The following is a 57,671-nucleotide window of genomic DNA, read 5'->3' as shown; positions in this document are numbered from 1 at the left end:
CCGCCTCGACACGCAGGCGATCGAGGATATCGCAGATCGCTTCCAGGACTTTCCGTGTCTTGCCCAGGCCAGCCTTGCCCTTGATCACACGCGCCGGTGGTTTGACGGCGGCCCCTTCGGCCTTGGCATCGTAGTAGTTCTTCACCAGCCCGTCGAATTGGTCGATCAGCGCCTTGAGGCGCCGCGTCGCGATCCTCGCGTCAATCGCCGAGACGGGCTGTGGACCGGAGTGATCGACCGGGCCGAGGAGATCCTCCTCATTCCAGCCATGCCGTCCGGCGACCTCGATCAGTCTGGCCTTGGCTCCCGTGGCACCGCCGTCGGCAAGACCATCAGCAGTCGGGAGCCGACGGCCAAACGCCTCGCTAAGGACAACCTTGCAGCGCTCGACCGCAGCAGCCCGTGCGATGTCGGGCACGAACTGATTGGCGAGGGCCTGGAACGCGACATCATCATCAACGGCCTGTTTCAGGTCGTTGGCGTTGCGGATTAGCGCTGCATGGTTTCGCATGAGCGCTCATCCTTGCGGATCGCGCGATCGTCACCTTGCGGAAATGGTCGGCGGGCCATATATTTTCCGATGACGACAGCGGAGTTGAATCGAGCCATGATCACCTCTTGCTGCTTGGACGCCAGGGTCGCCACAACCCGAAGCGTCGGTTGATACAAATGCCCAGCATCACCGAAGCCCGGCCTGCCACGGCCGGGTTTCTCTTTTCAGACCTCCGTCTGAGCCTTTCGCGGCCGACCAGGACGGCGCGGAGCGTAGTTGACCTCGACCCCCTTGCCCTTCAGGAATGCGACGATTGCGTCACGCACCACGTCGGACAACTCGATGCCTTCGCGGGTGCAGGTCCGGTGAGCCAAATTGCGCAACGCTGGATCGACCGCGATCCTGATACCCGCGCTCATCCTACCGTCGATGATCTGGACTGCTGCGCTCATCACCGCTCTCCATTATACGATGGACATAATATAGGACGCCAAATGCCTTGGTGAAATACCTGCAGAGGGAAAATCTTCGCTTTTCGGAACATGCATGCCGTCTGGCATCAGATTTCCTTGGATCCTCAGGCAGTCGATCGGAAAAGGCCGTGCCGCTGCTATCACGATCGTGCGGCGTCAACTAGTTTACTTGGGCGTATTTTTCTGGCTTTGCATGGGGTAGTGATCAGGAAGGTCGCGCAGTCCCCCTTCCCTTGACCCTCCGCCCAGGATCTCGTCGAGCGGATCCGTCCCGAGCCGCAGTGCGCGGCGCAAGACTTCACTAACCAGGGCGTTGCGCGATCGGCCTGCGCGTTCGGCGATCCGGTCGACCTCCGCGATCCAGGTGCCCGGCAGCGTAATGGTGAGGCGCTCCGTTTCCCTCATTTCAGCCGCCGATTTCTTCCGGCCTCGATGCCCATTGGTTTCCCGGCGGCGTCCACCCCCTTCCCCTGCGTCCGGCTCGATGTCGGCACCGCCTCTCGGCAGCCCAGTGCTTGGAATATCCTGGGCGGTTGCGGCATCAATGAACCGAGCGATCGCCGCCTCATTCGCCTCACCATGTCCTTCGTGACCCGCCCCTGCCGTCTTGGGCTTCAGGATAAAGCCCTGTCCCAGGCTCGTGCTCGACCCGCTCGTATGTGTGTTGCTGCTCATGCTCCCTGCCCCCCTGCATCATTCCTGCTTCCACCGACCCCACTGGTCCCGCCGCTCAGGTCGGTGCCGACATCCTGCATCCGCATCGACCTCCAAGCCGCGACATAGTCGTCATGCTCACCGTTAAGCAGAGCGACGACCTCGTCGGCGAGTGCTGCAACCTCGGCGCAGGCCACGCGATCCCGATTGCGAGAGGGAATCTCCATTGCGGTCAGCCCCTGCTCCAGCGGCCGCGCATACGCGGTCCGTAGCCCAAGCGTCGAGATCGCCGGCCTGATGCCCTGCCCTGTCAGCAGGGCAATCGCTGCACGGGCTTTGGCGTTTCCGGCACCGCGGCGACCGCCCTCAGGTTCAGCCTTGTTGAGCAGCGCCAGCATCGGCAAGTCCTCGCGGACTACCCGCATCTCCAGCGCGATCCAGGCATCATCTTCCAACGTCCAGCAATCAAAAGCCGAGGGCCCGATCGGGATGAGCACGGCGTCGGCGATCGTCATCGCAGCCCGCTGGCCCCGATCATCATGGCCGCCTAGATCGATAACGGTCAAATCGTAATCGGGCGCCATTCGTGCGATTTCGGTGCGCAACCCTGTCCCACTCTGCCGGATGGTCGTTATTCCATCGTCGAGGTCGTAATCGGTCTCGATCTCGTCCACGGCCTTGCCAAGCCTCACCGCCGCGGTCTCGTAGGCTGTCCGTCGGCGGGTGGCGGCCCAGCGGGCGGAGGAGCGGCTGTGCTCGTCGCCATCGACCAACAGAACGCGGAGGCCGCGCCGCGCAAAGGCGACGGCGAGATGCACGGAGATTGTGGAAGCGCCTGGTCCGCCCTTCACCCCTCCCACAACCACTTTGTATCCTGCCCGGGCCACATTATTTGCGCCCGCTCCTGCAGGCCCGCGATCGGAACTCGCGCCAACGCTCCCTTCGCCTTCACCTCTCGTCACCGTATTCATACACACGCTCCTCGATGTCGGTCGGACCGATGACGTCCGTGCGATGGCGCTACAACGTTGGCGCAACGTCTCATCGCCTGCGGGTCACGAATCCGGGATGTTTTGGTGACCATGTTGTCGCCAAAACATTGCGTGAAGGTTCCTGCACCGAGTGATCGCCGTGAGCCGGGTTGATTTGCTGGCGCGAACGGATTGGGGACAGTGAGGCGCAGGATGCGGCGGGATCACGCCATTCCCGGTGTGCCATAGATCACCGGGCCGTTGCGCCAACGTTGCAGCGAGGTTGCTTGCGGCTCCCGTTAGGAATGCTTTCGGTTCCGGCTTCAGCCTGATTGAAAGGGGGCGCCGGAAACTCGGTGCCCATGAGGGGGCGGTGGCGTTGCTAATTGCAACACTTTCCGCGGCGGTCCTGATGTCGTCGAGGTGTTGCAATTAGCAACGCCCAACCCGTTCCGCCGATCAGCCTACAGGTTGATCGACGAAGAGGGCGTCGATAGCGTCCCGCATTTCCAGTAGCATCGCGCGGTCCGTGTCGGCCAACCGTTTGCGAGACGGATCCGGGTGGGAAGCCGGATGAGGAGAGCGCGTCTTGCGAACTCGACAACGAGATGCACGGCGACCATGGATGCCCCCCGACGACCAACTTGCTCATCGCCCGCCGCTTCACCTTGCCCTACGGCCCGCCGGTGGACGTCGCGCTGACGCCTTGTCGCCATCGCTTTTCGTCACCGTAACCATACGTTCCACGCGCGCCCCGAATTTATCGTACCGGTGACGTCGGGGCGATGTCGCTGCGACGTTCGCGCAACGTTTCGTCATCTGCCAGGTCACGCACTCGCGTTGTTTCTGTGACGATGTTGGTGCGGAAACGTTGCGCCGACGTTGCCGCAGGGTTGCCTGCGACTCCCGTCAGGAACGCTTTCGATTCCGGCTTCAGCCTGCCTGAAAAGGGAAGGACACCGGAAACTCGGTGCCCAAGGGAGGGCTATGGTGTTGCTAATTGCAACACCTGCCATTGCGGTCCTGATGTGGTTGGGGTGTTGCAATTAGCAACACCCAGCCTGTCCGCCGATCAGCCTACCGGTTCATCGACGAGGAGGGCATCAATGGCGTCCCGCATTTCCCGGAGCATCGTGCGGTCCGTGTCGGCCAACGGCTTGCCGGTGGGCTCGGTCCGCAGGGAAACCAAGGCATCACGCGTCGCCAGGACATTGCGGGCGATGCGCTTCGGCAGGCTCGAATGCACGATCTCGGCAGGGTCTTCGGAGGGGCGCCGCAACTTCGTCGTCGTCGCTTTGGCTTCACCAGGCTCGACCTCGGCGCCGGCATAGGTGCGCTTGGCCCTGTCCCAGGCGGTGGTCTGGGCGTCGGCATCCTTCAGGTCGGCGATATCCCGCAGCACCTTCATCGGCACCCGAACCTGAAGGTATTCCGCCCGGATCCGGGCGGGAAGATCGAGGACCTTCAGCGTCCGAGAGACTTCCGATTTCGCGATGCCGAAGTGCTTGCTGATGTCGCCCTGCGACCAGCCCCGCGTGGCAATGATGCGGGCGAAGCCGTCCGCGACTTCGAACGGGTTGAGGTCGGAGCGGAGCAGGTTCTCGACGAGCGCGATCTCGTCGGTGGGCACGTCGGCGTCGAGCACGACGGCGGTGATGGTTGGCTGCCCGAGGGCGCGGACGGCACGCAGACGCCGCTCACCGTAGGCGAGTTGGTACAGGCCGTTGGGTAGCGGCTTCACGCCGATCGGTTCGAGCAGGCCGTAGCGCTCGATGGACTCGGTCAGCGCCGTCAACTCGGCCTCGTCGAAGTCGCGACGCGGCTGATCGGGGTTGGTGGCGATCGAGTCCACCTCGACCTGGGCTGTGCGGGCGTTCCGGGTCTGGAACGAGACGGGCAGGGCGCTCTCCCCGGCCGGCTTGGTCTCGCGGCCTTCGCGCAGCGCGCCTAGCATCGCGTTGTTGGTGCGGCCAAGTTTACGCGACATGGGTCACCTCGCTCATGCGGATCCCGAAGCGTTTCGTGCGTTCGGCAACAAGGGCGTCGGCAACAGACCGTAGAGAGTCTGCGCCGGCAGCATTCGACACTGCGCTCACCGCCGCCTGTCCGGCCGCGAACGCCTGGCTGTAGACCGTTGCGCGTGGAAGCGGATCGAAGATCCGCGTGGTTCCCGAATACGCCTTCTGCAGTTCCAGCAGCGATTCCCGATCCTGAGTAAGGCGCTGGTTGAACATCGTCGGCAGGATCCCGAGCACCGTCAGCGTCGACTGGACGGTGTCGCGGATGTCGGAGATCGATTCGAGGATGTATTCGATGCCGAGCACCGACATGAGTTCGGTCTGGCAGGGAATGAGGACGGTGTCGGACGCTGTCAGGCTGTTCATCGTCATCTGCGCCAAGTGCGGCGGAGTGTCGATCACGATGAAGTCGTAGGTTTCGCGGAGCGGTGCGAGCGCCTTGCGCAGCGTGAAGATGCCGGTGACCTGGCCCTGAAGTTCGCCCTCCACCTTGGCAAGGCGGATGCTCGACGGCACGACGTCGAGGCCGGTGTCTTCCACGCTCAGCACGATATCGGTTAGCGTGGCTTCCTTGCGGAGCACGGCGTCAAGCGTGCGCCCCTTGCGGTGCAGGTCGATCGCGTTGAAGCCAAGGTGGATCGTGGCGCTGGCCTGGGGATCGGCGTCGATCAGCAACACCTTGTGCCCGCTCTGGGCAAGCATGGTCGCGACGTTCACGCTGGTCGTGGTCTTGCCCACTCCACCCTTCTGGTTGCTCACGGACACGACCAGGGCAGGGCCGTGCTTCACGCCGAGACCGGCGATCTCATTGTGCAGCAGATCGACCACTACCTGCGGCGGCTTGTCGGATCCGCGCTCCCAGCCGCTGACTCTCTGCTTGTCGTAGCGACGGTTGAGCCGTTCGTTGAGCCACGCCGCGAATTCGGACTGGCTCAGGCCGAGGCGCTCGCGGAATGCCTTCACATTATCCCCCAGCAAGCCCGGCTCCGATCAAAGGTGACGTCTGAGCCTTGGATACAGGTAGCGCCCACATCCGTCAAGAAACCGCTGTATTGGTAGAAACTGACTACCCACCACGGACGCATCCGTGGATGCTACGTATCGTGGGAGAAGGTTCAATGGAAGGGAGGGGCTGTTGCAAATAGCAACAGCGTCACAATGCTGGGACCGGCTGAGGATCGACGCGCTCCTGCTCCAGGAGCAGGCCCGTGTCCAGAATGACGCGGGCGATTTCGGCTCCCGCACCGGCGCGTGCGGCCAACGGCGCGAGAGGACCCGTGTGTCCTGCACGGCCCAGGTGGGCGACAAGGTCCTGACCCATGAGGTGCGGACGGATGGAGGCACCGAGGCTCTGCTCCAGATACTCGGCGATCCGGGCGCCTCCGGCATCGACATCACCCCAGTGCCATAGAATTGGCGGTGTCGGCGAGGTAGCCAGCAGGCGGCGAAGCAGCGACAGCACGGTCATGCTTGGGAAGCCGCCGGTGTAGACGGTGCACACATCATCTTGCCGGATCTCACGGACATGGCGGTGGAACGAGGTCAAATTTTCGATGGTCAGAATGCGTGGGCTTGCGACGTCCGCCCGCCAATGGAGCCCAGGCAACCATTCACGATGCGCCGTGATGAAGGGTGGCGTCGAGCCGGGCAGTCTGACATCGGATCCGACAACGGACAGATCGATCTCGACGGGGCCGGACAGGAAGACCGGAGCGGTGAACCGCAAGAGGCCAAAGCGTTCCAGCACGCCATCATCGGAAATTCCCGAGGGCTGCCGGTCATCCTCAGCGCCTGCCATGTCTTCCATCCCCGTAGATGCCGTGTCCCTCTCTGGACCGAAGCCCTGGATCACGTCACGGAGCATCGGCAGCAGCCCACCAAGATGGCGTTCGACGATCTTGCTGGCGTCGTTCGGATGCAGCGGAAAGACACGCGCGGAAAAGGTACGGGGATCGATTCCATCCGCTTCGCCTCGCGCCAGTGCGGCCAGGATCCGGAAGCGAGCCTTGATGTCGGCCTCGTCAGCGATGGCAAGACCGAAGGCGCTTTCACCACGCGTCCAACGGGCTGTGGCGCGGTCGAGCAGGTCATGCGTCCAACCCACCGCGGGCAGAAACGTCCGAACCATGTCCGCAACGCGGCGGGCTTGAACGGGCAAGCGCTCCACACCAAGAAACGCTGCGAGCCGGTCGGCGTCGGCGACGCGAATCTTCTCGATCAGATGCGTCCGCTCGAACCGTCCTAGGACAATGCTAACCGCACCGGCCGCCGCGGCCTGTTCCAGGATACGCCGGAACACCGCTTCGTCGGTTCCCGTGCGCAGACGGCTGTAGTCCGGGGTTTCGGATACCGATCGGTTCTCCTGTCGGCGGCGATCGGCTCTCCGCAACAGCCGAGCAAGCAGATTGGTCGCCACGGCTTGGGGAGTGTCTGGGTTCGGTGCCGAACCAGTGGATGAGCCGTGTCCGGGGCCCCCCTTCACGAGGCCGGATCCGGGGAACCGTTGGCGGTGTCGCCCGTCGCCTGCCCTTCCTGAAGCGCGGCGGTGCGGAAGCCGTCGAAGCCGATCAGGCGCGGGTTCGCTTTGCGAAACTCCGCATGGGCGAGGGGCTTGATCTCCTGAACGTCGATCATGATCGCGGTGCCCATTCGCGAGATCGTGACGATGGTGTCCATGAACTGCTCGAACGTCGAGCGCTCCTTGTCCGGGGCGGCGATGATCGTCTGCAGGCCCACGCTCTCGTTGAACTGAAGCACCTCGCTGACGACGGCGGCGTCCATCTTGGAGAACGCCTCGTCGAAGACGGCCATGGCGAGGCCGCCGTCGAGCCCCTTGCGGTCGGGGTAGCAGGTCGCGGCCAAAGCGGCGCCGATCGAGACATAGAACGGGACCTGCAACTGCCCACCGGATCCGGTGCCGATGCGGCGGGCCAGATCCGTCTTCACGTCCCCCTTGCGGTTCAGCATCTCCAGATGGAATTCGAAGTAACGCCGGGGATCCTCGATGTCGCCGATGTCCGCGTGCGGATCGAGAGCCAGGGCCTGGAGGCGTTTGAGCGCGTTCGAGGTGGCCTCGTCGAGAGCGCCGCCAGCCTCGCTCGCCTGCTCGAACAGGGGCAGGTCGAACTCCGGATCCGACGACCGGTTGATGAGGGTGATCATGTCCCGGTAGCCGGCCGCGTCGCGCTTGGAAAAGCGGTAGGTCAGGCCGTGGAAGTCGCGTTTGCGCAATTGGCGGTTCAGATCCTCCAGCACGCCCTCGATGGCGTCGAAGGCGCCACGCACCTTGCCAACGAAGTCCTCCTTGAAGGTCCGGATCGTGGCGTTGCGCGCCTCCGCAGCCCAGGGGAATCGCTTCAGGTTAACGGGCCGCCTTGTCGGATTAGTGTTTCGAGATAATCCTGGTCGAGGTTTGCGCGTTTTCGTCGGACCTTGAGGCTGTGCTTGTCGGTCGGCTTTCGGAGGAGGTTGATGGCGATATGGCGCACGATGGCCATGTTCTGGGGTCCGCTTCCTGATCTGAGGCGAGCGAGATCGTCGTGAAAGACGACATCGAGCACCCAATGGAGACCGTTTTCGATGCCCCAATGGGCGCGGACGGCACGGGCGAAGGTCTTGGCATCCAAGGTGGTGGAGCACAGGTAGTAGCGGCGGTCTCGCTGGGTCCGACCGTCGCGTTCCACGATGGTTTCGATCATGCCGATCATGGCGAGGCCGGGAAAGCGGGGTTCGTCGGGGTAGCGCCGGTCGGAGAAGAGCCAGCCGACGTCATGGCAGACGGTGTGGCGGCGGAGTTCCAGGCGGCCATGGTCATTGTCGATGGTCTCCAGCGTATCCGCGATCATCTCGGCCGGCGGATCGGCGAAGAAACGCTCGACATCGGCGTGGGTGGTCGGCCGATTGCCCTTGAGCGCCAAAAGATAGTCGGCGCCCTTGGCGCGGATGGTTTCGGCGATGGCGGTTTGGGCGCCCATGGCGTCGATGGTGACCAAGGCGCCCGCGAGTTCCAGGCGTTCCAGCAAGAGCGGGATGGCGGTGATCTCGTTGGACTTGGTTTCGGTCGCCTCCTGACCCAGGACCAAGCGCTGGCGCGCGGCCCAGGCCGAAACCAGATGCAACGGCGCCCGCCCTTTGGCCCGGTCATGGCTGCGCCGCGAGGTCTTGCCATCGATGGCGATGACGTCGGGCGTCTCCTCGCACAGTTGCGCCACCCAGCGGGTGAAGCATTCCTTGAACAGGTCGGGAGGCAAGGCGTTGATCACATCGTTCAACGTGTCGTGGGCGGGAAGACCGCGCTCGTAGGGCAGAAATCTCCGCAAAAACTCAAGCCGAAGGTCGCCCCACAGCCGGATCTCCACAAAATCTTCCATGCCGCTCAAGGTCGCGCACAAAACCAGCAGCAGGATTTCCGGCAGGGGATACACCACCCGCCACGACTGGCGGGGATCCTTCAACGCCGAAAAGTGATCCAACATCGAACGCGACGCCATGGTCGGCTCCCAAAGCCAAGGAGCCTTTCAGGAATCATAGAACCACACCTCTTGGAAAGGAGGACCGCCGTTAACCTGAAGCGATTGCCCTGCTCCGCAGCCTCCGCCTCCTTGCGCACCAACTCGTTATCGCGCAAGTCCTCCTCTTCGGAAGCGATCCACGTGGATACGGCATCGGCCATCAAGAAGCGCTCCTCGTCCCGTTCGGCCGCGCTTCTGGTATCGTCATCGGTCACGGTTTCCGATGACGCGGCCGGCACACAGTCCGGCCGTGGCAGGTCGAACGCATTGAGATAATCTCGGACCGTTCCGAACAGCGCGTCCTCGGTGCCGGAGACGCGCTTGAAGGTCTGAACCAGGACGAAGTTTTCCAGATGCGCCAGAATGGCGTTCAGCCACCGCGGGTCGTCGATGGGAAAGGCGATGGCCTCGCGGTCCGTCGGCTGGATGATGCGCGTGAAATCGGGCTGACCGGGATCGGTGTCGGCGAACATCAGGCTGCGCTGCTCGTCCGCGTGCTCCTGGCTGATCACCCTGGCCGCGTAGAGCAAGGCGTCGTCCGACTTTTCCTGAATGGACCGGATTGCCTCTTCATTGCTTGCCAGGGCCTCCTCAAGGCTGTCAAGAGTGGTCTCCAGGCGTCCCTTTGAAACGTTCTTTGTGGCGGCTTCGGTTTCGACCGCCTTGAGGTCCCTTTCGGCGGCAAGGATGGCCTGGGTGATGCCGCGATCCTGCTCTTCGGCGATCCGCGCCCGCTCCAGGTTCGCGGTCACGAAGCGCTCTGTCAACGTGCTCAAGGTGCAGGTATCGCGCGTCAGGTCCACGGGAACCAGCCGGTTCGCCTGGTCTTCGCACGCGCGCAAAACCCGCTGGCTGGCGATGAGGTTGGCTCGTTCATCGCTCAACATGCGCAGGGACGCTTCAGCCTCCCGCCGCTCCGCCCGCAGTTGTTCAAGCGCTCCTTGGGTGTCGACGCAGCCAAGCAAGAGGGGAGAGGGAGCCCGCAACTTGCGCACGGTCCGGGCGGCCGCATGCATGAGATCGACCGTGATGGCCGAGTCCTCGCGGCGAAGTTCGGTTTCGGTGCGGACCATCATCAGCCCGCCCAGCAGATAGTCGAGAAACGCGCGCGCGTGACGATTGTCGGTATCGACGACGGTGGCCAGCGATCCACGCTTCGCCGGCCTGGTATCGGGTGTCTTGGTCGTGTTGACGATCGATGCCCCGTCGATGTCCGTGCGCCGATAGACGGACAAGGCGGTTTCATAGATCTCCGGCGCGACCAGCAGCGCCTCGCGCCGATCACCAAGAACGGCCTCCGCGGCCAAGCGCCACTCCTCATCGACGCCGGTCACGCGTTCGCACAGCGGCGACGCGTCGATCCCGGCCCGCTGGAGGGCCTGGAGGAGGGGGATGGTGGTGCGCCGGTTCAGCAGGCTCTTTCCGGCGCTCACGCGGCGAATGTTTTCGTCGATGGCGGAGATGTCCGCCTCGATGGCGGTCATGCGGCTTTGCACGGTGGTTGCGCGCTGCTCCACCATGCGCAGCACGCGTCCGGCAACGGCAACCAATCCTGCATCCGTGAGCGCAACGGCAAGGACCGCTTTCTCCTCGACCTTGAGATTGGCTGATCCCTCGGTGCGCGTTACGAGATCCAGGAAGTCGGTCAACGCATCGGGAGCGATGGCCTTGATGATGGGCAGCGCCTGGCGCAGGGCATCGACCAGACGGCAGGCAGCCGTCAGAGCCTCGCCAGTCGTTACCTCCCGACGCGACAGGTCGATGCTGCGGATCTCCAGGTCGAGAGCGGCGAGGGCCTGAGCCGAAGCACTGGTGTCTCTCGCTTGGCGGAGATCGGCAAGCCGTTGCGTCAGGTCGGCTCGCGTCGCTTCGAACCTGCGCAGGGCTTCGATGACGTCGATGAGCGTATCCCGTGCCTCCACCTGCTTGCGGCGGTTGCTCTCGCGGTCGGTCATGACCTGATGCAGGCGTCCTTGCAACGCGCCAAGACGGCGGCGAGCCAATAGAGCGCGCTGCGCACGGATTTCACGAGCGCGTTCGGAAAGCGCTTTGACGCTTTCCAGCCGGCGCTTCAGTTCATCGACCTTCTTTTCGATCTCGGCGTAGCGCGCGATCGAAGCCCGCATTTCCGCGACCGACACCGGATAGGGATCAAGGATGTAGTTGCGGACGAATTCGGTGGAGGACGTCACCGCCTTGAAGGTGAGCGCGTTGCGCAAGTTCTTGAGGAACTTGCTCTTGTCCATCTTCCCGAACTCCGGCCCGAGAATGTGGCAGATCTCGGTGACGAAGAGGTCCGGGCTATTGGCTATCAGCAGATCAAGGGCCGGATCCGCCTCGATGGCGGCCCGAACTTCCTCCCAGGGCTTCGCTTCGCTCCAGCGCCTGCCGTCCTCATACACACCCTCCTCGGCCACATCGTCGGTGGTCAGGATGCGTCCCTCAACGATGAACAGGGCTTTGGGATTTTCGCGTTCGCGATCCTTGTGCGCTTCGAGGCAGAGGCCGACCGTAACTTGGCGGTGTGTGTCGGTGCGCTCGAAACCGAGCAGCAGGTAGGTGACCGCCTGATCACGCAGGAGCATCGCCCCTTCTCCGCTGCCCTCCAGGTCGGCGTCGTCGATGGCGCCGAGGCAATAGTCGCGGACAGTGCGCTTGGACTTCACCGACCGGGCGATTTCCTCGTTCTGCACCGAGGCGTTCAGGCGCAGGCGTGTGCGGTCGTTGCCGGTCAGGACGGTCTGGATCGCGTCCAGGATCACGGATTTTCCCGCACCGTTGTGCCCCAGCAGGGCGATGCGTCCGCGAACCTGGATGTCGTCCTTGAAGAAGGCGTACCAGTTCACGAAGCCGAGATGGCGCAGTTCGAAGAAGGACGGCCGCGGCCGATCTTCGTCGGGAAGGGTGGGAGGAGAAAGCGCCGTCCCGGACAAGGCGGCCTGCTTGAGCGTCTGATCGAGGGAATCGGGCATGTGAACCTCAAGGATGTCGGCCGACGGAAGAGGGGACGCTTGGTCAGATCATCGGCGTGGGATCAGGAACGGGATCGGGATCGGGATCGCCTGCGCCGTCGAGATCCTGCGCTTCATCGCGAAGGGGATCCTCTTCCGGCCTGCCGGTGCCGTTCGCGGCCCCCTGGGCATAGCGCAGAAGGGATTCCAGCGTCGCCTCGGCCATGGCAAGACGGATGGCTGGCCGGATCTCCAGCATGGCATCCTGTCCCTGCTCGTCGAGAAACCGAACGAGACCGTGGCGCTGGAAGCGCCGGACCAATTCGGTGCTGCGCGTGACCGACGGGCGTTTGCGCATGGTGCGCTCCTCGATCATGGTCCAGACTTCCGCCAGCGTCGTGTCGCACCGTCCGCGTTCCTTGATGTCGAAGGAGCGCACCCGTTCCTCGTAGATGACGCGCAACGCCAGGAGGAAGAGGGTTTCGTCCAAGCGCATGGCGCGTGGCGCCGCACCGGCCTGGTCGATGATGCCGATCAGACGTTCCTTCTCATCGAGGAGGAAATCATATCCCAGGGCGTCGAACAGCGACTCGAAGTAGGCCCGGTAGCGCCGTCCGAGTTCGTAGGGCCTCGTGCCGCCATGATCATCGCCATAGATGAACTGGCGATCCCAGAGAGCCCGTGTCGTGGCCAGGAGGTCCTGTTGGAGGGTTTCCGCTTCCTTCCCAGACGCGCGGTCGAGAATGGCACTGAGGTCCTGCAGCATGGGCGATCCTCTATGCGCTGGGGGTGGAACGAGGGAGTCTGGATCCGGGTTTTGTTCTTCGGGTCGAAGGGCCACTGCCGTCCCGAACTGGCTGGACGCTGGGAGGCGATCCCGGATCCGCCGGCGAGATGCGTTGCAACGCGAAATCCCGGCAGATCAGCCAGTCGTTGTCGACGAGGCCATCGCGGTGCTCGATGACGTACCCGTTCGGCAGGGGGATCCTGGCCACCGGCATGGAGCGCAGGGCCGAGAAAATAAGGAACTCCTCGATGTCGGACGGAGGCAGGTCGGCGGCTGTGATTTCGGCGCGTCCCTCCGTCGCGGCGGCGTCGACCTTGTCGCGCACGTAATCGCCGAAGCGTTCCGGCGTGATGCGCAGACGACGATCGAACGCTTGCTTGGCGTGCTCGAACGCCTGCCAGAGAGGATCGGGCTTCGGTCGCATGTAGCGCTTGTTCTCCACCGGCGAATACGGCTTTTCCGGCTTCGCGAGCCGCTCGCCATCGATGTGAGACGGGGTCTCGAAGAGCAAGGTTTCGACTGGAATCTCGGCGCCGTAGTCGAGATCCGGCAATGCCCGAGCAATGTCCGCCAATCCCTTGGCGAACCGTTCTGCACGTCCGCTCTCGACCAGATCCATGTAGCGCAGCGTGTTGGAAAAGCGGCGTTCGATGGTGCTTTTCGTGCGGTCGATGCGGTCGCGGAACGTGTCGATGGCTTCGATGGCCAAGCGAATGTCGCGCAGTTGCCCGTCGAGTTGGGCTTGGGCGTCGGCTGGTGTTTCCGCCACACCTTGCGCCACCAGGCTGTCCGCGACGGTCTGGAACAGCACCGGATCCGAACCGATGGTGTCCGCCATCTCCAAGATCTTGTACCGGTATCGGTAGGGGTGGTTGCGCACGGATGTCAGTTTCCGGTAGTCCCCGATCACGATCCTTTGCACGAAGTCGTCGAAGAACGTCTTGACCAGACTGTTCACGGTGGCCTGAGACAGCAGGGACTGTTCGATATCCTTCAGATTGCCGACGACACCACGGGCGTAGCGGGCGAACTGCTTGGCGCGCTGCGCCGCCTCGGCAACCCCTTGGGCGTTGGTCCCGGCGTCCCGCGTCACGCTTTCCAAGGTGCTGTAGACGCTGATGAACGTGCCGCCGAACGTCTCGGCCTTCCGTTCCGCGAGTCCGCACAGCGTGCTCAGAACTTGCGTGGCCGCAGCGTTCATTTCAACGTGGGTGGTCCATCCCTCCCTCTGCTCCAGCAGCCAGCCGGTTTCGATCAACTCCATGTAGGCAAGGGGAGCAGTCAGATGGAATTCCTCACGCTCGTCGTCTGGGAGCGCCCTTGTGAAGGTCAGCAGGCCCTCTTCCAGATCCACCATGACGTCGTCACGCGTCGGCTGGCGGGTCGTGTCGAGCCCGAACAAGCCATCGTGCAGCCGCGAGAGCAGGCGTTCGTAGGCGTGCCGATATTTGTTTGCCAAAGGGCGGAAGATGTCGTCCGGGAGTGCGCTGAAAAGCAATGGAACCCCCTCTCACACGCCATGTCATTCCAGTTCGTGGCTTGGAAGACGGCCTTATTTCAACCGTAGCGGTTAAAACTGGGGATGGTCAACTGGGATCGAAGTGCGAAACCCCATGTGTCGCTCCTCATTCGTAAGAATCCGGAACTTCCGAAGCACACGTTCGAAAACCATATAGGAAGGGGTATGCGAAAGCGTTATCAAGAATATGGGCCACCGAAATCGCATGATCGTCTTCGTCGAGCGCATTCCTGTGTGACCTTTTCCAAGGCGCATACTCGGAGGCGCGATGGTCGAGTGGCTGCCAGCGAAACCGACACCGATGACGCTTTCGATAGCGACGGGGGAAGGGAAGGGCGGGGTAAATCCGCCCTTCCCTCGCTCAGAACCAGTCCCAGTTCACAGAGCGGCGCCGGGCCGGGAGGATGACATCGTCATCGACACGGGCGAGAGCCCGATGGATGGCGTTGCGGTCGGCGTGCCGGCTTCGGGCGTTGTAGATGCGCCGGAACCGTGCGGGACCGCTGCGCTCGCCGGGCCGGGTTTCGCGGTGGAAGGCAGCGAGCAGGTGGCGAACGACCAGACTTTCATCGACGGCAACGGCATCATGGCGGAGCCGACGACTTCCGATTCGCCAGCCATTCTCGACGTAGCGCTTCCAGTTCGGCTCGTCCTCGCCGCGCTCCCACGGCAGGAAATACCAGTCGATCTCATGCCGACGTTGGACGAGGTCGCGCTGGCGACGCAGGGTTCGGGACATTGATTGTGCTCCTCTTCGTTGTGCACAATCGGTCATCCAAATGTATCGCCTTGAGCAGCATGTGCTGCCTCCCTGTCCTTCGAAGCCGGATCCGGCGTCTTCACCAACCGGATCGCCATCCTGGAGGATGGCTGCGGAAAATGTACCTCCAGCGGAGGCATCGGCAAGCGGCTTTTTCCCTGTCCAGAAGGGATGAGGCGCTGCTGAGAAACCAGCCCCAGCCAGTCTGTCTGACAGCGGCAAGCGACTGGTGTCTTGTCGCGCCCCGCATAAGATCGGCTGAGACGCGAACAGCAGTGGAGATGCGCGCATGGAAGTGAGGGTGCTGTCCCAGCAAGGCGTGCTCGACGGCGGAGCCGAGGGCGCCGACGTGATCGTGTCCATCCGCAGAACCGCATCCGACATCCCGATGGCGGATCTCGACCTCGCCTGCATGCAGGCGACGCTCGGCGATGTCGATGCCCTTCTGGCGCTGCGGTTCGACGACATTGCGATTCCCGCCTACGGTTCTTTCCGAGGTCCGACCATGGACGACGTGTCCGCCATCATCAAGTTCGGCCGGCGGATCCGGGAGCGTAAGCCGGAGGGCAGGGTGGTGGTCCATTGCCTCCACGGCGTCTCGCGGAGCGCCGCCATGGCGCTGACGCTGATCGCCGACGGACCTTGGGCCCCGGCCGCGAGGAGGAAACGGTGCAGCGGCTTCTGGCGCAGGATGTGGAGGGCGCATGCACCCCAACCCTCTGATCGTCAGCATGGCCGACGCCGCCTTGTTCCGATACGGCGCCTTGGATGTCGCCCTGGCGGCCGTCAGCCCGCGCTACGTCAAGTGGCGCACCTTCTGGCGTCAGGCGGCGGCCGATCCCGCTCGCCACTGGGAGAGGTCCCGGAAGGCACGCTTCCGCCGACGGACTCCGGACTGACACCAGCCGGCTGGCGTCGAGTGCAGCGGCCTACAGGTAGCGGCAGTATGTCTCGACTTTCGCGCGAACCGGCCAGGTCGCCAACCATCCGATTCTGACCAGCCGACGCCGCAGCGCGACCCGTCCGCTCAGCCTGAGCCGGATGGTCGCCGCGCGCTGGTCGATCTCGTCGCAGGCGAGGGCGGTCGTCACACCCGCCTCGCACAAGAACGGCTTATCCTGTCCGCTGCCCCGGATGGGCACCGATCGCAAGAGCGGTAGCGCGATGCCGCTCGTCGGAGCAACGGCTTTCGGCTTCGACTTCAACGGTGCCAAGTTCCGCTTGTGGGCCGGCTTCCTGGCGAAGAGGTCCGGGCCGCAGTAATCGGCGAAGGCAATCGCCTCCGCCTCCGCCGGAAACTCGATCCGCAGGATGTGGTCGTAGAGGTCGAACACATCCTCCTTCTTCCTGGCACCGAAGACCTCGTAATCGAACATCGTCGATTGATGGGATGCTGTGGGTGCGACATAGGGGAGCCAGGCGGCGAACCGTTCCAGCCGGTCCGAAAAGCCGATCACCGCGAGGTGGATCACGGCGCCGGACCGCGTCAGGGCGAAGTCGTGGAAGATCTCCTTCAATCCGTTGGGCATGGCCTGGTCCAGGTGGAGGGAGCGCACGACCGGGATGGAGCATCCGGTCGAAGAGATTCTACCACGACGTCGGGTCATTCATGGAGTGGTGTAGACGGATGGTCTTCCATAAGGCGTCGGTTGCACTTTTCCCGTTCTGGACAATCCGGTTAGACTGCCGGCTTTCCGATCGGAGCCTTCACCCACATGTCGTCGACCTTTCCAGGCGTGAACGCAGCGCCCCAGTACCAGTCCGAGTTTCTTCGCTTCCTGAATCCCCTGCTGGACGCACTGCGGGACAGAGGCGGGCAAGCGCGGCCGCGGGAGGTCTACGAGGTCATCGCGGACCGGTTGGGCCTGTCGCCGGAGGAAAGGGCGGCGACCGTCAAGTCAGGTGGGGTGCGCTTCGAGAACCAGATCGCGTGGGCGCGATCCTATCTCGTGCAGACCGGCTACATGGATTCCCCTGGACACGGGATCTGGCGCCTGACGGAGAAGGGAAAGGCCGTCCATTTGGATGGGCCGGACATCGACGCGATCTATCGACAAGTGCAGGAATTCAGGGCGCTGCAGAAGATGGGACAGGTGGATGCCGCGCCGCCGACATCCTTGGCGACGGAAAGCGCTGCCGAGCCGGCCACCGTCGTTGAGGCTGACGCTGTTGAGGACGATGCCATCGCCCCGTCACCACAGACCTCTCCCTACAGCGACCATCGTCCCGGATTGGTCGCGCTCATCGCCAGCATGTCGTCGGCCGGCTTCGAGGAGTTCTGCTCGGAACTGCTCTCCCGCGTCGGCGTCGAGGACGTTCAGACGACCCGCTATTCCAAGGACGGCGGCATCGACGGCATCGGGCGCTTGAGGATCAACGAGTTCGTCGCCATGCCGGTGGCGTTTCAGGCGAAGAAACCCGACATGTCCGGTCGCAAGGTGACGTCCGAGGAAATCCAGCGATTCCGGGGCGCGATGGACGGGAACATCGCCAAGGGAATCTTCTTCACGACCACCGCCTTTACCGAAGACGCGAAGCGGGAGGCCAAGCGGTCGGGAAAGGTCGAGGTCGAACTGGTCGACCTCGATCGGATCCTCGAAATCTGCGAATCCTACGGTATCGGGCTGACCGAGCAGAAGATTCTGGTCCCCAATCCGCAGTTCTTCGAGCGGTTTCGCCATTAACCGCCGCGCCCCTCGACGCCGGGAGGGCGATCCCAGCCCTCTTGGCCAAAGAACGGTCTTGGTCAAGGAACGGGCTGGCGCTGGACCGGCGATGTGAACGCAGCCGGCTCGCCGCCCTCAAACTGCTATGCGATCAGCGACCGGTTCGCGACCGTGCAGGAGGAAGTGCGCGCCGACACAATGATGCGGCAGAGCCGCCTTCATCGGCGGTCGGTCGACCCTGAGCATCGTCGCATCAGCGCGAAGTCGGTGGTGGCCGAACTTTGTGAGGTGATGCGGGAGAACGCGTTGCCGGAACCTGCCGACGTGGCGGTCGAGGCGGCGTAGGCCGCCCCGAACCGTTACCTTGCGGAAAACAGCATCATCGACTTCCCGGCTGGCGATAGGACGTACGGGGGGCACCTGCGGCCAATGGTCCGAGCCGCAACCGAGGCTGCTTTTGGGTTGCTCGTAGGTTCACCTCGACGGGTTCTATCTCATGTGAATTCGACATCTGATCTGGAAGCCTTAACCCATGCGAAGATCGAGCAGATTGACATGGCGTTGGAGCAGATACGCTTCATGGCGCACGTATTGGCAGGAGGCGGCGACCGATCCGGCCGCTCACTGGGAGCGGTCCAGGAAGGCGCGCTTCCGTCGGCGGGGTCCAGAGTGACGGCAGCCGACCAGCGTTGAGAGCAGCAGCCTACAGGTAACGGTAGCAGGTTACAGCGCTCGACCGAGCGGGCCATGTCGCCAGCCACCTGTTGCGAACCAGCATGCGCCGCAGGGCGACCTGTCCGCTCAGCCCGAGCCGGATGACAGCCGTGCGTTGAGAGATCTCATCGCAAGCGAGAGCGGTCGCCACGCCGACCTCCTGGGGAAGCCGTTCTCCCCGGCTCCCGCGCCCATCGCCCCGGATCGGCATCGATCGCAGGGGCAACAGCACGATGCCGCCTTTCGAAACCTCGGCCAGTCGAGCGGCGAATCTCGCCAGGCTCTCCGGGTAGCCGATGACCGCGAGGTGGATCACCGCGCTGGATCTGGTCAGAGCGAAGTCGGGGAAGATCCCCATCAATCCGTTTGGCATGGCGTGGTCCGGGTGGAGGAGGGCGTACGACCGGAATGGGGGATCTGCCCGAATCTCATTTTGGGATCAGGTCATGGTTCCCTCGGTTGCGACCGTCCGCCTCCTTGCCGCCACTTTTCGGGTCCGGGTCGCGATGGCGCGGTGATACCCTGCCGATCAGGTCCGTCGGCTTCGACGCCACGCCGACGATGCCGACCGCCTCCTTGCCGTGGAGCGTTTCGCCTCGACCATCCCCTCCGATCCATGAGAGCACTTTGTCTGGAACCTGATTGATCAGACCGAAGGTTGTGTACAAGGCGCTGACCATCACAGAGCAGAATGAAATGCTGTACCCGACGAGAAGAACGATTGAGGTCAAACTGTTTGGGACGATTGACTGCATTTGGCTGATCATGCCGCTGCCTACGTATTTGACCACTGGATTCAGCGCCATCACGGCGAAGAGGAAGCCAATGATCATCAACGTCGGTCGCAGGAACAGATTGAGCAGCAGCATATATCCGGCGCTGCCGCGCGCGCCCTCAATACCCTCCCCTTCCATGCTGAGATGAGCAAGGGCCCATAGGGTAGCGCCGACTACCGCCTCCAGACAAACACAGAGCCATCCAACAACTCCGAACGACCACATGAGCCAAGGCACCATCGGCACCACGACCGATAGCACCGTTCCGGCTAGGAAAAACAGAGAAGCAAAGGCGTTTACAAGCCCCATCAGGGCGGTGACGATGCCTCCGCCAGGAAGCGCGCTGGCGATCGATGCGCCGATCGCGATGGCGCCGCCGACGTTCGCCAAAACGAGACCAAGATTGCCGAGCGATGCGATCGGATCGTTGCTACCCACGGAAAGTTTTGTCAGAAGATCGGCAACCGGCTTTCTTATTTTCGAAACCAGCAGCCCCTCGACCTCGGAGTCCGAGAGTGTTCCCATTGCGTCGCCACGCGCGGCCTCCGCCGGGCCGACATGCATTTGGGCGACCAGTATCGGATCGGGCGCAGACGCTTCCTGGCCAAGCGCATTGTTGACGATATAGTCGGCCATTGCCATCGCGGCACGGGCTGCTGGTAAACTCGAGTCTGGAACTCCCCTGAGCGACGCGCCCGTCGTTTCGGCGGGCTGTCGTTTCGCCAGTTCGGCGACGCGACCTTGCATGGCGACCAGATCGTTGAACCACACGCCAGCGTACAACCAGCCCGCCTTTTTTGCCTCAGCCTTGAATCGGGCGCTCAGGTCGGTATCGGCGCCCGCAAGCGCCCCGTTCAGGTGTGCGCTCAGATCCGCTTTATATGTCGTAATAGACTGAGTGATGTCTGCGGAGAGGTCGCGCCACGAGCCGAGCAACGGCCCGCTGGGAAGGCCGCTGCTCATACGTTGCGCGACGATCTTCACGCCGACGTTGAGCAACGACTGTGCGAGTGTCTGGATCGCAGCCGCATGTGCCCGTGCCGCCTCCACATCGATCCGCTCGACCACCACGCTGCGGTTCACCGTCGATCCGTCGCTGGACGAAATCATGCGGCTCGATGTCCATGCGAGTCGACCACAGGCGTCCTCCGAGATGCCTGACGTATCGTTGTCATTCTGCACGCCGAAGGAAACCGTCGTCGTCGTCGTCGTGATCGTCTTGGCCGAAGTGAAGATGCCCGCAGGCACAACCTGCGTGTCGGATTTGCTCCCCGGAATAGCCCGGATAGTCGGTCCACTGTTTTGGAACGAAGCATTCACGGCTGCTGAGCAAGCCGCCGCCCTGGCTGCGAAACGCATCAGTGCCACTGGTGTTTCGATCGAGTTTGCCGCGATCGGCGCGCTGCCGGTGGCGATGGTGTCGACAACCCGGTCCCACACGCCGTTCGCAACGTTGTTGCCCATGACGGCGAGCCAGATGGCGACCAACTGAGCGACGGACAGGCCGTGTGCCACCGGCGCCAGCATGCCGACACCGATCGGCAGACGGATCGGGACCCACAGCGACGACCAGCGACGTCCAAGGGGTTCGCCTTCGTGGGCGGTCTGCGCGACTGCGGCGACGAAACTGTACAGCACCCAGAAGCCACCGAGAGCAAGGCAAAGCGCGTTGAGGACTTCCAACGCTTTTGTTGCGACGGTTCCTCCACCGGCTCCCGCGCTACCACCTGCTCCGCCAAGTCCGATCGTCGGGATCGGGCCGAAAAAGTTGACGAGCCACTGGATGGCCAACGAATCCGGGTTGCTCTTCAGAAGTGTGCCGATGTTGACGGCGTCGGCAGCGAACGCGATGCCGACGCCAAGCGCCTGCAGCGCAGCGATTATCAGTACGATGGTGTACCAGCGAACCAGTCGACCATCGCCACGTGCCAGCATCGCCCGGACCAGGCTCTCGGCGAAGACCGGTCGCACCGGCACCGGGACGACGCCGAAGGCCATCCCACCTCCCGGAAAACCCCAGCGCAGCACCTTGCCGATACCTCGACCGACCGTCTTCAGCCGCCGCGCAACCCCTGGCAGTACGCCACTCGAGTCTGCCTGGGAGTCAGTGCCGTCCATCGCGATAGCGTCGCGTTCGTTTTCGTCCTGCGCCATGTCGCACCTCCCGTCCAGCAGGAGCGCCTTGCGCTGCCTACCCGAAACCTCGTTGTCGAGATCTCCGCTTTCGGGAGTGCGTCGCCTTCGGCCCTGACAGGGTGGGCGGCAACGACAAAGGCCCGCGAGCCTGTGCCGTGAGTGGCTGGCTGGCGTTGGGCCAGCCAACGAGCAGCGGAAAGGTACTGCTGTCCAGTTTTAGTATTTTGGGCCGACTTTGTTGGCTACAACCAGTAGGGCGAGGCCGCTGACCGCGATTCCCAACATGACAGGCTCGATCGAGCCGACGCCCGCCTCCATAACCAAAAAGAAGCCGCCGAATAGCGTCAAGGCCAAACCCACAAAGCCACACAGGAACTTTAGTAAATTGTTCATGTTACGCCCCTTCTTTCTGAAATATACGCTGCACCATATATTGCATCAAGCCCTTGCTCGTCCTGGTCTGCAATTTATTCGCACATTTGGATGCCTCCAACACCGACCTTCTCGGGCAAGTCGAGCATACCGGCATGTCGGCGCCCCGTTCGCACAAGCGCGCCCCGCTCAACCAGCGTTCGCACCGCCTCGTAGAGGCGCGGCCGTCGATCCGGCGTACCCGTTGTCTTTTCGCCGGCGACGAACCCAAGCGTCCGTCCCACCTCTGCCATTGTGATCGGGAGAGGCGACGTTAACGCGACGACGGCAACGCGCAGCGCCTGCGCGGGAAGGGCACGGTCCGCAGCAAGCCGCCGCAGGATCCCCGCCTCTTCTGATCCGATGGCCGAACGGCTGCCGTGACCACAATTGCCCATGACTGTCCCCTTCTACGTGTCGGCGTATATGATGATATCAACAAACCAGGGATGCAACCGCCAAGCACCGAAATCGTAGCCGTCTTGATAAGATGGTGCACAGTGTTCAAGTTCATTGTGGTTTCTTGGCCTTTCTTACATGTTCTCTTCATTCATGGCGGCTCCGAAAAATGACGAACTTCACAATATTTCGTCGTCTGTCAACTTTCTTCCATCTCAGTATCCGTCCTACACTACCGGCACCAACAACGGTCATTCTGAACTGGGAGACTCCCATGAACAGCAACGAGAACGAAAAAAATGTCGTCTTCGATCGTCGATCCGCCGTCATCGGCACCCTGATCGGACTCGTCATCGCGGTCGCGATGCATGTGGCCGTGTTGAAGGGCTACTTTCCGAAGTCGATTTTCGATGTGATCCCGTCTCCGTTTCTGACATCAGGCCACTGATCCGATACTTGGCATGCGCCGATGCCCGTCCGCTCGGCTTTGCGAGCGTGGAAAGCATACACACCGGCTTCAGTCTTTCCTGATCGCTTTTGGCACCGGCGAAGTAAAAGGGACCGGCTCGCCACGGCCCGCGAACCATCGGATCGGCGCCACGACATTGCCGATACTGACGAAGCCGTCCTCGTTCTCACCGAGAGCGGCTTCGGCCGCCGCCTTCGCGCCCACGAGATGAGGACACTCGCCTACCAGGCCACCCGCAGCCCAGGCAAAGATACCATCATGACATTCGAGGAGGAGCGGGGTACCAAGCGGCACCCCGCCGTTGGCGTCGTAGTAAAGCCACTCACCCCAGATCCAGATCATTGCGACACCCATGAGAACCTCATGAATATAGTTGTTTGCGTGACCACATTTCGTAAGAAAAATGACGAAATAATTCAATGTTTGCAAGCATAAATTTGAAGTTTCTGATAATCTTATAATATTATTTCTGGAGTAATAATGAGCGTATACGGATCATCGAATACTATTACTGATAATTTATTTCATTGATGGCGAAAAATGACATCGAAAACGGAGTCGTGCACAGGGATCTCATCAAGGCGGCCGGTGGCTGTGACCATCGGCTACGGAAACTCCCGGCGACGCGGCGAGAGGAGGGCGATGACGACAAGCCGCAGGATCGCGTCCACGCTCGCAGCCGCCGAGTGGGACATCCGACGCGAGGTCGACCCGATGACCGACGACGTGACCATCAGCCATGCGCTGAAGGGCGAGCGCTCGATGACCTACCATTTCGTCTGCGGGCAGAAGGACGGGAAGGTCCAGCAATACTCGGCCGGCTTCCGCGTACCCGGTGCCGCGTTCAGGGATCCGGAGATCGCCGCGCGCATGCGTTACGACGGCGCAACGGAGCCGCTGGTCGGAACGCGGGCGAGTCGGATGCTTTCGCATCGCGGGTGATGAAAGCGAAATCGGTTGCCGTCGAATTCACGGGGACGGGAGGGACGCGCTACGTCGATCACTTTCTGCCGGAGACCTCGAATCAGAATGCAATCACGATGCTGGAGCACATGAGGGAATGCGTGCTGAAGATGAGAGGCCAATGATGGCTGTTTCCATGAATTCGCCTCCGCACGGTCCGTCCGCGCCACCGCGATGCTGATCGGAATGGCATCGTTGATGAGTCATCGCTCAACGTCATCAAGCAGATCGGCGATGTCATAGCCGGCTTCGTACGCGGCCATGGCGACATCCTCCTCCAGACGGCTCCAGTCCTCCGGCGTGCCGATCCATTCGCGGATCTGCGTCCTGCCTTGGAGGAAGGTCAGGATCGCATCAAGTTCCGGAACCAGACCCTCGAAGTTTCGGCGGATGAATCTCTCTGCGGAAGGTTGTTCTTCCGGCGCAAAATATTCGACGTCGTCGGAAATGCCAACAGCCTGCCATGCCATGACCTTGCCGTGTGCCCGAACGATGGCGAGTGCCTCGACGGGGATCGACTCCTCATCGCCCCAGATTTCGAGGAGCGACTCCGCAGTCTCCTGAAAGCGCGACACGTAGATGTCTTCGCTCAAGGATCCACCTGCTTCATCCCAGTTGCTGAACGTCTTGACCCATCCGCGGACTCCGCGGCCGAAGTTGTTCTGATACTGGGAGACGATGAGTATCGGCCCGTTTTCCTGATCTTCCAGGTGCGGAATGTATTCGAAATCGTCATCACAATCGGAATCGTTTGGAGGGGGAAAGTATCTGATGGGCATAGTGCGCTTCTCAAAATTTAGAATTCAGAGTTCCAAGGTTCATGGCCGTGCCGCCATCATCGCTGACCCTTCGCGCTTGGCCCGAAACGCGGCGCGCTGGCGCAGCGCCGAGGTGATGGCGTCGGGATCGGCATCCAACAGGCGGGAGATTTCGCTCACCGGCATGCCATCCAAAAGAAGGGCTTCGGCTTTACGGCCCAGGGCGCCGCGACCGACGCCGCGCTCCCGGCTGATGGACATTACGCGGCTTACGCTGCATCCCAAGAGGCGTGCTACTGCCGCTGGTCTCACTCCTTCCGCCCGGAGGACAAGGGCCCTGCCGGCGTCCACGTGGTTCCAGCGGGGAGGATATTCCGAGGCTCGCCGTAACCTGCGGACGACGCTCTCCGAGATACGAAGGCGAGCGACGATTTCGGCACTGGTGGCACCAGCCGCAGCCATGTCCAGGATCGCGGCGCGCATATGGATCGCGATCAGCATCTGTCGAGGGATGCGGGCACGGCGAGGGGGACGCAGTGCGGTGCGGATGGCTCGTGAGCCACGGCCGAAGGCGCGGGCGATCGCGCGGACCGACATCCCGGAATCCCGCATGCGACGCGCTTCGCGGCGTTCGACCGCGTCCAGTGGCGGCGGAGGCGCCGGCCTGGACAGTCCGGCCCGCTTGACGGCGGCTCGCACGGCATCCTCGTTGACGCCCAGTTCGGCGGCGATCGCCGGCTGCGAGAGGCCGAGTTCGACGAGGGAGCGCACCACGTTCAGGTCGATGCACTTAGCCGCCATTCGTGCGGCGGGCGATCCACCGTGATCACGGATGATTTGCGCAACCATCGCCCGATCGGCGCCGACGGCGCGCGCAACGTCGGTAGCACGCAGTCCCTCACCGTAGAGCCTCATGACCTGTGCCCGGTCGATCCGCTTCTGGCTCATGGGTTCCTCCGCGAGCGGAGCCGGTCCCAGTAGGAGAGGCTCTGCGGTCCGATGCGGGAATCATCGACGGTAAGAGAAATACAAATTTCTCCGGTCACGATGAAGCCGCCATCAGATGCTCTGCCGAGCGTGACTTGGTAGATCTCTCGTACCGGGCGTCCACCGCGTTGCTCCCATCCATCCCGCCGGCACGTCACGCAGGTCGTGCCGGCATTAGCGGCTTCGACTGCGCGGATGGCCGCTGCAATGCGTTCCTCGCCATCCCGGCACTCCACCTCGTCTGGTATCTCGGCTTTGCCGGTATTACCCCACCACGAAACTGAGATCGTATTGGCCATCACGTCTTCCGTTTTCCAAAATATGTGAATTGACACGCTCAAGGCGACATGTCACGCTAAGCATGAATTCGGAAATACGAGGTGTCAAGGTATGGAAAACGTTGCGGCAAAAAATTCTGAAAATTGTGATGTGAGCGAGAAGGATTTCTGGGGTGGCCTCGTGGCAAAACTCCAGCGGGCCCACCTGGACCCCGACGGCCTGCTGTTCGCGTACCAAACGATCCCGGTCCGCGCGATCAATGTCCAGGATGAAGGCGCGCTGTCAGCGAACTCCAAGCGGTTCATCGAAGCGGTCAGGGAGCAGTTCAGGAAAGCGGAACCGCATGTGCGCCGGGGATTCGCCACGAAGGTGCTGGCCACCGGCATGCCGTTCGACCTGCCATTCGCCCTCAACGGCCAGCCGCTCGACGTGGAGATCCCGACCGCTGACCAAGCACTCGGGTTCATCGTTTCCGACATCGCTTGGCACGATGTCGCAGACGAAAACGAAGCGGACGATTGCCTCTATGAGGTGCAGCAGGCGCTGCTTCGGACAGGCGCCAACATCCGCGACTTCGGCCTGGGCGATGACGAACTCGTGCAATCATATTTTCTGAAAGAACAAAATTTGCCACCGTTGCCTGAACTGATTGGTATGGACCATCTTGGTATGCCGCAGAACGTTCGGCTGTACGTGGCAACCATCCATCAGCGCGTTCAGGCGGGCACCGCATCCGGGCCAATTGTAGAGGGCATGCTACGTGCGGTCATTCGCTACCTTGACGACCTCGTTATCGAGACGATGCGGCCTGAAGACATAGTGGCGTTTCGGAGCCGGGCGGGACTGACGCAGGCACAACTTGGAGAGATAATCGGCGTGTCCAGGCAGCATGTTTATGCGCTGGAGAAAGGTCGGTTCCGTCTCAGTGCCCGGCTAGGCCATGCGATCATGGCCGCCTGCAGTGCGGCGCCTCGATCGTCCAATTTTGGGTGAGTCTTGTCCGACCTCAGGATCGGCAGAGCGCTTGTGGAAATCGTCCACTAAATTCGGAAATGTGTTGACGCGGTACCCAGCGGGGACTACACTGAAATCGGATTTCAGCGAGTGAGCATGGGCGCCTTTCGCTGTAGATCAAGGAGTGGGTTATGGGAGAAGCGAAGAGACGTATGAAGGGCGACGGTCTGCCCAAGTACTTGGAGTACACCATCTACTGCGGCGGGCATTCTGGCCTGGGCTCCGACCGCTGGGATCAGGTTGAGACGGAAGCAGACATCTCTGTGGCGATCGCGGAGATGCGCGCTGCATTTCGGCCCGATGAACCGGCCCGAGTGTTCGGCGTGGAGCGCGGCACAAGTCGAGAAATTTGGTTATTGACGGACGATCCATCGAATCTCTTGACACCCGAGGCGAAGCAGGAGCGTTCCTACCAGTTCAGTCAGCAGAAGACGGGCCAGCGGCTGCCGAATGGTGCTGATATCGAGGTTGGGCGCTGCGAGCAATGCGGAACCAGGGACCCGGTCGTCGTGACGCTGGTGGACGGGAGTATTCCTGGCGTTGTGCTGCCTGGAAACGGTCGCTCGGAAAAGGCTGTGTGTGCGGAATGCCTTGCCGATATCGCAGCGGGCCAGAACGCATTCCCGACTATCGCGGTATCGGTCAGCGCTGAGGGCGGTTGGCGGCGAGTTCGCTGGACCGGACGCGAGGTTGCGTTCTGATGCGTGGAAGGGAAACAACATCGCCCCTGTTCCGCCGTCGGCTTCTTCTTCTGGGCGCTCTTCTGGCCCCGACGGGAACCAAAAATCAGAGGATAGCGATGCTTTCCAGTTTGCTGGGTCTATCGCCCGGAGGAATTCGGAAATGGTACTACGGCAGCCGACAACCGGTTGCCGCTAACCGCTCAATATGGCTCGAACGCATCGAGCGAGAGATTGCCGTCCGCAGCCCGGCACGGAAAGGAGAATAATTATGACCAGTACCACCCCCCTACACCCTGATGATCTCGCTGAGGACTACGAGGATCCACGGACGCGAAATCTGATGCAGGCGCTCCACGCAGCGTTCGATAATATTGATTTCGGATATCATTCCAAAACCGTCAACCAGGACGCCAACGCTGCGAGGCGCCTGCCTGGACTGACCCTCGTCAGCAAGGGAGCCCTGGCGCTGGTGGGGCGTGACGCGTGTGCCGAGGCGTTGCGCGCCTTTCTGACCGGCATACCCGATGACCCGCGCCTTTCTGGAATTGTCAGAAGGGGATGGGGTTCGCCCGAGGGTCCGGTAGCGATCGCCGGTGAGGAGGTGTGGATCAAGATCGACATTTTCGAAACCGGGCGTCGCGTTCCCAACGATGTCATGTCGCATGTGATGACCAAGTCAGAGCGCGCCATGGACGAGGCCGAGTTCGTGCCACTCGACATCGGGCACTGGGCGTGGCCCGAGAATGACGGGTCGACCTCTATGGTTGCAGAGACGACTGCATCGTCGAACTAAGCAACTCCAAGATCGTAATCGTCTGCAGTGCGATGCTTCAATCGTCCAGTCTCAGGATCGGTGGAACGCTTGTGGAAACCGTCGTCCGCTAAATTCTGAAAATTTACATTAACTCAGTTCCCAGCGGGAACTATACTGTTGGAGAGCAGCATGATTTTCGGTTCAGTGTGTTCGGGTATCGAGGCGGCGTCGGTTGCGTGGCACCCTCTGGGGTGGCGCGCGGCCTTCCTGTCTGAAATCGAAGCGTTCCCTCGTGCGGTGCTGACCCAGCATTACCCGACCGTGGCCCTGCATGGCGACTTCACGACGATCGAGGCTAAACATAATGAATCAATTGACATTCTTGTCGGCGGAACCCCCTGCCAATCCTTCAGCATCGCAGGTCTCCGAGGAGGACTGGCGGATGAACGCGGTAACTTGGCGCTCGAATATCTTAGACTGGCTCACAGATTGCGCCCCCGGTGGGTGGTCTGGGAGAACGTGCCCGGCGTCTTGTCGAGCAACGAAGGGAGAGACTTTGGCTCCGTTCTCGGGGGGCTGGGCGAACTCGGGTATGGGTGGGCCTACCGAGTGCTTGATGCTCAGTACTTCGGAGTGGCCCAGCGCCGCCGTCGTGTTTTCGTTGTCGCATATCTTGGAGACTGGCGACGTGCCGCCGCAGTACTTTTTGAGCGCCACAGCATGTCAGGGCATTCTCCACCGATCCGAAAAGCGTGGCCGGACGTTGCCCCCAGCCTTAGCGCGAGCATTAAAGGCGGCGGCCTCGGCACAGACTTCGACTGCGATGGCGGCCTGATCGCCTACGCGATCCAGGAGCGAGCCGTGAGCACAAACCTGGAGTCTGGACCGCAGGGGAAGGGTTACCAGCCGGACGTCACCTACACTCTTGAGGCTCGCCCCAATGTGCAGGCGGTTGCGTACGCCGGGTGCGTCCGTCGTCTGACGCCCCGCGAGTGCGAACGCCTTCAGGGCTTCCCTGACGACTATACGCTGATCCCTTGGCGAAAGGGCATGGCGTCCGACGGTCATCGCTACAAGGCGCTCGGGAACTCGATGGCGGTGCCGGTGATGCGCTGGATCGGGCACCGGATCGCGGAGGTCGACCGAGTGTTAAGCCGTAACGCTGCTTGACCATCCACCCGATTTCTCGGATTCGCCCACTTCGGGCCTCACGTCTCGAATTATTCAATATTTCGGGTACCCGCGGAAGATCGCCGCTCGCAAGCAGGTTTGAACAGGAGAATGTCTTCATGTCGCAGAATAAAAAATCGGAAATATAATTCGTCAAATTCACCATCTGACGCTGGAATCAGGCCACTCGGCCCTGATCGACCCAGGATCTAAGGATGGCCTGCAGGATACCCTGCGAGCCCTGCACCCATTTGCAGAAGGGAAAACGACGGTCGTTGAGGGGATGTCCTTCACGGCGGTTCCCGTCCCTGGAGGTTTCCGGTTCGATATCGCCTTGGATGGCGACATGGACGCGATGGTGACCTGCTACGCCGCAGTTCCGGGCGGTGGTGAGGCGGTCTGGCGGCAGTTGCAGTCCGACCGCTCGGCGCTTGGCCTGGAACCCGTGGCGTGCCGCAAACCGGCTGGCGAGCCGTGGCTTGCTGCCATGCTGCGCATCGTCATCCCGACGAGCGTCAATCAGATGCGGGCCATGATGAATATTGCCGTCTGGGAGCAGGGAGCCGCCTGGGCGCTGTTGCGCTGGGGAACGCCACTATCCATTGATGCACCGCCCGCCGAGCCGCCAGAGAGGGCGTCTCAGGAACGTTCGAAGGCGATGAGGGACGTCAAGCGCGTGATCAACACCCTCGTCGGTCGGAGCATCGCAGCCGGCGCCAACGGCCTCATGGGCTTGGTCGATCAGCAGGCTCCACGACTGAAAGGCACGCTCGCCACGGCCATTGCCGGCCTTGATGCTGAGAAGCGTGCCCCTGAGGAGGCGAAGCGTATGGCAGCCACGCTGCGGTCCTGCGCACGCCTGTCGATTGAAGGACAGATCGTCGAGCGTGCCGGCGAACTCAAACTGCCGCCCGATGAAGTCACGCAGCATTGGGATCGGCTGATCAAACTGCCTCACAACCCGTGCTGGATCGAGTACAGCCACCGCGACCTTGATGCTGCGGCGGATTTCGCAGAGTTCCTACCGGACCGTTTCGGCCTCTTGCTACGCATGGAGGCTGGACTGCTAAGGTTCGAAGCCGCGATGCATTCCCATGGGCAGACGATTGTCTTGCCGGGCACGGTCGTGGTGAAGCCCAATGGGTATGCGGTCGAAGGAGACGCGAGCGGCCACCTAAGCGGAATCGCCGTCGGCTGCGCGGCGATGGCTGTTCGCCTCCTGCTTCTCCTCGCCGCGCGAAACGCACCTCTGAAGATCGGGCCGCAGGACCCCATGGAACGCCTCAACCGGTCGCGAGCGAAACAGGGCAAGCCGCCGGTTCTCTCCACCGCGCCGGTGAGGTGGAACCTGACGCGGTACGAGCGGCGTGCCGAGCGTGTCGGCGAGTCCTTTCACCAGCAGCGCCGGGAGCAGACCGTCGCCGCCTTGATCCGAGGCCATCACAAGGTTCGAATGGTCGCTCCGCGCGACGAGAATGGCCGACGGCTGCCCGGCCCCCTGGAGCCTGCACTGGTCTGGTGGTCGCCCTTCGTCCGCAACGTCCAACTCGGTTTCGACGGAAACGGACGCGACTACGACGTACGCGCCGGCCGCGCAGCCGCGTGATTGAGGTCGAGGACATCCGTGGACAGTATCATCAACGACGCTGATTTTCGGAAACGATTTGCGGAAACGGATCTCGCCACCGAGGCGAGGATGCCGAGAACGCCTTCCTCGGCGCCGATCCGTTGATCCTTTACGAGCCGTTGCCCGCCGGTACCCGCATGGCGCCGGACCTAACGCATGCCAAGACCAAGACCAAGCCCAACTCTTCCGGAAGCAATTTCTGGAAACCAATCAAACGGAGACCATCGTGAGCAAATCACTACCTACCCCCGTCCTGCCCGAATTGATCCGCGACGCCCTGTTCATGGGGACGTTGCCTTCCTCGATTCGCCCGATCGTCGATCTCTGGTGGAAGCGTCTTTCCAAGCCGATCCCCGGTCGTACACACACGCATTCCTTTCCTCATGTCCGAAAACTCTGGCCGTACATCGATGCAATGGCGGCAGAGAATCCGGATCTCGTCCGGGAAGGCGTGATCGCAACGATCCGGAGCCATCAGCCCGCGCTGTTCGAGGTGAGCGACGCCGGTTATCTGGAGGGCGTTCTGGCCGTGAGCGGCGGTGACGGCGTCCATCTCTGCGCCCTGATCGGCGTTGAGGACTACGAGGTGCCCGGCAGGTGTCCGCGTCTCGTCGTCGATCCGGTCGGGGTCGTGCTGATCGGCGACGGTAGCGGCGGCTGTTCCGAGATCGAGTGGTCTGCGGACGGACGTCACCGGAATCTCAAGCGGCCGCCGTCCCTGGAACGTCGTCTCGCGCTGACGCGAGTCATCGGTCCGATCGTATTGGGTCACGGCACCGGTGCGGGGCGGCACGGGATGAACCATATCCCGGCGATTGGAAGGGCGTGAGATGCCGAAGTGGTTCGGCTGAAAGGTCTTAGCCGGTGCCGGACGCTGCAACGATCTGCTGACAACGTTCGGGGGCGGGCAGCATCTGCATGACGCTCCTGTTCAACATTGGGAAGTTGCTGCAGGTTTCGATCTACGCAAGGACCTGCTCCAGGGCGATGAACGGAATCGGCAGCGGCGGTCGCCACAAGTTCAACAGGCGGATCGGTGGCAGCAGACCATGGCCACCCCCCGCAAGAGGTTACGAAATCACCGGGGATGGACTGCATGAGTCGTTCCACCGCACCCTGCTTGAAGCGTGCCTTCACCCCAAGCAGCAAGTCCAAAAGGACTTCTCTCATCTGCGGCGAAGGCCAGCCACCGTTGACGACCCTGGATTGAGGTTCGATACTGCTGTCAGTTTCATAGAGCGGCAGGGGGGCAGAGTGGTGTTCAGGATCGGTACCAGGATGATCGTGCTCGCGCTCCTGGCGTCCGCCGGTGTGATGAGCGCCGTCGAGATCTCGCCGGCGATTGCGCAAGACAACAAGATGAACTTCAAGGACCGCAAGGCCCACGTCATCAACAATTCACCATTCTTGGAACTCAGCGACTTCAAGTTCTCGAATGCCTTCGCCAGCAGCCGTTTCGCTCTGTCGACAGATCTGAAGTGGAAGAACATTGGTACCAAGCCGATCACGGCGTTCGAGGTCGTGACGATGTACTATGACCCGTTCAACCGCCCGCTCCGGCGAGGCGGGCGCTGGCTGGTTCCCGGCACTGACTCCGGCAACTGGACGGCTTTGGCGCCGGGTAAGACTGGCTCTGACGGAACGCGGGCTTATGATACTGAGCACGCATTCACTGCCTTCGTATTTGTAAGATCGGTCCGGTTGGATGACGGCACCGTTTGGACCTACGACGACAACGCGGTGTCGGAGAAGATCAAGGCGCTGCTGCCTGCGATCAAGGAGATCGGCAATCTGGAGCCCGACGAGAAGGGCAAGTCGTGAGCCTGCCCTTCATCCCACGCTGACGGAATTCTGCGGCGAAAAGCAAGGCTGGGCAGCATTCACTGCCTGCACTTGTAGTGTCCTGTCATACCGGTGGCGGTTGAAGGCCTCCATTGAGCGTTGCGCAGATCGTACTGGTAATCATGCTGTTTCTTTTCCGAACTTATACGCTCAAGGTGACATGTCGCGCTACGTTAGAATTACCTAACTCCTAAACGTGGCTACAGTACCGCGTTGGCCGCATTCTTCGCATTGGCACCGACTGGTTTCCGACCATTCGTTATCGCCAGTCTGCTCGTCCACGCCTGAGTCATAGACAAGAAACGTGGTTGTGATTTCGATCTGAAACGGGCCTTCACTGTTACATTTAGGGCACTGGAAGCCTTCCAGAATGTGTTTGTTTGGCATTGCTCGGTTTCCTTTTTTCTGGTTGTTGGGTAAGCGGCCCCAGTGACGGGTCGCTGGAAGCCTGGAACTCGTCCACATCTTCGGTTTCAGATTAGGTCTTGTGCGGTTCGCTAAAAGCGATAACGAACTGGCCTTGCGTGTCAATTTTCAGGATCGACAGTCAAGACTTATGATATCCAATTTTATGGTGGAATGTTAACGGTTTTCCGAAATTATTTACACAGACGATCGCGCATGCCTGCTGCGCTTCACAGAGACCCCGGCTACCGCTTCAGCGTGGTGAGCCGCAATGCTTGAGATGTGATGGTCGGTGTTTCAGCCCGCTGAAGAGTCGCAAAGTAGGGAAATCGGAAACGGTCAATGCGGCTACCAAGGCAACGACAGTCCACGTAAACTGCCGTCGACAACGCCTTGCAGCATCGACGACGTCGGCTTTCGGGCGCAGCGACCTATGGCCTGCATCGCGAAGGCAATCGTGCCAAAGATTACTTCCGCGGCTCACCGTCGGCTCGGCAGCGAGGTACGGGCGCCGGACGCTGGAACGATCTGCTGACAGCGTTCGGGGGCGGGCAGCATCTGCGTGACGCTCCTGCTCAGCATTGGGGAGTTGCTGCAGGTTGCGATCTACGGCATGGGCCTGCTCCAGGGTGATGAATGGAATCGGCAGCATCGCTCGCCACAAGTTCGACAGACGGATCGGCTACCAGTAGTCCCACGCTGTACCGCGGGCCTCGGCAGGATCAGTCGCCGAGCCGGTGCTTCGCCGGCGACACGAACGCTGTACCAGCCGTCATGCGAGCCGGCGCAGATCGGATCGTGCTGGCCCTTGGCGTGTCTGCCAACGGGTGTCGCCAAGTTCTCGGCTGTGTCGGAGATGGTAGCGTCGATCTTGCTCATGGTCGCCCCGTTAGGTGGATGTTTGTATCGCTCGACATGATTTCGGAAAGATATTTCCCTGAGAGCAACTCAGCGGGACGAGGACCCATTCAGGGCGATGTCAGAGGGTGGGGTAGCCTTCGTCGAGACTGGCAGAACGCCGTTCGATGACGGTTTCGATTGCCTTCTTGACAATGCCTTTCATCGCCTTTTCGAAGGCGTGGTTGCGGATCACCTCGTGGACGATCTCGCGCCCACTGCTGCCCGACAAGCCTACGACCGTGATCCGCTCCTCGGGATCGATGCCGGTGTTCTCTTCCACCTCCACATCCGCATCGTCGACCTGGTTGGCACCGTCTGGAACGAGGAACGTGGCTTCACCCTGTACCGTGATCGTCGGCAAGCCAGGAGCCGTCAGCACGACCTCGGCATACCCGAAGCCGGCTTGTCCGTCGGCAACATGCAGATCAACGTGCTGCTCTGTGACACTGCGGACAATGTAGCGTTCGTCGCGGAGGGCGTTGTTGATCATGTTGATTACGTCGGCCTGCGCGACTGCCCACGCCTCCCGCAACACCTCCGTCGCGACGGAGACGTACTCCTCGGCGACTTCACGGGCGAGAGCGCAGTCGTATCCGGCCGCTTCGGCTGCGTACAGCACGTCATCGCGGCCGCTATTGACGTGACCTTCGATTCCATTTTCGAAATCGTCTTCGTGGACGTCAAAGTCGATTGTGCCGTCGCCGATCAAATCGGCAGCGTGAACGCGGCCGAGATCTTCGAACGAGATCTTCGAAATCGACTGCTTCCGGGGCGAGGCGTCCTTCCTGCAGGGCCTCGACCACGTCGAGGAACGACAACTCGGAAACGGCATTCGCCAGTCGGTTGACTTCCTTCGCGGCGATCTCGGCGGCCATCCTGGCCGTCTCTCGGGCCACGCCGTCCCGGAACTCATCGAGCAGGTCGTTCTCGAATTTCCTATCCTCGTCCGGCTCGTAACCGGCGGCCGACAGCGCGTCTTCTGCCACCGATCTCCAGTCGCCGGCAGCGAATAGCGCTTCCTTCGCGCGCTCGACGGAGCCGGGATTCGGGAACGGAAGACCGGTGTTGCCGTCGATGGCGAGCATCTCCGCACCGCACCAAGGTTGGCGCGGGCGTAGGCGCGGCCGACCTGATCGGCGGTTGGCGGAGTGGTGTCTTGCACCTTGGCCGCCAAGCCATTCATAGCGGCCACGAAGGCGGCTTCCAGCGTCGCAGTGTCCGTCTGCGCATAGCCGAGTTCGGCGGCGCGGCGCGCAAAGGCAGCCGGATCCGCTTCCGTCGTGATGGAGCCGGAGCGAATTTCGAAAACGAGCCCATCGTGCGTGCTGCGGCGCAAGCCACGGGCGATGCACTCGCCGGCGTGGCCGCTGCCCAGGATAGGAAGGGCGGTGCGTATTGCATTCTTCAGGTCGCGCAGGCTCTCGACGGACGTGATGGTGACAATGGGATTGGATTCGAACACTGCGGACCCCCTTCGCGTTCAGCGGCTCGCTGCGCTCGATCCTAGTTTACGTCGATCATGGAGCCGATCGCGGTGGATCGGTCGATGTCGAGAAGGAGACGAGGAACTCATCGACGCGTTCAGGCCCAGGTGCCCCGGCACGTCTCTGCCACGATTCAGAGTGCGCAATTTACACAGACATGTCAAATAATTTCCGAATTCAATCTCGTGGCTTGAATCGGCTTATCCGCTTCGTCTTCGCGGTTGCGCCAACCGCCGCTTCGGCCTGGCGATCCGCAACGTCGGGGACGGCTCGCCTATTCCTGCGGGCAGCGGGTCCAGCGTCGTAAAGTGTCTGAACTGCGGCGGCCTCAGACTTGGGCCTGACGGTCAGGGTCACTCCTTCGACAGGGGAACCGCGGCCGTTGCCACGGTGCACTTCACAGGCAACCTCAAACTCGGCGAAGGCGTTGATCTGCTCCAGGGCAGGCTGTAGGGCACGCTGCCAAAGCCGACCGAAGCCCTGCAATTGGCCTTCACGGATTCCGATGAGAAGGCGAAGCCGGTCCACATCGACGCGAAGAAGCCATGGCTTGATGCGGCGGTCCGCATAGCGCTGGAGCGTCTCGTAAAGGCGCAGCGCGTACTGGCTGGTGAACGAAAACACGACCCGCGTGCGCAGGTAGGAGAAGGTTGTTGGATTGCCGAGCAGCGAGCGCAGATGGACCGGGAAAGAATACAGCAGAACGCGCTCTCCTCCGTGGCCGTAGTCGTGCCCAGTCGAACCCAGCAACTGGCTCTGGCGATCACCTCGTTTCACACCCTTCGGTGGCCGTCCCGGCTTGGCGAGTGGTTTGATGGACTGGGATGTTCGTTCATCTTCGTCAAAGATGTCCCAAGCAACAATTGTTTTCTGGAGTTTGGCGATCGCTTCCCTGATGCGGTCGTTCGACTCATGTCCGCCGCTCGTCGCCCGCCGAACCGACTTGTTGCCGTCTTCACCGGCGACCAGGACCATGCGCTCGTTCATCTGTTCGCGGATCTCGACATACGGAATCCGATGCTCGTCGTCCAGACCGATCCGGTTGTATGCGCGAGCCACAAGATAGGTCCAAATCTGGCGATCAAGGTGGGTGAGTTCCGGGCCGCTGATGTGGGTGACATGCACGGCGCCGAGCCAGAGAGGGTAGCCGCTGTGTGACGTCGGGCTGATCAGGTTTCCGAAGATCTTGGGCGGCTGTCCATCATGAGCGCCAGGCATTGCCAGGAGATCGGCATCCGTTTCAGTGTCGGCACCCTCCAGGTTGCCAGCATGATCGGATTCGGTCGCGATGATCGGAGAGGCGATCGGCACCGCACAGTTGACATCACCCTGCGTCTCCGAGGGGCCAAACGGAGCGATGTCGTAGGCAGGGATGATGGTAGGCTGCGATCTCAAGGTACCTCCAACATGTTTTATGGTGTAGAAAATTATATCATATCCGAATTTTATTAACACCTGATTTTGACGCTTGTGTTTCGAAGCGCGTGGCACGTGATCTGCGTGCCGATACCGCGATGGCTTGGTGGCTGAACCAGTGCGATCATGCGCAGAAAGGCTGCGGGGTTTCGATGCTGTAGCCGCGCCTCTTTTCCTGATGCGATTTCCTGACATCTGTCGAGAAATCGATGTCGGGAAACGCCAGATTTGTGTCGAAACCCGCCGGATTTGTGTTGGAGAACATCGTAACTCGTTGATAAAAAATGGGAAATTTTCCTCTAGGATATATATAGAATACATAACGCGCGTGCGCGCGTGAGAGTTTGAAATTTGACGCCACCATATAGCCCTTCGCTCAGAAACACCGAGCATTGGACAAACCAGAACCAGCATTTTTGTCACTGATAAACGGATCGGTAGAAAGGCGTACCTGTCGATCCCCAAATCTCTCTTGGCTTTTTCGACACAAATCTGGCGGGTTACATTCATCACTTTTGGTCGAAAAACAATTGTTCTGAGGATGAAGGTCAGGCCAATCACAGGTGTCTTCGACACAAATCTGGCGGGCATGGACAGCGTTCATGAAATGCCCAAGGAACCACGGTCTTTCGAAGGCGGGCTGCGTCTTGGGCCGGCTGCAGGTTCTGTCCACGGGGTGAACCGAATCAGATACAGGCCGTCAGGGACGGATGCATCACGCGTCTTGAATCTGAAAGGCGATTAGCATACTATTGTAATTCCGAAATTGTATAGGCAGGCGAGCCTTGGTGATTGCGCTTGAACAGCAGCCGAAGGCTGGCCAACGAAACGCCGCACGCCACCTCCAACGATCCGACGCCAGATTGCTATGGTCCTCGATCCATCGATCATCAATCAGGCGAACCAGCAGGCACGCCGACGTGCTGAGGTCGATAAGCCGGCGGCAGCCCTTGAGCCTTCAGGAGCGGTTGTGGAGGAGGCAATGAAAGAAGCCGATCGAATTGTCGCCCGGAAGGGGTTGGAGGATGCGAGCAACCCGCCGCAGTGGCTCCGGAACCGGGTCGCCGAGGCGGCAAAGCGCCTGCGGGTGGCGCCGGATCAGGTGGAGGTCTTGGGCTGGGCACCGATGCTGCACGCCGGGTGGGAATGCCACAGCGCTGCCGTCCTTGCTCGCCTCCCCGGTGGCTGCATCCGTTGGGTCGTCGTCGACGATGTCGGCGATGGCCGTTTTCCGGTGGTGGACATGCTGCGTGAACGGCTCGCCGCCTATCACGATGCGATCGCTGCGACGGAGCAACTGCTGGCGCTGGCAGCGCAGCATGAGCGCATTGAGGACGCCCTCGACGACGACGCGGAGTGGCTGGGTGTCGAGGTTCAGAAGGGGAACGAGCGATGAGCCGACGAGCATTCCTCGATATCGAGGCGTCGGGCCTCGACGACGATCTGACCTACCCGGTCGAGGTCGCGGTCGTTCGCGATGACGGGCAGGCGCGCTCGTGGCTCATCACGCCGACCGAGGAGTGGCTTGAGACTGGCACATGGAGCGACGACTCCGCTGACGTCCACGGCCTGTCCCTCGACCTCCTGATGAGCGACGGCTTCCCGGTCGAGACGGTCGCCCAGGATTTGGCCGAGTTCGTGTCCGGCGGCTGGACCGTCTTATCCGACGCGCGGCTGGCCGACGGATTCTGGTTGCGCCGTCTGTATGTCGCCGCCGGCCGGAAGGTGCCGTTCGAATTGTCGTGCTTCTGGGCTGCGTGCCAGTCGGTTCTGCACGGGAGACGGAACATCGGATGGACCGGAGAGTCAGGCATCCCACCGCATCCGCTCACCGAAGCGGCAATGGACGAGGCTCGACGGCAGATACCCCAGGAGCACCGCGCGCTGCCCGACGCCCAGCGGCTGGCCATCGCGCTGGGGCGGCTCGACGAGGCTGACGATGCAGCCTGAACAACATCCTGCGCTGCGCTGCCCATTCTGCGGTTGGATCCATGCCGGCATCGATCCCGCGTCGCCCGAGGCAGCGGTCACGCCGCGGATATGCCGCTGCAGTGCGCCGGCGGGCGCAATGGAGCCTGCAGCGTGGGACCTCGTGCCGACCGGTGCGACGGCCACGGGCATCGTAATCGCGCCGGCGTTGAGCGATGCCGAACTCGCCGACGCGCGTAACCGCTGGGTCCACGGCCAGCGGCTGCTGGCGAATCCCTTGATTCAGAGAGCGATTAACGACGTCGTCAGCGGAATCGTCTCCGCCGATCCGGGCGACGGCATCGATCTGAGAGCGATTGCCAACGACCGCCTGCGTGTGTTCGACGCAAGGGACCGCGAGGTGCTGATCGAGCATGTCTTGGAGATCCTCAATGCCCTGACCGCAGAGAACGCCCTGGCCTGGAATGTCAATCGCAACCGGGCGCAGGTTTGGGCCGAGAGGCGTCAAAAAAGACGGAGCGGCGATCAGCCGCTGGCCGAGGAATCGCCGTCGTGATCCGCGCCGCCATCGAGATCCATCCGGCCAACGGCGGACAGATTCGCCGCATCGCGGACATCATCGTCGCCCGGATCGGGGGTGACGAGCGGACCGGCGACTACGCTTGGTCCGTCGTCGAAGCGCCGTCGCCGACCGGTTCCGTGGGCGTCGATGCCGTCGGCGTGCTGCGCGGACGCGACCGTCGCCAGACAGCGGCGGAACTCGTCGCCGCCGCCATCGACGGCGCGGTCGGTGGCAACGCGCAACAGCCCGACGAGGCGACCGAGCGGGTTCTGCATCGCCTTCGCCTTCCCCTCGATCCGCCTCCGCCGCCTGAAGGGTCGGCGGCGTCGCTCATAGCGGCGATGCTCGCCGTCACCGAGCAGGCGCGTCTTGAGCGCGAGTCCGAGGAAGCCGCCCAGCACCCGGTCGCGGCGATGGCAAAGCGGATGAGCGGCCCGCTAGGGTCGGCGATCAACGCGCGCGATGAGGGAATCCTGGCCGACGACGACTACGCCATGGCGCTGGAGGATCTTGTGGAGCATCTGCTCAGCGTTGTGGTCCCGGCGGCGGATTCCAACGACGGTGAGCCGGTGTCGCTCGAACGGCTGCGGGAGGCGTTGCGTGTGCTTGGCGGCAAGCCACTGGCGGTCGTCGGCGGGGTGGACGGTGGTCCGTCAGCATTTGAGCGCGTCGTCCGCATCGGTGGTTGGACACACATGACGCCTGACCGTGTCCGCGAACGGAACGCGAAGCACAATGCCGAACGCGTCAACGACATCGCCAAGCGCATGCTGCACCGCCTGATCGCTCGCCGACTGCCGCACGAGCCGGACCTTCTCGAACGGGCCTGCCTCCGCGTCCGTCCCTCGGACGATGGTCGCCCGCAGCCGGATTACGTCGCCAAGTGGCGCGCCCTGCTCGACTTGCCTGTTGCCGATCTCCGTCGGCGGATCACCGAGCGCAGCGAGACGATGGACCGGCTGCGAATCTCGTCTCCGTTGCTCGGGGACGGTCATTACGCGGACGAAGGACTGCGGCGGCGGATCTGGCGGGCGGCAAGGCGGATCACGTCGAGGATCAAAGTTTGACGTCGACCTTCGACTTTTCCTCGCGCTCCTTGCGGATCTTTTCGTCCGCAGCCAGTTTGGCGTCGAGAGCCACGCGGTTGCGCGGGCCATTGCCCTCGGGCTGATCACGCCATAATCGAGCGTCGGCATTCCGCCATCAATGCAGTGCTCTACTGGTCTCTGCGTCTCGTCAACGCTGTGGGATCGTTGCCTCTCCGTTCTCTGCTGACGTATCGTCGCGGAAAGGGCGGGGAGGCGGAGCAATGAACGAGGCCGACGAACAGCCGGTGGAGGGCAGCATTCCGATCAGCACGGCCGGCCCGCTCTCGGTGCACCACCTGCTCCTGCACCTCGCCAGCGATCATCACGTCACCGTCCATCACGATGTCGCCGAGGTCGGTCACGGTACCATCGCCGCCGCGGCACTGGAGATCTGGCAGGGAGCGTCTTCCGGTGACGCTATCCGCTGGCGCTGGTACCTGCTGCGGCAAGGGCGCGTGGTCGAGGAGGCGCCAGGCGATCCCCACCGCCTGCGACCGTACAGCGACATCGTTCTGACGGTGACGCGCAGCACGCTGCCGGATCGCGAAAGCGTCGCCATGTTCCGGAAGGCGCTGCGGGCGGCTGGATCCACTTGCACGCTGTCCCGACCGGCGGCCGTTCGGGCTTCGGAACGCGAACGGGTCGTTGCCTGACGAGGACGATCCGCTCGCAGGAAACGCCTCGGGGAAATGCTCTTCGTATCCGCTGACATGTTTGAACCAGTCTTCGGACTGTGCCGAGTTTCCTGCTTTCAGTCGAAGCATTCGATCATGACGGTGCTCTTCGCGCCGCGTTCTCCGATATCGGCTGGTTCCATCTTCGCCTCCGGAACGGAGGATGTGTAGTCGATGCCGTTTGCATCGAGAAACGCTCTGGCCACCGACGGCTTGATGGCGAAGTTGACGTTCTGTGGCACGCTGCCGGTGGTCATTGCGACGGTCAAGGCGTTCAAGGTCGAGACAATGACGCCTGTTACCGTTCCGCCGGCATCGAGGAGCGGTCCGCCGCTGTTACCAGGCTGAACCGGCGCCGAGATTTGCAGATACCGTGTGTCGTCGGCGATGCCTGCCAGAGAGGTGACGGTACCGGTCGTCACCTGGGCTGTGGTCGACAACAAGCCTGCGTACGGATAGCCGACGGCAACGACGCTGTCCCCTGGGCGGATACTGCGGCCGTCACGGAACGGCAGCACCGCCAAATCCTGGATGTCGGCTTTCATGACGGCAAGATCGTTCTTCCGATCGGCCGCCACCAGCCGAGCCGGCGTAGAGGACTGGCCGCGCCGGATGGAAAGGCTGCGACACCCCTCGACAACGTGATGATTGGTTAGAATGTGACCGGCCATCGTAACGACGAACCCACTTCCCGATGCAGACTGCTTCCTGCTCTCCGGGCGGACGGGCGGTATCGTAGCCGCGCCACTACCCAGAGGTGGCGACGCCGTTGGAGGCGCGGCGGCGACGATCGGGGGAATGATGGGAGCCGCTGGTGTAAGCGCCGCCCTGATTGCAGGCACGGCGCCATTCGCCTTTGGGCATCCCTCGGCTCTCAATGAGATGGATCGTTCGGCACGAACGCCGCTGGAATTTCCGTATATCACCGTTTTGCCGGAGGTGGCAGGGCTCCACTTCGACACGCAGGCGAGCACCTCGAACGTCGAGAGATTGACCCCATACACATACTGGTCCGAGTCGCAACTGTGCGGCATGCAGCCGCCGGCGATCAACCATCCTGCGTTCTCCTGAACATTGCCGGCGAGGTCGAGGTTGGCCAAACCGGAGACTTGCTCGGAGCCGAGGGCGGTGACGAGACGTGACCGCAGCCCTGGTACGTCGAGCAACGCCATGCCTTTCAGGCGGGTCCAGGGGTGGGAGCCGACCCAGGCACGCAGTGAAGCGGCGTCGGCGAAAGGATCGACCGCCATGGGCTTCCACGCCGCTGCCGAGGTCTTGACTGATCTGGCCTGTTCCGGCGTCAGGCGTCCCTCAATTATCGCTATGTTCCGCTCGGCCGCAGCACGGTCTTTCGGATCGAGCAGCCTCTCGCGCGCCAGAGTGATCCAGTAGAGGGCTTCGGCGTCGTTCTTCTTACTACCGGCACCGGTCAGAATGTTCAGGCCAAGATTGTATTGCCCAAGCCCGTCGCCTCGTTCAGCAGCCTTGCGATACCAGCGGTTGGCCTCGGCCAAATCCTTCGATACGCCCCGGCCATTGGCGTGCAGCACGCCGATGCGGAAGAACGCCACCGGCAGATCGCGGTCCGAAGCCTCCAGGTAAAACTGCCGGGCCTTTGCGTAATCTTGAGGCACGCCCCTGCCCAGATGCGCCATCAAGCCAAGGGTATAGAATGCTTGGGGATCCCGTCCTTGGCGCACGGACCAGAGATGAGCAAGAGCGCGGCTGTAGTCGCCCGCTTGGTATGCGGCGACGCCGGTGGCGGTATGTTCTGCGTCGGGCACGCGAGGAACCTCAGCCAAGCCACCTTTGCTGTAGGTCCATGCCTTTGTGTTGCCTGGGAATGCAAAGACGATGGTGTCGTTGCCGATATATTCGTCCATCAAATCCGAGCAGGTGCCGAACTCTCCGGACATACGGGCGACAGGACCGTTTAGGTCAACGACACTGTATGTCGCCGGACATGCGTTACCACCGCTGTAGTGCGCGACGAGAGCGAGTCCGGCGGCAGGCCCTTCCTTCCATTCCCGTACAACCTCCATGTTCATGGAGGATTTGTCTTCGAACAGGGGCTGGCCATCGACAATGATGCGCTTTGCGCCACTTTCGCCAACAATGCTGATGCGGGACTCGGCATCGGCAGGGCCGTATCCGCAAATACCCATGGCGATGGCCAATGATCCCGCTGCTGCTGTCCGGCACAGCGACCATGCCATGAACGTCTCCGTCAGAGAAAATGCATGAAATGCATAATTGGTCCTGACGCCGATGGTAATGCAACGAAGAGCCGCGTTACAGGACGCGATACGCTGTCATGGCTGTATCGTTGGCTAATGTTCCGCTCTGCGCGTCTCACTGAAGGCTGGGATTGAGCGTCACCACCATCGCTCCGACGTGCATCGGGCATGGGCGGGGACAGATGACCTGTGGCCGAAAGTAAGCCAAAGGCATCAGCGTCATACGCGGTGAGCCGACAAGGTGGGCGTCGATAGGGACGGCATATGCGCCGACTGCATATTCCACGTCATCGCCACGATTCAACGTCTTCTCTCAAAGGCCGTTAGGCTTCTTCAACGCGCCGGCAAACGCCGGCGTCAATGCAGGCATCAAGGACGATGTCCGTCATCGACTGAAGGATTTCCGGCGAGAACGACACCGTTCCTGCCCAGCGGCCATCGGTGTCGCGATGCAGCGGAGAGGTGACCGACGTCGCATGGACACCGTTCACCACCTCGCGGCTGACCCGCAGACCGCGTACGAGGAACTCGACACCGGCGATCATGATGGCGACGTCAAAAAGGGCGAGAAGTTTGCTGCCTAACGGGCCCTTGCGGAGATCGACGACTCGAATCGTCACCGCTTCCGTATCGTCGGCTTCCATGTTGACCAAGTCGTGCATGTCGGTTCGGTGCTTTGACTTTTGACGAGTTCGCGTTCTACTCCGTAGTGGTGCCCACGTCGAGAAGGTAATACCAGGCTCTGTTTCAACGAGGCGGGAGAGTTTGGTCGAGCGGTCGCCAGGGGACTGCTCCTATGCTTCATCAAATTGCCTCACACCACCGTAGTGCAGAAACAGGTTCGTTTCGATGCACCGCGCAGTCTGTGCGCGTGGCATCCAAAATGGGATGTCGTATCCACCATGCTCAACCGAAAAGTCATCTGCAAAGGCCAACTTCCCTCATGGTAGGCTGCTTCATTGAGTTGAGCATCGCATTGGAGTGGCGGATGTCGGTTCGAATTCCTTTCGCAGCGTCGGCCATAATAATGCTCCTCCCGCTGGCTGCCTTTGCACAAGGCGTGAAAGCCGATCCCGACCTTGCCGAAGCCGCCTACGTCAACGCCCTACGGTCTGCCAGCACCCTTGCGAAGGATCGGGACGCCGCCAAGGCCGAGGCAGAAGCACGTCGACGTGAATACAAAGAGAAGCGCACTGATATCCTGAACCGCCAAAAGGCTGCTTCGAGCAGTGCGGAAGGGCGGCTGACCGAGGCATCTCTGGCGCTGGAGGCTCATCGGACACGCCTGCCTGCTGTGGAGGCGAAGGCCAAGCATGAGCAGGACTTGGAAAGCGTTCGATCCTTGCTGGGCGAGCGTGAGATTGAGGCGAAAGCATCACAGGAAGCCTTTGTTCAGGCCCAGAGCCAGATTTCCGTCCTCAAGGTCGAGATCGAACGAGCCCAGAGCCGGATCGAGGCTGCTGGAAAGGAGATCGAGCAGGAGCGGGGACGTGTAGAACGGCTTGACGCTGGCGATGCCGCAGAACTAGACGCTCTGGCCCGGCGCGCGGTCCAGGAGCGGGAGGAGGTCGCAGCCATTCTGCAGGAATTCACCCCGGCCTTCCTCGCAGCGACCATGACCGCCCGCATCGCGGTCGGCATTCACCTGCCGACGCTCTACAAGGCCAAGCAATCGATTGATCGGGTCAAGACCAACTTCTGCGGCACCTATACGGAAAGGGCCCGCAATCATATCCGCTACGCCATCGACGGCATGACCCGGTTCCTGGAACGGGACGAAACGATGGCCGGGGTTTCCCTTGCCATGGCGAAGGAGAGTGAACCGAAGGAAAGTGATGCAGCCTGTGACGTAAACCTCGCGGAAGTCGGCCGCGATGAGGCCAGACAGCGGATCGCCGCTGCTCAGACCAGAATTTCCGAGGATAAAGCCGCCATCCGGCCCCGCCGGGAGGCGCTGTCGCTGGCGCAATCCGTCTTGGCGAAAGGCACTGATGCCGTCGCCGAAGCCGAGCGCCCCGCCCAGGAAGCCCGCGCGCGCGTTGTCGCCCTGGAGGCGCGAGGAGAGGCGATGAAGGCCGTCTGGGAGGCTGACCTTCATCAGCAGAAGGCGGAGCACGACGCTCGGAGGCATGTGCTGGAAGACGCCAAAGCGGCTGCCAGAGCCGAATACGATGCCGCCCTCGCGCCATTCGTCGCCGAACTTGCCGCGCTCACTCCAGCCGAGGACGCAGACAGCCGATTCAATGAACTGAACGAAAAGGCGGACCGGGCGGATAGAGACGCCGCGGATATGAGGAGGGCGTTTCTGGCGGCTGTCGCGAAGGATGACATCCAGCGACAACTGCAACTGAGCGTGACTGTTGGCCAGGACATCATCGGCCATCCCGAGATGTGCATCAAGGTTGTGAACAAAGGAGACTTCGCGGTCAAAGACGTTGCGCTTTTCCTCAGGCTCAATGGAAAGCCGGTGCCGCCCGGTGTCACAAGCACGCTTCAATTCTTTCCAAATTACTCTGCGGCGAAGACAGGAGACACTCCGATAGCATATCGGTACCAAAGCGTTTCCCTTGGGTTTTCAGGAACGAACCGGTATGCAGAACAAGTGCCGTACCTGATGCCGGGCAAATCCTCGGGATCCGCCTGCGCCGACCTGTCCGACCTGTTCCGGGGTGAAAGTCTTCGGGCGCTCGATGCCGCCGGCCAAGGCAGAGTTTCGGCTTCACAGTTCGGGTTGGCCATCGACGATGCCACCATCGCGGATCCGACCAAGGAAACCCGTTCAAGCGGGACCGTCACCTATGCCCCGATATATCTCAGGGAGCGGTACCATGACCGGCTTCAACGCGCCGCGGACAAGGCGAACGACGGCGTGATCTCAGCCAGTGCAAAAGCGTCTCCTGCGGCGGCGCCGGTTCCTGATCCCGAAGCCGTCAAAGCCATCCCCGCTGTCCTCGGGAGGGATCAGGCGATCAAGGTTCAGAAGGCGTTGATCGCTGCTGGGCACCTGACCGGCAAGGCGGATGGCGCCTTCGGCGGGAGGTCGGTCGAGGCGGTCAGGCGCTGGCAGTCCGTCCAGGGCTTTCCATCGACCGGGCAACTCACGGCCCCACAAGTCGAGGCTCTCATCGGCCGATAGATGTGGCGATTGATAGCAAGCCGGAGCGGAGGCTCTGACCCAACAGCGCCTACTCGTTCACGACGTTGTAGCGTCGGAGTTCCGTCGGCGTGAGCCAGTGCATATCGACACTGAAGGTGTCGGTTATCGGTCGCATCAACTCCGACGACACCGTCATCTCCATCAGGTAGCGCGATTGCTCTGCCGCAATAGATGCGGCCGCGCGCTCGACGATGTTCACGACGGCATAGGCGCCAGCGACTCCGTTTTCACGGATCATGCGGGTGACCTTGGCAATCAACTCGTCATTGCCGCTGACGGTGCTGTTGTGGACGCCGACCTTGGCGGTCGGATCGACCGCTCGGAACACCCCGCCGATGAAGGCATAAGTGCAGGCGCTGGCGCAGGAGGCGCCTTTCGGCACCCGCGTCGCCAGCCCGGATTTTCGCAGGAAACGGCCGATCTCCAAAGCCGCCATGACGTTGCCGCCGGGTGAGGAAAACCAGACCTCGTCGATGCGGCCGGCCTGCTGCACGGCCCGCCTGAACTTGGGCCCATCCTGCTGGAGGAACTCGCCGGTGACCCAGAGGATGCTTTGCCCAGCCGCCGAGCGCTGCTCCAGGGTGATGGCGGTCGCCGGCACTGATAGGACGCTGGCCAGCAGCGCAGCCAATCCGACGACGCCCTGCCTCATGCCGCCTTCTTCTGCCAAGCCGAGGCCCCTGGCGCGCGGCAATACTCGACCTGATCGACCTGCTCCTTCCCTTCGATCCAAACCACTTCGCGGGCAACACGGCAGACCGTTTCCATCGGCGTCATGGCCGGCAGTTGGAAGGCTGGTGCTGGCTTCAACGGTATGTCCGATGGAATTGAGGCCGTTTGGACCTTCTCTTTCCTAACGGGCTTTTCCGTCTCGGCTTTCCGGAGCGAAGGCGTCACAGCCGGTTGAGGTGCCGCATCAGGTGCCATGGCGGCGTATCGCGCTGGCGAGATCTCTACGACTCTACCGTTGCTCGGGCATCGGGAGGCTTCCAGGCGGTACGGCTTTCCGTTCCGTGGATCGCAGTAGACCACGGGACCACGGTAGGGCGTCTCGGAATTCGGCATCGTGACCGTCTGCGTGCCGGCTGTTGGAGCCGAGCCGGTCGGCACGGTTCGCGTGCTGACGATCTCCGTCCGGCCATAGACACCGGAGTTCTTCGGGCTCGTCCATTGGATCGTCGTGCCGTCGTTCAGCGCCGACTGCGTGGCTTCCCGCTGCTTGGCCCGGTCGACGTCGTCGATGATCTGGCCCACCAGGGAGCCGGCGATGAAGCCTGCCACGCCGCCGAAGAGGGCGCCGCCGGCCGCGCCCATGTCGCTGTTGCCGCCGATCGCAATCCCGGCGACAGCACCCAACACGGTGCCGAGCGCACCGCCAGCCTCCTTCGCGTTCTGGGCGTTGCAACCCCCGACCAGCAGGCTAGTGCCCAGCGTCAGCACCACCATCCCTTTGCGCATCCGGCCCATATCCACCCCCGTTTGATGAGCCCCTTTCGGATGATGCTACGGGTTGTTCCGATGAAGTCAACGTCGCCTTTCGCCCGAGCACCTGGGCCAAGCACTGCCTGTCCGCCGCTCCGCTGGACCTTTCAGGTGATGGTCACAGGTCAATCATCAGCATTCACCTCAAATGCCGGACCATGCTATATATGGCGCATGCCGATCCAGAGACGCTACCGCTTCTTGTATCCGATCGACTGGCCGCAGATCAGCCAGCGCATCCGGTTCGTGGTGGCGGAAGGGCGGAGCCAGCACTGCGCCCGGCCTCACGACCGCGAAGTCCGTTGCCTGCCGGACGGCCGCTGGTATGACAACGATGTCGGCACTTGGCGCGACAACCATGGCCATCAGGTGCCTTGGCCCGACATCGTCGAGGCGGCCACGATGAAACGGACAAGGGTGATCCTGGCGGCCTACCACAAGGACCATGATCCGACCAACAACCGGCCGGCCAATCTGGTGGCTCTCTGCCAGCGCTGCCACATGCTCCACGACCGTGAAGAGCATCGCCGGCGGTTCCGCGTCACCATCCTCTTGCGCCGGGCGCTTGGGGATCTGTTTGCCGGCGCCTACCGGTATTGATCGGGGGCCGGGGACATCGTCGCTCTTTCCCCGATCGTCTTCGGCGGTGCCGCTCAAGCGGATGTCGGCGGATAGGCGACCCACTATTACGAAGGGCCAGGGGGCATGTCCATCGAGATCCTGGAAGTTCTGAATTCCGTCGAGGTGGTTTGAGGCCGACGGTCCTGTGTCGAAACCTGATGGCCGATTGACCGAGCCATTTGCCGTGACTGTTTCGCGTGCGAAGCCTCACGCCTTCGTGGAAAGCACACAAGTCCGCAGGCCGACCACCAATATGAAAAACTGTGGTTGCAACACAATAAGCACACTCGTAAATTTATCATGATGCTAGGGCAGGTGATGCATGGGGTTCCGGTTCAGGAAGAGCGTGACGCTATTTCCAGGTGTACGCCTGAATTTCAGCGGCGGCGGGATCAGCACGACCCTTGGCGTTCGTGGCGCCAGCGTGAACATCAGCGAGCGTGGTTCTTATCTGACGGTAGGCTTGCCGGGAACGGGCCTCTCCTACCGAACCCGTCTGGACCGTTCCACGGCCTCGTCGCCGTTGTCCCCGACAACCGGAGCCAGCAATTTCCACGCACCGCCCCAGCGTGATCTTGAAGATTTCTCACCCCACGATTTTCGGCCGAACCACGTGGTTCTTTCCGAAGGGGAAATCCGCAGCGCAGCCTTGTCGCAACTGACCAGCGCCGGGCTTGGCGAACTCAAGAAACTCATCAACGAGGCCGATCAGAGGACCGAGACGGTGCGCACCGCCATCGGAAACGCCAAATTCTCCAAAACAGTTGCCGACGCAAAACTCCGGTCGGCCAGACGCTTCATCGTCCGCCTCTTCCTCTGGAGCAGCATCCCGGCACGTCAACAGGCCGTCATCGATCTCAACCGAAGGATCGAAGAACTCGAAGCGGAACTGCTCGCCTGCCATATAGATCTGGACTTCGCCTTTGACGAACAAACTTTCGCAGCCCATGAGGCACTCAGCACGGCCTTTGGCCGACTGGGTGGATGTGACACCATCTGGGACGTCACCTCCTCGGTCAGAACCAACCAGGGCGCTGAGCGCACGCTGGCCGCCAACGCCGTTTCCCTGAAGCCGATCCGCCTGTCCCGGCGCTCTTCCGACCTGTTGAACACGAAATTTCCGGCCATCGTATTTGAGAACGCCAACGGCAGCGACATCCATCTCTACCCAGGGTTCGTCATGATGCGTGACCAGGGACGCCAGTTCGCCCTGATCGACCTTCGAGAGGTCACGATCGCTTACCGCCCGCAGCCGTTCCATGAAGCCAGCCGTGTTCCAAGGGACACGAGGGTGATCGGACAGACCTGGGCGAAAACGAACAAGGACGGCTCGCCCGACCGGCGCTTCAAAAGCAACTATCAGATCCCCATCGTGGAGTACGGTCGCCTCACCTTCAGAAGCGGAACCGGGTTGAATGAAGAGTATATGGTCAGCAACGCGCCTGCGGCAGAGGCGTTCGGCACGAAATTCGAAGCCTATCGGCAGGTTCTGAATGCCTTGGCGCGGAAGCGTCCAGATGTAGAGGCCGCTTCGCCGCCCTTCGATCAGGCAGAGACACCGGAAGACATCCTGGATGAAACCCTGGATCCGGTGGTCAAAGGACGCCCGGCACCGCTGGCGTTGGTCGGTGACGCGTTGGTGGTCATGGGCTTATTGGGAATGTTGGGATTTGGAGCAAAGCATTACCCCACGGCGCCGGTGATGAACGTGAAGTCGGAGTCGGTGGGCCAAGCCCGTTCAGCGGACGAGACGAACACTCCGGTTCCAACAGTGTTCGTTGTCAACGCCCTCGATATGGACTCCGCCAAGCCGAGCGATGCAAAAGCGCCTGAGCCTCCGGCAGTGGCGGTCAAAGAAACCAAGCAGGGCGCGCCGAGCACTTCTGAACCTCTCCAGGGAACAGTCGTGGTCAAAGCACAGGCGGCAAATCTCAGGAGCGAACCTTCACGGACCTCGACCGTGGTTTTCTCAGCGCCGGCGGGCACGCGTCTCAGCGTCTTCTCTACAAGCGGCGAATGGTTCCATGTTGGAGAAACTCAGCCACGGGGGTGGATGCATCGCAGCCTGGTCGAGAGCGCGCCACGTTGAAACATGCTGCCCTGCACAATGGCGATTTTGACGATGGTCGTTGACGAATTCTTCACCGCTCTGGATGCGCTGCTGGATGAAATCGAGCCGGAGGAGACGCGATCGATCATCCGTCTGTATCTCGGTCTTCCTGAAAAAGGCACCGCAAGAACCATGGCGGCGGTGGCGCGGATGCTTGAGATCAAGCCAGGCAGGGTGCAGAGTGCGCTGAAGGAAGGCCGCAGGAAGTTACGCCATAAGATCAAGTTCCGAAAAACGACCGAAGCGGGATTGGTTGCAGAAATGCGCAGTGGAATCATGGTGGATCGTGATCTCGCAAAGGCTTTGTTCGACTGGCTGTACAACGGAGAGTCGGCATCGAATCCGGCAATGCAGGTCCGTTTCGTTCTGCAGATCATCTCCGAAAAGTCTGTCAGCAGACAAACCTTCTCCACGCTTGCCGCCAGCGTTTCAGCCGAAATCCGGACCGGCTCCACTCGCCTCTCTCCACGAACGCCCGAGCAATTCGTCGAGCGGTTGCTGTCCCAGGCATGGTTTCCCGATAGTGATCGCCCTCCGGCGATTCCTCCCGCTGGCGTGAAGCCCGTTCGGGAAATTCCAAGGCTCTACCATAAGCGCTCCTTCCGATGCCTGCGTCTTCCTCTTGAGTCGCCGAACAGGCGCGCGTTGGGCGTCGGCATATCGGGCGGCAAAGTCGGACGGTTTCGCAGCAAACGAGACGGATACGACCTCATTCCACATGAATCCAAGGCTGAGCGAGCGTACATTGAGCAGATCGACGCTGCGTCGACGGTGGATTGGTACCGTGTCCAGCCCCTGGCCATCTCCTACCGCGCGCTCGGAAGCGAGCGTGTCTATTATCCGGATCTGATGCTGCGGATGGACGACGGTCGGGTGCTGGTCGTCGAGGTGAAGTCGTCTTTGGAAATCTGCGCCATCGATACGCTGAGAAAAGCGGTTGCCGGCAGGCGCTATTGCAAGGCGAATGGATGGGGATATCTACTGGCCGACGAAACCGGATTGGGCGTTGGGGATCTCATGAAGTATCCCGTGCCGCCTGTGGAGAGGCTTGCGGATTTCATCTCCGCAGTCGATGAGACGGGAATCCGACGTCAGGACTTCATGTCCCGCTATCCAGCCGTCGGAAGGCTTCGCGGTCAGGAGTTGACCGCTCTGCTGCTCCGAAACGACCTCGTGCTCCAACGCGAGCCCTTCTGGCTCATCCGGCGCGTACCGGCAGAGTTCGGGTGGAAATCTCTTCTCCCGCAGCAGGCGAGCGCACCGGCGTCTCGGGCTTGATGATGGCCCGATCGTCCGGAAAGCGCGTAGGAAACCTGAGAACCCTCCAGGCTCGCTCACCCCTGCCGGAGCAATCCGCAGGACAATGGCTCACATTATCAGCCGAGGAAAGGCCGGTGGCGCGATCAGGCCCCGATAAACCCCTTCTTCGCCATGCACGCTTCCTTCGACGATGGCTCCTTGCTCCCATCGGCGCCGGAACCAGACCGGACGCCACAGGCGGCGCGGTGCTGAAGGACGATCCTCCTGCCGTCGGTGGTGTGACGGAGGTGATCGCTCCGGTTGCCGGCTGTGGGGGAGGACCGATATGGATCGCCTTGCCCCGAGCCTCCCTGCACCACGTCTCGTCCCGGTATTCCTCGATCTTCCGCTGGCGGCACAGGACAAGGGGCTGAGCGGGTGCAGGCGGTGCCGCAACCAGGGCTCCCACAGTTGCTGGCGAACCCGCCGGCGACGACAACGAGACGAGAACCTGGGCCGGATACTGGTATGCGGCTCCGGATCCTATGTCGACGGCCGCGCCGACGAGGCCGCCAGCAATGATGTTGCCGAAGGCGGCTCCGGCCGTCGTCGAGTTGACCGACGACGATCCAGTGTGCCCGGCCTCGGTCCGGCATTGGACCGACAACAGTCCGTACGCCTTCGAGACCGTTGCCGCACCGGGCGTGCGGATGACGGTCCACTGGCCCTTCTCGTTCTGCATCGTGCAGGTGGCTTGCTGGACCGGCGTCGTGTCGACGACGACGGACTGGGTCGTTCCGGTGGTGATGGAGGCGCAAGCCTGCATTCCCAGGCAAAGCACGAGCAGGGCGGCCGCCCTTATGTATCTTTTCATGGTGTGCGCCTCGATCAGCGGAACTGATGCCAGCCGATCCGAGGGCCTTCTCCTACATCAGCAGGCTGCTCGGCGCGATGAACGAGGTGGTCGCAAACCCGACAGCGCACCGACGTGGTGTCATCGCTGAAACGGCCCGCGAGTTTTTTACGGCTCCCTTTGCCGTCGACGCCACGCATGAGCCGTGCGCCGTCGATAACGCCGATGATCAGGAGGAGGATGAATACCTCGCGGCCCCTGGTTTCTGAGTCGGCCGCTCGCTGATGAGGGGCATGGAATCAAGAAGATCGGCAAAGCATGCGGAAGGGCTACGTGAAGTCGGCTATGGCGGCACTCGCCGATATGCCTGACGCGTGCCGCAGCCTTCGCGCCAGGCTCCATGATGGAGTCCGCCATGCCCGACCAGAGCGACCAGGGCGTTGCTCATCCGTCGCTGGTGGTTCATTCGCCAATGTGGCCGGGGACGTTGAACAGGTGCAATAGGGCTGCATTTCCGCTCTCTATTTCCCGGCGCGCCAGTTCATTCGTGTTTGGGACGCGCACGCTTTCGTAGTCCGATCGTGCCTTGGCTTTGTTGCCGCTGCTATAGCGGCCATCCTTCAGAATTCTGTTAGCCTCTTTCCGCGCGTTTGTAATCTGATCACGCAACACGTTTTCTGGCAGGCGGTGAAGTCTGGTTTGTTGCGCGTTTTGATCCTGCAAAATTTTTCGGCGTTCATCGCACCGTATTTTAATCTCGCGCAGGCTATCAGCCAAATTTTTGCCCATCTCATATCCTCCTTGTTGTGATAAATAAGGATTTTATTCCCATAAACTTGCTGAAAGTCAAGGGGAATCGGTCTCTCTTCCTCACAAACCGGCTGACAAGGAGTACCGTTCTGGTGATCGGCGCTGTGGTCTCTGTCGTAGAAGGTCAAAGGCGCAAGCCCGGCAACTGCAAGCAAAACTGTCCAGAAGGTCGCGCCTCATCCCGATGCTCAGCGGCTCGACGTCATGATGGAAGTCGGAAACGGCATCCATCATCATCCAACTGGATCAGTGATCGGGCTGCAGGCTTGACGGAGGGGATCATGGGCTCGGATGGCATGACCACGGCAGGCACGCTGATCGAGGCGCTGCAAGCGGCCCTCGACACAGCCGACAGCAACCCCCTCGGCTGGCCGCACGACGAGTATGTCCGGGCAATCCTATGGTCATTGCCGCCGGAGCAGCGTCGCTTCGCAATGGCGCTGTCCAGCAATATCGAGGCCGAGGACTTGGAGAATGCCTGCCTCTGGGGCATCGTTGACCAGCAGGACCACCCGCTGCACGTGGTCCCGGCGATCCGGGAGATCGACGGCAAACCGACAGCCGTGCTGTCGGTTCAGCGGGACGGCGGCGTGATGCTCGCGCACCACAATCGGGATCTTGTGACAAGGTTGCTGGAGACGGGAACCGCAACGGACGGCATCGGCGAGCGTTGCGTCTTCGTCCTCGATCCCGTCGTCGAGCAGCACCGCGACCGCTACGCCATCGCCCCGGTCGGCCCGGATGCCTGGTCGCGCCGCCGGGCGATGGATGTCCATGCCGTCACCCGCATTCCGTGCTTAGCCTGCGGCGACATCATTCGCGCCAAGCCGGATGCGGAAACGACCTGCAGATGTGGGCAGACAGTCGTCGAAGGCGACTGGGCCGGGAACGCGATGCTCATCGGCGGGACGCCGATCACGGGATCCGGGCTCTATGAATGGGACATCTGGGCCGAAGACCACGATTCCGGTCTGCTCGTCGTCGGCCAAACCGGTGTCGGCATCGCAATGCGGCGCGCGGAACTCGCCGGTCGACCCATCCAGGCCGTGCTGGCGCTACGCTCGATACCGGCCACCGACGACGAACAGGACGATGACGGTCGCGGCTACCACGGGATCGAGCCGACGGTCATCGCCTGCGCAGACTGCGAAAGCGATCGATGGCCCGATGCGCCGACGGCGGAGCATCTGCGGCAGATCCTCGCGTGGGGGCGTCGGCATCAGGGGCAGCGCGTCATCGTGCATTGTCGGCAAGGGCTTGGGCGAGCGCCGGCGGCGGCATTGGCGATCTTGGCAGACCGATTGGGGCCCGGCCAGGAGCCCGAGGCGGTTGAGGCCATGTTCGCCCTGCGTCCCTGCGCCATTCTCAACCTCCACATGACGGGCCTTGCCGATGAGTTACTTGGCCGGGATGGGGCGCTGCACGAGGTCGCAAGGAGCCATCCGCTGATCAGGGCTCGGCATTATGCGCGACAGATCTCGGAGGGATGGAGCCGATTTCCACACCTGCTGTTGCCCAGCGGCGGCGGAACGATCCTGACCTCCTGGGAGGGCCGTCGATGACTGGCCGACTGGCTCCGCCAGCCGTATCGGAAGTCGATAGCGCTCAGTCCACTTCATCTCTTCATATGGAGTCCGCCCCCAGGCTCAATCGCTTTAGCCGGTTCTGTTGCAGCCAAATAGTGTTTGCCGCATCATCCAATACACGTGATGATAATTGCAGGAGATCCTCATGTCGAACCCGTTTCTTGTCGGAAGCAGCCTGGGCGAGGGCATCCAGCGGCTTTGCCGCGGGAAAGCGGAGTTGTGCATGGCGGTGGCTTTCTGGGGGGCAGGAGCGGCTGAAAGACTCAAGCCAGGATCCGGTTCCAGGATCGTCTGCGACTTGAGGAGCGGTTCCTGCAACCCAAACGAAATCCGCATGCTCATCGAGCGCGGATGCAAAGTCCGGACACGGGACGGCATGCATGCCAAGGTTTATCTGTCTACATCGGCGGCTATCATCTCGTCGGCGAATGCCTCGGCGAACGGCTTAGGTCTTGAGGGGCCCGAGGTCCAAGACGACCTCCCCGGCAACGAAGCCGGATATCTTGTCAACGACGCTCAAACGCTTGCGACCATCCGGGATTGGTTCGAGAAATTATGGACAGACCCGACGACTTCGACCGTGAAGGAATCCACTCTGCGACTGGCCGAAGCGGAATGGAAACGTCGCCGGTCAATGCGCCCGGTTCGTGCGTTAAACGATCATGTTCAAACAGTCGGAAACACTAGAGAAGTCGGAATCCTGGAAGCATTCCGCGTTGATCGGCATATTTTTGACGATCGGCCATTCTTCGTCGCTCACACATCGGAATATGGCGATGAACAGGCCGACGTCGACGCAAGAGACCAGATTGAAGCAAATGGCCAAGTTTATACGAATGGCGAGGGCGGCTTCGTAGAGGGCGGGGTCGCAAACTGGCTTATGCAGAAGACCGAGATCAAGAAGCGCTACCCACCAGGATCATGGGTCGTTGAAATCTGGACAGGAGAAGACCGGGCCTGGGATGACCCGGAACTGCGAGTGTCGGCGTTCTGGGAGTTCTGCGACCCACCGATCACGGCTCCTGTGCGGATACGGGGGTATGCGCGCATGGTCAATGTTATGACTCGTTACCTGACCAAGGCGCCCCTTTCTCCTCAGACGCATCTCATCCTGAAGCCCGAAGATCAAGACGCCCTTGTCCGTGGCTTCAAGGCCCTCGACTGCGAAGTCGCCCAACTGGATGTGGTGCTGCGGGCAGCGGAGAAGGCACCGTCATGAACACAAAACATAAAAGACGGCATGCGTGCCCCATCGGATTCCGTCGTCGTACAACCGGTTAAGAGGTTGGCGACTGCTCTATCCCGTAGAGCATCAGACCGGGTACGCTGGACAGACCATCAGGGGCTCGTCATCAGCCCAAACCCACATTGACGTTGGTTGCCGGTGAGGAGATAACGATGACGACGCTGCCCGACCTCATCCACCAAGCCAACGAGGCGTGCACCGCCGACGGACTGCGCGTCCTCGCCAACATTCTCGACCACGCCGACGTGATCAGCCGTTGGACGATCGAGGAAGCCCAGCGGCTCGGACTGCCGGCCGCTTTCGCCGGACACTGGCCGCAGAAGGCCGAACTGCCGGTCGAATACAAGGTGCCCCGCTACGGCGCCGACGCTTCGCTGATCTGGAAGGCTTTGGAATGGAAGGTCCGCACCGGCCGGATCGATGCATGCGACCCGAACCTGATCGCCGAGGCCCTGGAGGGCGAGGCGGCGGACGACGGCCCGCGCTGGCTCGACCGGGCGCTCGCGGACCTGCTGTTCCTGCTCGCGTGGCCGGCGCGCACGTATGCGCTCCACCGCGAGATCGACTTCACGGCGCAGCGGGTCGTCGACGCCATCACGTCGTCACCGTCCTGCGTGCTCGATCTGAATATCGACGCCGTATGGCCGGCGGCGCGCCACCGTCTACTCATGCTCGATCCGCTGCTCGACGTACCGGAGGAGTGCCCCTGGCCCACCTTCGTCGAACTGGCGGAAGCCACGGCGGCGCGCATCGAGAAAGGGCAGGAGATGGAACGGCGGATCGTCCGCAAGGAACCGGTGCCGCCGGAATACGAGCGCTTCATGCGCTGACGGGACCGAAGAATTCCTGATCTCGGCTCAAGCCTGGAAGATCGCCTCCGCAACGTCATTCCAAAACGCGTCGCTTTCTCGCAGATAAATGGCAGCGGCCTTGGGATCGGTACGGCCGGTCTGGCGCATGATGCTTGCAAGAGTCTGCTGACGCCTGCGGCCTCAGTTGCCATGCCGGATTCGAGGCTGGTCATGTTGTCGATTTCGCCGTGCCTGCTTGCCAGTGCTGAATTACCCAGCGCACCATCGGAGGATGC

At 61.9% G+C, this 57,671-nt stretch carries 53 protein-coding genes (1 of these 53 running past the window's edge); 24 read left to right on the top strand and 29 right to left on the bottom strand.

Translation table 11 applies throughout. The annotated features are described in order from the left end of the window. The 14 genes from D3877_RS29210 to D3877_RS29140 form a co-directional block, all read right to left on the bottom strand. The coding region annotated (locus tag D3877_RS29210) for a DEAD/DEAH box helicase family protein (RefSeq protein WP_147395364.1) crosses the window boundary (this coding region is incomplete at its 3' end): on the bottom strand, positions 1–511 show 511 of its 832 nt. The annotated region extends 321 nt beyond the left edge of the window. A gap of 206 nt (positions 512–717) precedes the next feature. Continuing rightward, entirely contained in the window at positions 718–945 is a 228-nt protein-coding gene (locus tag D3877_RS29205) for a hypothetical protein (RefSeq protein WP_119834320.1), read from the bottom strand. Positions 946–1,131: 186 nt separating this feature from the next. Next, complete coding sequence (locus D3877_RS29695; protein WP_147395362.1) at positions 1,132–1,641, bottom strand: ribbon-helix-helix domain-containing protein; 510 nt, start codon at positions 1,639–1,641, stop codon at positions 1,132–1,134. Further along, positions 1,638–2,591 carry a division plane positioning ATPase MipZ gene (locus tag D3877_RS29195; RefSeq protein WP_119834318.1) on the bottom strand — a complete coding sequence of 318 codons (954 nt, stop codon included), beginning with the start codon at positions 2,589–2,591 and terminating at the stop codon, positions 1,638–1,640. Before D3877_RS29195 ends, D3877_RS29695 begins: the two co-directional genes overlap by 4 nt. Before the next feature lie 1,072 nt (positions 2,592–3,663). Then, complete coding sequence (locus D3877_RS29190; RefSeq protein ID WP_119834317.1) at positions 3,664–4,578, bottom strand: ParB/RepB/Spo0J family partition protein; 915 nt, start codon at positions 4,576–4,578, stop codon at positions 3,664–3,666. Then, positions 4,568–5,587 (bottom strand): AAA family ATPase, encoded by a 1,020-nt coding sequence (locus tag D3877_RS29185; protein ID WP_119834316.1) that lies wholly within the window; start codon positions 5,585–5,587, stop codon positions 4,568–4,570. The genes D3877_RS29190 and D3877_RS29185 overlap by 11 nt, the downstream gene beginning before the upstream one ends. 175 nt (positions 5,588–5,762) lie before the next feature. Continuing rightward, positions 5,763–7,025: a Wadjet anti-phage system protein JetD domain-containing protein gene (locus D3877_RS29180; RefSeq protein ID WP_147395360.1), complete on the bottom strand. Its 1,263-nt coding sequence runs from the start codon at positions 7,023–7,025 to the stop codon at positions 5,763–5,765. 62 nt (positions 7,026–7,087) lie between these two features. Next, on the bottom strand, positions 7,088–7,894 hold the full coding sequence (locus D3877_RS29175; protein ID WP_119834314.1) for an SbcC/MukB-like Walker B domain-containing protein: 807 nt from the start codon (positions 7,892–7,894) through the stop codon (positions 7,088–7,090). A 71-nt stretch (positions 7,895–7,965) separates the two neighbouring features. Further along, positions 7,966–9,099 carry an ISAs1 family transposase gene (locus tag D3877_RS29170; RefSeq protein WP_119834313.1) on the bottom strand — a complete coding sequence of 378 codons (1,134 nt, stop codon included), beginning with the start codon at positions 9,097–9,099 and terminating at the stop codon, positions 7,966–7,968. Continuing rightward, positions 9,060–12,092 (bottom strand): ATP-binding protein, encoded by a 3,033-nt coding sequence (locus tag D3877_RS29165; protein WP_119834312.1) that lies wholly within the window; start codon positions 12,090–12,092, stop codon positions 9,060–9,062. Before D3877_RS29165 ends, D3877_RS29170 begins: the two co-directional genes overlap by 40 nt. 43 nt (positions 12,093–12,135) lie before the next feature. Further along, entirely contained in the window at positions 12,136–12,837 is a 702-nt protein-coding gene (locus D3877_RS29160; RefSeq protein ID WP_119834311.1) for a DUF4194 domain-containing protein, read from the bottom strand. 10 nt (positions 12,838–12,847) lie between these two features. After that, entirely contained in the window at positions 12,848–14,356 is a 1,509-nt protein-coding gene (locus D3877_RS29155) for a Wadjet anti-phage system protein JetA family protein (protein WP_119834310.1), read from the bottom strand. Between the two features lie 382 nt (positions 14,357–14,738). After that, on the bottom strand, positions 14,739–15,116 hold the full coding sequence (locus D3877_RS29690; RefSeq protein ID WP_147395358.1) for a hypothetical protein: 378 nt from the start codon (positions 15,114–15,116) through the stop codon (positions 14,739–14,741). A 950-nt stretch (positions 15,117–16,066) separates the two neighbouring features. Then, positions 16,067–16,666 (bottom strand): hypothetical protein, encoded by a 600-nt coding sequence (locus D3877_RS29140; protein WP_147395356.1) that lies wholly within the window; start codon positions 16,664–16,666, stop codon positions 16,067–16,069. Between the two features lie 186 nt (positions 16,667–16,852). On the opposite strand from D3877_RS29140, the gene D3877_RS29135 reads away from it, so the two are divergent. Next, positions 16,853–17,821 carry a restriction endonuclease gene (locus tag D3877_RS29135; RefSeq protein WP_119834306.1) on the top strand — a complete coding sequence of 323 codons (969 nt, stop codon included), beginning with the start codon at positions 16,853–16,855 and terminating at the stop codon, positions 17,819–17,821. A 93-nt stretch (positions 17,822–17,914) separates the two neighbouring features. Further along, complete coding sequence (locus D3877_RS29130; protein WP_119834305.1) at positions 17,915–18,148, top strand: hypothetical protein; 234 nt, start codon at positions 17,915–17,917, stop codon at positions 18,146–18,148. 358 nt (positions 18,149–18,506) lie between these two features. Here D3877_RS29130 and D3877_RS29125 read toward each other — a convergent pair whose 3' ends face one another. The 3 genes from D3877_RS29125 to D3877_RS30085 all read right to left on the bottom strand — a co-directional run bounded on the left by D3877_RS29125 (position 18,507) and on the right by D3877_RS30085 (position 21,822). Beyond that, positions 18,507–18,890, bottom strand: coding sequence for a hypothetical protein (locus D3877_RS29125; protein WP_147395354.1), 384 nt, complete (start codon positions 18,888–18,890; stop codon positions 18,507–18,509). 55 nt (positions 18,891–18,945) lie between these two features. After that, the gene (locus D3877_RS29120) at positions 18,946–21,447 is read right to left on the bottom strand and encodes a DotA/TraY family protein (RefSeq protein WP_119834303.1); all 2,502 of its coding nucleotides are present in this window, start codon (positions 21,445–21,447) and stop codon (positions 18,946–18,948) included. A 198-nt stretch (positions 21,448–21,645) separates the two neighbouring features. Next, complete coding sequence (locus tag D3877_RS30085; protein WP_158600061.1) at positions 21,646–21,822, bottom strand: hypothetical protein; 177 nt, start codon at positions 21,820–21,822, stop codon at positions 21,646–21,648. 691 nt (positions 21,823–22,513) lie between these two features. Between D3877_RS30085 and D3877_RS30080 the strand changes: the two genes are divergently transcribed. Next, positions 22,514–22,687: a hypothetical protein gene (locus D3877_RS30080; RefSeq protein ID WP_158600060.1), complete on the top strand. Its 174-nt coding sequence runs from the start codon at positions 22,514–22,516 to the stop codon at positions 22,685–22,687. A gap of 69 nt (positions 22,688–22,756) precedes the next feature. Here D3877_RS30080 and D3877_RS29110 read toward each other — a convergent pair whose 3' ends face one another. Further along, complete coding sequence (locus D3877_RS29110) at positions 22,757–23,062, bottom strand: hypothetical protein (RefSeq protein ID WP_119834301.1); 306 nt, start codon at positions 23,060–23,062, stop codon at positions 22,757–22,759. 240 nt (positions 23,063–23,302) lie between these two features. On the opposite strand from D3877_RS29110, the gene D3877_RS29105 reads away from it, so the two are divergent. Beyond that, positions 23,303–23,650 (top strand): hypothetical protein, encoded by a 348-nt coding sequence (locus tag D3877_RS29105; RefSeq protein WP_147395353.1) that lies wholly within the window; start codon positions 23,303–23,305, stop codon positions 23,648–23,650. 224 nt (positions 23,651–23,874) lie between these two features. Here D3877_RS29105 and D3877_RS29100 read toward each other — a convergent pair whose 3' ends face one another. The 3 genes from D3877_RS29100 to D3877_RS29685 are packed head-to-tail and all read right to left on the bottom strand — an operon-like array spanning position 23,875 to position 25,715. Then, on the bottom strand, positions 23,875–24,450 hold the full coding sequence (locus D3877_RS29100; protein ID WP_119834299.1) for a hypothetical protein: 576 nt from the start codon (positions 24,448–24,450) through the stop codon (positions 23,875–23,877). 39 nt (positions 24,451–24,489) lie between these two features. After that, on the bottom strand, positions 24,490–25,377 hold the full coding sequence (locus D3877_RS29095) for a helix-turn-helix domain-containing protein (protein WP_119834298.1): 888 nt from the start codon (positions 25,375–25,377) through the stop codon (positions 24,490–24,492). Then, the gene (locus tag D3877_RS29685) at positions 25,374–25,715 is read right to left on the bottom strand and encodes a hypothetical protein (protein WP_147395351.1); all 342 of its coding nucleotides are present in this window, start codon (positions 25,713–25,715) and stop codon (positions 25,374–25,376) included. Before D3877_RS29685 ends, D3877_RS29095 begins: the two co-directional genes overlap by 4 nt. A 91-nt stretch (positions 25,716–25,806) precedes the next feature. On the opposite strand from D3877_RS29685, the gene D3877_RS30370 reads away from it, so the two are divergent. The 7 genes from D3877_RS30370 (at position 25,807) to D3877_RS30395 (ending at position 32,764) form a co-directional block, all read left to right on the top strand. Continuing rightward, the gene (locus D3877_RS30370) at positions 25,807–26,688 is read left to right on the top strand and encodes a helix-turn-helix transcriptional regulator (protein ID WP_199721036.1); all 882 of its coding nucleotides are present in this window, start codon (positions 25,807–25,809) and stop codon (positions 26,686–26,688) included. A 152-nt stretch (positions 26,689–26,840) separates the two neighbouring features. Next, positions 26,841–27,410, top strand: coding sequence for a hypothetical protein (locus D3877_RS29085; protein ID WP_147395349.1), 570 nt, complete (start codon positions 26,841–26,843; stop codon positions 27,408–27,410). A 250-nt stretch (positions 27,411–27,660) separates the two neighbouring features. Further along, positions 27,661–28,185 (top strand): hypothetical protein, encoded by a 525-nt coding sequence (locus D3877_RS29080; protein ID WP_119834296.1) that lies wholly within the window; start codon positions 27,661–27,663, stop codon positions 28,183–28,185. A gap of 150 nt (positions 28,186–28,335) precedes the next feature. Then, positions 28,336–29,316, top strand: coding sequence for a DNA cytosine methyltransferase (locus D3877_RS31115; protein WP_119834295.1), 981 nt, complete (start codon positions 28,336–28,338; stop codon positions 29,314–29,316). A gap of 283 nt (positions 29,317–29,599) precedes the next feature. Next, positions 29,600–30,922: a hypothetical protein gene (locus D3877_RS29070; protein ID WP_119834294.1), complete on the top strand. Its 1,323-nt coding sequence runs from the start codon at positions 29,600–29,602 to the stop codon at positions 30,920–30,922. Between the two features lie 247 nt (positions 30,923–31,169). Beyond that, a complete protein-coding gene (locus tag D3877_RS29065) occupies positions 31,170–31,772 on the top strand; it encodes a hypothetical protein (RefSeq protein WP_147395347.1) in 603 nt (200 codons plus the stop codon). 89 nt (positions 31,773–31,861) lie between these two features. After that, entirely contained in the window at positions 31,862–32,764 is a 903-nt protein-coding gene (locus D3877_RS30395; RefSeq protein ID WP_119834292.1) for a hypothetical protein, read from the top strand. A 1,405-nt stretch (positions 32,765–34,169) separates the two neighbouring features. Here D3877_RS30395 and D3877_RS29055 read toward each other — a convergent pair. From D3877_RS29055 to D3877_RS29045, 3 genes are all read right to left on the bottom strand, one after another. After that, a complete protein-coding gene (locus D3877_RS29055; protein ID WP_119834291.1) occupies positions 34,170–34,799 on the bottom strand; it encodes a hypothetical protein in 630 nt (209 codons plus the stop codon). Then, positions 34,771–35,175 (bottom strand): hypothetical protein, encoded by a 405-nt coding sequence (locus tag D3877_RS29050; RefSeq protein WP_119834290.1) that lies wholly within the window; start codon positions 35,173–35,175, stop codon positions 34,771–34,773. The genes D3877_RS29055 and D3877_RS29050 overlap by 29 nt, the downstream gene beginning before the upstream one ends. Positions 35,176–35,751: 576 nt before the next feature. After that, positions 35,752–37,581 carry a replication initiation protein gene (locus D3877_RS29045; protein WP_119834289.1) on the bottom strand — a complete coding sequence of 610 codons (1,830 nt, stop codon included), beginning with the start codon at positions 37,579–37,581 and terminating at the stop codon, positions 35,752–35,754. A gap of 391 nt (positions 37,582–37,972) precedes the next feature. On the opposite strand from D3877_RS29045, the gene D3877_RS29040 reads away from it, so the two are divergent. From D3877_RS29040 to D3877_RS29020, 5 genes are all read left to right on the top strand, one after another. After that, a complete protein-coding gene (locus D3877_RS29040) occupies positions 37,973–38,386 on the top strand; it encodes a beta/alpha barrel domain-containing protein (protein ID WP_147395345.1) in 414 nt (137 codons plus the stop codon). Beyond that, positions 38,383–38,940, top strand: a complete 558-nt coding sequence (locus tag D3877_RS29035) for a hypothetical protein (protein WP_119834287.1) — start codon at positions 38,383–38,385, stop codon at positions 38,938–38,940. The genes D3877_RS29040 and D3877_RS29035 overlap by 4 nt, the downstream gene beginning before the upstream one ends. After that, positions 38,930–39,475, top strand: coding sequence for a hypothetical protein (locus D3877_RS29030; protein WP_147395343.1), 546 nt, complete (start codon positions 38,930–38,932; stop codon positions 39,473–39,475). Before D3877_RS29035 ends, D3877_RS29030 begins: the two co-directional genes overlap by 11 nt. Continuing rightward, complete coding sequence (locus D3877_RS29025) at positions 39,472–40,548, top strand: hypothetical protein (RefSeq protein ID WP_119834285.1); 1,077 nt, start codon at positions 39,472–39,474, stop codon at positions 40,546–40,548. The genes D3877_RS29030 and D3877_RS29025 overlap by 4 nt, the downstream gene beginning before the upstream one ends. A gap of 242 nt (positions 40,549–40,790) precedes the next feature. Beyond that, complete coding sequence (locus tag D3877_RS29020) at positions 40,791–41,222, top strand: hypothetical protein (protein WP_119834284.1); 432 nt, start codon at positions 40,791–40,793, stop codon at positions 41,220–41,222. A 98-nt stretch (positions 41,223–41,320) separates the two neighbouring features. Here the strand turns inward: D3877_RS29020 and D3877_RS29015 are convergent, their stop codons facing one another. Further along, the gene (locus D3877_RS29015) at positions 41,321–43,459 is read right to left on the bottom strand and encodes a trypsin-like peptidase domain-containing protein (protein WP_119834283.1); all 2,139 of its coding nucleotides are present in this window, start codon (positions 43,457–43,459) and stop codon (positions 41,321–41,323) included. 344 nt (positions 43,460–43,803) lie between these two features. Continuing rightward, the gene (locus tag D3877_RS29010; protein WP_119834282.1) at positions 43,804–44,142 is read right to left on the bottom strand and encodes a hypothetical protein; all 339 of its coding nucleotides are present in this window, start codon (positions 44,140–44,142) and stop codon (positions 43,804–43,806) included. Between the two features lie 326 nt (positions 44,143–44,468). Here D3877_RS29010 and D3877_RS29005 point away from each other — a divergent pair, with 326 nt between their 5' ends. After that, positions 44,469–46,616 carry a peptidoglycan-binding protein gene (locus D3877_RS29005; RefSeq protein ID WP_211100301.1) on the top strand — a complete coding sequence of 716 codons (2,148 nt, stop codon included), beginning with the start codon at positions 44,469–44,471 and terminating at the stop codon, positions 46,614–46,616. Positions 46,617–46,665: 49 nt separating this feature from the next. On the opposite strand, the gene D3877_RS29000 is transcribed toward D3877_RS29005, so the two are convergent. Further along, positions 46,666–47,289: a COG3904 family protein gene (locus tag D3877_RS29000; RefSeq protein ID WP_119834280.1), complete on the bottom strand. Its 624-nt coding sequence runs from the start codon at positions 47,287–47,289 to the stop codon at positions 46,666–46,668. Next, on the bottom strand, positions 47,286–48,083 hold the full coding sequence (locus D3877_RS28995; protein WP_147395341.1) for a hypothetical protein: 798 nt from the start codon (positions 48,081–48,083) through the stop codon (positions 47,286–47,288). Before D3877_RS28995 ends, D3877_RS29000 begins: the two co-directional genes overlap by 4 nt. A 210-nt stretch (positions 48,084–48,293) precedes the next feature. Here D3877_RS28995 and D3877_RS30760 point away from each other — a divergent pair, with 210 nt between their 5' ends. The 4 genes from D3877_RS30760 (at position 48,294) to D3877_RS28975 (ending at position 53,093) form a co-directional block, all read left to right on the top strand. Next, positions 48,294–48,719: a hypothetical protein gene (locus D3877_RS30760; RefSeq protein WP_119834278.1), complete on the top strand. Its 426-nt coding sequence runs from the start codon at positions 48,294–48,296 to the stop codon at positions 48,717–48,719. Positions 48,720–49,062: 343 nt separating this feature from the next. After that, positions 49,063–50,829 carry a DUF4236 domain-containing protein gene (locus D3877_RS28985; protein WP_119834277.1) on the top strand — a complete coding sequence of 589 codons (1,767 nt, stop codon included), beginning with the start codon at positions 49,063–49,065 and terminating at the stop codon, positions 50,827–50,829. Between the two features lie 33 nt (positions 50,830–50,862). Beyond that, positions 50,863–52,128, top strand: coding sequence for a TnsA endonuclease N-terminal domain-containing protein (locus D3877_RS28980; RefSeq protein ID WP_158600058.1), 1,266 nt, complete (start codon positions 50,863–50,865; stop codon positions 52,126–52,128). 539 nt (positions 52,129–52,667) lie between these two features. After that, positions 52,668–53,093: a hypothetical protein gene (locus D3877_RS28975; protein WP_119834275.1), complete on the top strand. Its 426-nt coding sequence runs from the start codon at positions 52,668–52,670 to the stop codon at positions 53,091–53,093. Between the two features lie 311 nt (positions 53,094–53,404). Here D3877_RS28975 and D3877_RS29680 read toward each other — a convergent pair whose 3' ends face one another. Continuing rightward, positions 53,405–53,731, bottom strand: a complete 327-nt coding sequence (locus D3877_RS29680) for a hypothetical protein (protein WP_147395340.1) — start codon at positions 53,729–53,731, stop codon at positions 53,405–53,407. 302 nt (positions 53,732–54,033) lie between these two features. Here D3877_RS29680 and D3877_RS28970 point away from each other — a divergent pair, with 302 nt between their 5' ends. From D3877_RS28970 to D3877_RS28960, 3 genes are all read left to right on the top strand, one after another. Next, the gene (locus D3877_RS28970) at positions 54,034–55,314 is read left to right on the top strand and encodes a hypothetical protein (RefSeq protein WP_147395338.1); all 1,281 of its coding nucleotides are present in this window, start codon (positions 54,034–54,036) and stop codon (positions 55,312–55,314) included. Between the two features lie 169 nt (positions 55,315–55,483). Further along, the gene (locus D3877_RS28965; RefSeq protein WP_147395337.1) at positions 55,484–56,557 is read left to right on the top strand and encodes a phospholipase D family protein; all 1,074 of its coding nucleotides are present in this window, start codon (positions 55,484–55,486) and stop codon (positions 56,555–56,557) included. A gap of 179 nt (positions 56,558–56,736) precedes the next feature. Next, a complete protein-coding gene (locus D3877_RS28960; protein ID WP_119834272.1) occupies positions 56,737–57,414 on the top strand; it encodes a hypothetical protein in 678 nt (225 codons plus the stop codon). Positions 57,415–57,671 lie beyond the last annotated feature (257 nt).

This window comes from Azospirillum cavernae, assembly GCF_003590795.1.
GTDB lineage: Bacteria > Pseudomonadota > Alphaproteobacteria > Azospirillales > Azospirillaceae > Azospirillum > Azospirillum cavernae.
Note: the sequence above shows the minus strand (reverse complement) of the source record. Positions and strands in the feature narration are given on the sequence as shown.

Excerpts from the sequence above, each read along its gene's own strand:
- D3877_RS29205 (WP_119834320.1), bottom strand. The coding sequence starts at position 945 with ATGAGCGCAGCAGTCCAGATCATCGACGGTAGGATGAGCGCGGGTATC.
- D3877_RS29695 (WP_147395362.1), bottom strand. The coding sequence starts at position 1,641 with ATGAGCAGCAACACACATACGAGCGGGTCGAGCACGAGCCTGGGACAG.
- D3877_RS29195 (WP_119834318.1), bottom strand. The coding sequence starts at position 2,591 with ATGAATACGGTGACGAGAGGTGAAGGCGAAGGGAGCGTTGGCGCGAGT.
- D3877_RS29190 (WP_119834317.1), bottom strand. The coding sequence starts at position 4,578 with ATGTCGCGTAAACTTGGCCGCACCAACAACGCGATGCTAGGCGCGCTG.
- D3877_RS29170 (WP_119834313.1), bottom strand. The coding sequence starts at position 9,099 with ATGGCGTCGCGTTCGATGTTGGATCACTTTTCGGCGTTGAAGGATCCC.
- D3877_RS29165 (WP_119834312.1), bottom strand. The coding sequence starts at position 12,092 with ATGCCCGATTCCCTCGATCAGACGCTCAAGCAGGCCGCCTTGTCCGGG.
- D3877_RS29160 (WP_119834311.1), bottom strand. The coding sequence starts at position 12,837 with ATGCTGCAGGACCTCAGTGCCATTCTCGACCGCGCGTCTGGGAAGGAA.
- D3877_RS29690 (WP_147395358.1), bottom strand. The coding sequence starts at position 15,116 with ATGTCCCGAACCCTGCGTCGCCAGCGCGACCTCGTCCAACGTCGGCAT.
- D3877_RS29140 (WP_147395356.1), bottom strand. The coding sequence starts at position 16,666 with ATGCCCAACGGATTGAAGGAGATCTTCCACGACTTCGCCCTGACGCGG.
- D3877_RS29135 (WP_119834306.1), top strand. The coding sequence starts at position 16,853 with ATGTCGTCGACCTTTCCAGGCGTGAACGCAGCGCCCCAGTACCAGTCC.
- D3877_RS29125 (WP_147395354.1), bottom strand. The coding sequence starts at position 18,890 with ATGCCAAACGGATTGATGGGGATCTTCCCCGACTTCGCTCTGACCAGA.
- D3877_RS29120 (WP_119834303.1), bottom strand. The coding sequence starts at position 21,447 with ATGGCGCAGGACGAAAACGAACGCGACGCTATCGCGATGGACGGCACT.
- D3877_RS30085 (WP_158600061.1), bottom strand. The coding sequence starts at position 21,822 with ATGAACAATTTACTAAAGTTCCTGTGTGGCTTTGTGGGTTTGGCCTTG.
- D3877_RS30080 (WP_158600060.1), top strand. The coding sequence starts at position 22,514 with ATGAACAGCAACGAGAACGAAAAAAATGTCGTCTTCGATCGTCGATCC.
- D3877_RS29110 (WP_119834301.1), bottom strand. The coding sequence starts at position 23,062 with ATGGGTGTCGCAATGATCTGGATCTGGGGTGAGTGGCTTTACTACGAC.
- D3877_RS29100 (WP_119834299.1), bottom strand. The coding sequence starts at position 24,450 with ATGCCCATCAGATACTTTCCCCCTCCAAACGATTCCGATTGTGATGAC.
- D3877_RS29095 (WP_119834298.1), bottom strand. The coding sequence starts at position 25,377 with ATGAGCCAGAAGCGGATCGACCGGGCACAGGTCATGAGGCTCTACGGT.
- D3877_RS29685 (WP_147395351.1), bottom strand. The coding sequence starts at position 25,715 with ATGGCCAATACGATCTCAGTTTCGTGGTGGGGTAATACCGGCAAAGCC.
- D3877_RS30370 (WP_199721036.1), top strand. The coding sequence starts at position 25,807 with ATGGAAAACGTTGCGGCAAAAAATTCTGAAAATTGTGATGTGAGCGAG.
- D3877_RS29085 (WP_147395349.1), top strand. The coding sequence starts at position 26,841 with ATGGGAGAAGCGAAGAGACGTATGAAGGGCGACGGTCTGCCCAAGTAC.
- D3877_RS29080 (WP_119834296.1), top strand. The coding sequence starts at position 27,661 with ATGACCAGTACCACCCCCCTACACCCTGATGATCTCGCTGAGGACTAC.
- D3877_RS31115 (WP_119834295.1), top strand. The coding sequence starts at position 28,336 with ATGATTTTCGGTTCAGTGTGTTCGGGTATCGAGGCGGCGTCGGTTGCG.
- D3877_RS29070 (WP_119834294.1), top strand. The coding sequence starts at position 29,600 with ATGTCCTTCACGGCGGTTCCCGTCCCTGGAGGTTTCCGGTTCGATATC.
- D3877_RS30395 (WP_119834292.1), top strand. The coding sequence starts at position 31,862 with ATGACGCTCCTGTTCAACATTGGGAAGTTGCTGCAGGTTTCGATCTAC.
- D3877_RS29050 (WP_119834290.1), bottom strand. The coding sequence starts at position 35,175 with ATGCTCGCCATCGACGGCAACACCGGTCTTCCGTTCCCGAATCCCGGC.
- D3877_RS29045 (WP_119834289.1), bottom strand. The coding sequence starts at position 37,581 with ATGCCCGCCAGATTTGTGTCGAAGACACCTGTGATTGGCCTGACCTTC.
- D3877_RS29040 (WP_147395345.1), top strand. The coding sequence starts at position 37,973 with ATGAAAGAAGCCGATCGAATTGTCGCCCGGAAGGGGTTGGAGGATGCG.
- D3877_RS29035 (WP_119834287.1), top strand. The coding sequence starts at position 38,383 with ATGAGCCGACGAGCATTCCTCGATATCGAGGCGTCGGGCCTCGACGAC.
- D3877_RS29030 (WP_147395343.1), top strand. The coding sequence starts at position 38,930 with ATGCAGCCTGAACAACATCCTGCGCTGCGCTGCCCATTCTGCGGTTGG.
- D3877_RS29020 (WP_119834284.1), top strand. The coding sequence starts at position 40,791 with ATGAACGAGGCCGACGAACAGCCGGTGGAGGGCAGCATTCCGATCAGC.
- D3877_RS29015 (WP_119834283.1), bottom strand. The coding sequence starts at position 43,459 with ATGGCATGGTCGCTGTGCCGGACAGCAGCAGCGGGATCATTGGCCATC.
- D3877_RS29010 (WP_119834282.1), bottom strand. The coding sequence starts at position 44,142 with ATGCACGACTTGGTCAACATGGAAGCCGACGATACGGAAGCGGTGACG.
- D3877_RS29005 (WP_211100301.1), top strand. The coding sequence starts at position 44,469 with ATGTCGGTTCGAATTCCTTTCGCAGCGTCGGCCATAATAATGCTCCTC.
- D3877_RS29000 (WP_119834280.1), bottom strand. The coding sequence starts at position 47,289 with ATGAGGCAGGGCGTCGTCGGATTGGCTGCGCTGCTGGCCAGCGTCCTA.
- D3877_RS28995 (WP_147395341.1), bottom strand. The coding sequence starts at position 48,083 with ATGGTGGTGCTGACGCTGGGCACTAGCCTGCTGGTCGGGGGTTGCAAC.
- D3877_RS30760 (WP_119834278.1), top strand. The coding sequence starts at position 48,294 with ATGCCGATCCAGAGACGCTACCGCTTCTTGTATCCGATCGACTGGCCG.
- D3877_RS28985 (WP_119834277.1), top strand. The coding sequence starts at position 49,063 with ATGGGGTTCCGGTTCAGGAAGAGCGTGACGCTATTTCCAGGTGTACGC.
- D3877_RS28980 (WP_158600058.1), top strand. The coding sequence starts at position 50,863 with ATGGTCGTTGACGAATTCTTCACCGCTCTGGATGCGCTGCTGGATGAA.
- D3877_RS28975 (WP_119834275.1), top strand. The coding sequence starts at position 52,668 with ATGATGTTGCCGAAGGCGGCTCCGGCCGTCGTCGAGTTGACCGACGAC.
- D3877_RS29680 (WP_147395340.1), bottom strand. The coding sequence starts at position 53,731 with ATGGGCAAAAATTTGGCTGATAGCCTGCGCGAGATTAAAATACGGTGC.
- D3877_RS28970 (WP_147395338.1), top strand. The coding sequence starts at position 54,034 with ATGGGCTCGGATGGCATGACCACGGCAGGCACGCTGATCGAGGCGCTG.
- D3877_RS28965 (WP_147395337.1), top strand. The coding sequence starts at position 55,484 with ATGTCGAACCCGTTTCTTGTCGGAAGCAGCCTGGGCGAGGGCATCCAG.
- D3877_RS28960 (WP_119834272.1), top strand. The coding sequence starts at position 56,737 with ATGACGACGCTGCCCGACCTCATCCACCAAGCCAACGAGGCGTGCACC.